The 51,276-nt window shown below is 46.0% G+C and carries 39 protein-coding genes; 15 read left to right on the top strand and 24 right to left on the bottom strand.

The window, feature by feature from the left end; translation table 11 throughout:
• Positions 1–346: 346 nt before the first annotated feature.
• From folE to DW103_RS14900, 14 genes are all read right to left on the bottom strand, one after another.
• Positions 347–943 carry a GTP cyclohydrolase I FolE gene (gene folE, locus DW103_RS14835; protein ID WP_122277519.1) on the bottom strand — a complete coding sequence of 199 codons (597 nt, stop codon included), beginning with the start codon at positions 941–943 and terminating at the stop codon, positions 347–349.
• Between the two features lie 34 nt (positions 944–977).
• Positions 978–1,475 carry an SPOR domain-containing protein gene (locus DW103_RS14840; protein ID WP_122277521.1) on the bottom strand — a complete coding sequence of 166 codons (498 nt, stop codon included), beginning with the start codon at positions 1,473–1,475 and terminating at the stop codon, positions 978–980.
• A gap of 94 nt (positions 1,476–1,569) precedes the next feature.
• The gene (tpiA, locus tag DW103_RS14845) at positions 1,570–2,331 is read right to left on the bottom strand and encodes a triose-phosphate isomerase (RefSeq protein ID WP_122277523.1); all 762 of its coding nucleotides are present in this window, start codon (positions 2,329–2,331) and stop codon (positions 1,570–1,572) included.
• Between the two features lie 33 nt (positions 2,332–2,364).
• Complete coding sequence (locus DW103_RS14850; RefSeq protein ID WP_122277525.1) at positions 2,365–3,639, bottom strand: BT_3928 family protein; 1,275 nt, start codon at positions 3,637–3,639, stop codon at positions 2,365–2,367.
• Entirely contained in the window at positions 3,636–4,178 is a 543-nt protein-coding gene (locus DW103_RS14855) for a DUF1599 domain-containing protein (protein WP_122277527.1), read from the bottom strand. Before DW103_RS14855 ends, DW103_RS14850 begins: the two co-directional genes overlap by 4 nt.
• Before the next feature lie 167 nt (positions 4,179–4,345).
• Positions 4,346–5,572 (bottom strand): peptidoglycan DD-metalloendopeptidase family protein, encoded by a 1,227-nt coding sequence (locus tag DW103_RS14860; RefSeq protein ID WP_122277529.1) that lies wholly within the window; start codon positions 5,570–5,572, stop codon positions 4,346–4,348.
• 213 nt (positions 5,573–5,785) lie between these two features.
• On the bottom strand, positions 5,786–7,882 hold the full coding sequence (gene recG, locus DW103_RS14865) for an ATP-dependent DNA helicase RecG (RefSeq protein ID WP_122277531.1): 2,097 nt from the start codon (positions 7,880–7,882) through the stop codon (positions 5,786–5,788).
• A gap of 233 nt (positions 7,883–8,115) precedes the next feature.
• Positions 8,116–8,811 carry a 2-C-methyl-D-erythritol 4-phosphate cytidylyltransferase gene (locus DW103_RS14870; protein ID WP_122277533.1) on the bottom strand — a complete coding sequence of 232 codons (696 nt, stop codon included), beginning with the start codon at positions 8,809–8,811 and terminating at the stop codon, positions 8,116–8,118.
• Positions 8,811–9,008: an exodeoxyribonuclease VII small subunit gene (gene xseB / locus DW103_RS14875; protein ID WP_122277586.1), complete on the bottom strand. Its 198-nt coding sequence runs from the start codon at positions 9,006–9,008 to the stop codon at positions 8,811–8,813. Before xseB ends, DW103_RS14870 begins: the two co-directional genes overlap by 1 nt.
• A 13-nt stretch (positions 9,009–9,021) precedes the next feature.
• A complete protein-coding gene (gene xseA, locus DW103_RS14880; protein WP_122277535.1) occupies positions 9,022–10,407 on the bottom strand; it encodes an exodeoxyribonuclease VII large subunit in 1,386 nt (461 codons plus the stop codon).
• A complete protein-coding gene (locus DW103_RS14885; protein ID WP_122277588.1) occupies positions 10,388–11,764 on the bottom strand; it encodes a S8 family serine peptidase in 1,377 nt (458 codons plus the stop codon). Before DW103_RS14885 ends, xseA begins: the two co-directional genes overlap by 20 nt.
• 112 nt (positions 11,765–11,876) lie before the next feature.
• Positions 11,877–12,344, bottom strand: coding sequence for an Lrp/AsnC family transcriptional regulator (locus tag DW103_RS14890; protein WP_122277537.1), 468 nt, complete (start codon positions 12,342–12,344; stop codon positions 11,877–11,879).
• A gap of 172 nt (positions 12,345–12,516) precedes the next feature.
• Positions 12,517–13,242: an FKBP-type peptidyl-prolyl cis-trans isomerase gene (locus DW103_RS14895; protein WP_122277539.1), complete on the bottom strand. Its 726-nt coding sequence runs from the start codon at positions 13,240–13,242 to the stop codon at positions 12,517–12,519.
• Positions 13,243–13,256: 14 nt separating this feature from the next.
• Positions 13,257–13,844 (bottom strand): FKBP-type peptidyl-prolyl cis-trans isomerase, encoded by a 588-nt coding sequence (locus tag DW103_RS14900; protein ID WP_122277541.1) that lies wholly within the window; start codon positions 13,842–13,844, stop codon positions 13,257–13,259.
• Between the two features lie 637 nt (positions 13,845–14,481).
• Between DW103_RS14900 and DW103_RS14905 the strand changes: the two genes are divergently transcribed.
• From DW103_RS14905 to DW103_RS14915, 3 genes are all read left to right on the top strand, one after another.
• The gene (locus DW103_RS14905; protein WP_233545708.1) at positions 14,482–16,632 is read left to right on the top strand and encodes a hypothetical protein; all 2,151 of its coding nucleotides are present in this window, start codon (positions 14,482–14,484) and stop codon (positions 16,630–16,632) included.
• A gap of 182 nt (positions 16,633–16,814) precedes the next feature.
• Positions 16,815–17,948, top strand: a complete 1,134-nt coding sequence (locus tag DW103_RS14910; RefSeq protein WP_233545709.1) for a glycoside hydrolase family 76 protein — start codon at positions 16,815–16,817, stop codon at positions 17,946–17,948.
• Between the two features lie 8 nt (positions 17,949–17,956).
• Complete coding sequence (locus DW103_RS14915) at positions 17,957–19,423, top strand: glycoside hydrolase family 125 protein (RefSeq protein WP_122277546.1); 1,467 nt, start codon at positions 17,957–17,959, stop codon at positions 19,421–19,423.
• Between the two features lie 127 nt (positions 19,424–19,550).
• On the opposite strand, the gene DW103_RS18495 is transcribed toward DW103_RS14915, so the two are convergent.
• Complete coding sequence (locus DW103_RS18495) at positions 19,551–19,925, bottom strand: hypothetical protein (RefSeq protein WP_233545706.1); 375 nt, start codon at positions 19,923–19,925, stop codon at positions 19,551–19,553.
• On the opposite strand from DW103_RS18495, the gene DW103_RS14925 reads away from it, so the two are divergent.
• The 3 genes from DW103_RS14925 (at position 19,913) to DW103_RS14935 (ending at position 27,175) form a co-directional block, all read left to right on the top strand.
• Entirely contained in the window at positions 19,913–21,904 is a 1,992-nt protein-coding gene (locus DW103_RS14925; protein ID WP_122277548.1) for a tetratricopeptide repeat protein, read from the top strand. The genes DW103_RS18495 and DW103_RS14925 overlap by 13 nt on opposite strands.
• 144 nt (positions 21,905–22,048) lie before the next feature.
• Positions 22,049–22,621, top strand: coding sequence for a hypothetical protein (locus DW103_RS14930; protein WP_122277550.1), 573 nt, complete (start codon positions 22,049–22,051; stop codon positions 22,619–22,621).
• 87 nt (positions 22,622–22,708) lie between these two features.
• Positions 22,709–27,175, top strand: a complete 4,467-nt coding sequence (locus DW103_RS14935) for a hypothetical protein (protein ID WP_122277552.1) — start codon at positions 22,709–22,711, stop codon at positions 27,173–27,175.
• 8 nt (positions 27,176–27,183) lie between these two features.
• Here DW103_RS14935 and DW103_RS14940 read toward each other — a convergent pair whose 3' ends face one another.
• Positions 27,184–28,029, bottom strand: a complete 846-nt coding sequence (locus DW103_RS14940; protein ID WP_122277554.1) for an AraC family transcriptional regulator — start codon at positions 28,027–28,029, stop codon at positions 27,184–27,186.
• 167 nt (positions 28,030–28,196) lie between these two features.
• Between DW103_RS14940 and DW103_RS14945 the strand changes: the two genes are divergently transcribed.
• From DW103_RS14945 to DW103_RS14970, 6 genes are all read left to right on the top strand, one after another.
• Entirely contained in the window at positions 28,197–29,390 is a 1,194-nt protein-coding gene (locus DW103_RS14945) for a DUF4925 domain-containing protein (RefSeq protein ID WP_158576703.1), read from the top strand.
• Positions 29,391–29,407: 17 nt separating this feature from the next.
• Complete coding sequence (locus DW103_RS14950; RefSeq protein ID WP_122277558.1) at positions 29,408–32,218, top strand: TonB-dependent receptor domain-containing protein; 2,811 nt, start codon at positions 29,408–29,410, stop codon at positions 32,216–32,218.
• Between the two features lie 165 nt (positions 32,219–32,383).
• Positions 32,384–33,076 (top strand): NAD-dependent deacylase, encoded by a 693-nt coding sequence (locus DW103_RS14955; protein WP_122277560.1) that lies wholly within the window; start codon positions 32,384–32,386, stop codon positions 33,074–33,076.
• Between the two features lie 77 nt (positions 33,077–33,153).
• Complete coding sequence (gene nhaC / locus DW103_RS14960) at positions 33,154–34,620, top strand: Na+/H+ antiporter NhaC (protein ID WP_122277562.1); 1,467 nt, start codon at positions 33,154–33,156, stop codon at positions 34,618–34,620.
• Entirely contained in the window at positions 34,589–35,755 is a 1,167-nt protein-coding gene (locus tag DW103_RS14965; protein ID WP_122277564.1) for a dicarboxylate/amino acid:cation symporter, read from the top strand. The genes nhaC and DW103_RS14965 overlap by 32 nt, the downstream gene beginning before the upstream one ends.
• Before the next feature lie 123 nt (positions 35,756–35,878).
• The gene (locus tag DW103_RS14970; protein WP_122277566.1) at positions 35,879–37,054 is read left to right on the top strand and encodes a 6-bladed beta-propeller; all 1,176 of its coding nucleotides are present in this window, start codon (positions 35,879–35,881) and stop codon (positions 37,052–37,054) included.
• Positions 37,055–37,076: 22 nt separating this feature from the next.
• On the opposite strand, the gene DW103_RS14975 is transcribed toward DW103_RS14970, so the two are convergent.
• Genes DW103_RS14975 through DW103_RS14990 form a run of 4 tightly spaced genes read right to left on the bottom strand, consistent with a single transcriptional unit; the run spans position 37,077 to position 43,046 of the window.
• Positions 37,077–37,610, bottom strand: coding sequence for a 3'-5' exonuclease (locus DW103_RS14975; protein ID WP_122277568.1), 534 nt, complete (start codon positions 37,608–37,610; stop codon positions 37,077–37,079).
• A gap of 30 nt (positions 37,611–37,640) precedes the next feature.
• Positions 37,641–39,305, bottom strand: a complete 1,665-nt coding sequence (locus DW103_RS14980) for an arylsulfatase (protein ID WP_122277570.1) — start codon at positions 39,303–39,305, stop codon at positions 37,641–37,643.
• A 36-nt stretch (positions 39,306–39,341) separates the two neighbouring features.
• The gene (locus DW103_RS14985; protein ID WP_122277572.1) at positions 39,342–42,587 is read right to left on the bottom strand and encodes a S41 family peptidase; all 3,246 of its coding nucleotides are present in this window, start codon (positions 42,585–42,587) and stop codon (positions 39,342–39,344) included.
• Positions 42,588–42,635: 48 nt separating this feature from the next.
• Positions 42,636–43,046, bottom strand: coding sequence for a hypothetical protein (locus DW103_RS14990; RefSeq protein ID WP_122277574.1), 411 nt, complete (start codon positions 43,044–43,046; stop codon positions 42,636–42,638).
• Positions 43,047–43,647: 601 nt separating this feature from the next.
• On the opposite strand from DW103_RS14990, the gene DW103_RS14995 reads away from it, so the two are divergent.
• Complete coding sequence (locus tag DW103_RS14995) at positions 43,648–46,935, top strand: S41 family peptidase (RefSeq protein ID WP_122277576.1); 3,288 nt, start codon at positions 43,648–43,650, stop codon at positions 46,933–46,935.
• Between the two features lie 99 nt (positions 46,936–47,034).
• The gene (locus DW103_RS15000) at positions 47,035–49,065 is read left to right on the top strand and encodes an alpha-galactosidase (protein WP_158576704.1); all 2,031 of its coding nucleotides are present in this window, start codon (positions 47,035–47,037) and stop codon (positions 49,063–49,065) included.
• Positions 49,066–49,110: 45 nt separating this feature from the next.
• Here the strand turns inward: DW103_RS15000 and DW103_RS15005 are convergent, their stop codons facing one another.
• From DW103_RS15005 to DW103_RS15020, 4 genes are read right to left on the bottom strand one after another with little or no spacing between them, the layout of a single operon-like run.
• Positions 49,111–49,737 carry a lysine exporter LysO family protein gene (locus DW103_RS15005; RefSeq protein WP_122277578.1) on the bottom strand — a complete coding sequence of 209 codons (627 nt, stop codon included), beginning with the start codon at positions 49,735–49,737 and terminating at the stop codon, positions 49,111–49,113.
• On the bottom strand, positions 49,734–50,012 hold the full coding sequence (locus DW103_RS15010; protein WP_122277580.1) for a LysO family transporter: 279 nt from the start codon (positions 50,010–50,012) through the stop codon (positions 49,734–49,736). Before DW103_RS15010 ends, DW103_RS15005 begins: the two co-directional genes overlap by 4 nt.
• Positions 50,013–50,042: 30 nt before the next feature.
• Complete coding sequence (locus DW103_RS15015) at positions 50,043–50,378, bottom strand: hypothetical protein (RefSeq protein WP_122277582.1); 336 nt, start codon at positions 50,376–50,378, stop codon at positions 50,043–50,045.
• Positions 50,379–50,396: 18 nt separating this feature from the next.
• Complete coding sequence (locus DW103_RS15020; RefSeq protein WP_233545707.1) at positions 50,397–50,693, bottom strand: RNA polymerase subunit sigma-70; 297 nt, start codon at positions 50,691–50,693, stop codon at positions 50,397–50,399.
• A 131-nt stretch (positions 50,694–50,824) separates the two neighbouring features.
• Between DW103_RS15020 and DW103_RS15025 the strand changes: the two genes are divergently transcribed.
• Positions 50,825–51,145, top strand: coding sequence for a YbjQ family protein (locus tag DW103_RS15025; RefSeq protein ID WP_122277584.1), 321 nt, complete (start codon positions 50,825–50,827; stop codon positions 51,143–51,145).
• Positions 51,146–51,276: the final 131 nt, after the last annotated feature.

Below are 51,276 nucleotides of genomic sequence, written 5' to 3' on the forward strand. Positions count from 1 at the left end.
TTTCGTCTTGAAAAACTGTACCCGTCGTTTTGCCAATTATATCCTGCCTTTCCATTAGCCGGTTCCTTACTATCTATTAATCGTCCGCCAGCTGGAGAACGACCGTTCGCCAATTGACGAACGATTGTCCGCTGGTTGGCGAACGTTCGTTCGCTGGATGGCGGACAACTAATAGTATGTATGAAAAACCTTAATAGATAGTAAAGAAAATGCTAATGGAAAGGCTGAAAAAAAGGAGAAGATAAGGAGCGGCAGGAAAAAAGGCGGCAAAAGGAGACAAAAAAAGCCCCGCTGCATAAACCAACGGAGCCATCGCTTAAAAGAATAAGAAGTAAAGTTTCCGGACTTAGAGATTGTGTTTAATCAGATTCATAAACTCCTCGCGCGTCTTGGCTTGCTGGAAGAAGCCGGTGAAATCGGAGGTGGTAGTAAGCGAGTTCTGCTTCTCCACTCCACGCATCTGCATACACATGTGCTGAGCTTCGATAACAACCATAACACCCAGGGGGTCGAGTGTCTGCTGGATACAATCTTTGATTTGCATGGTCAGCCGTTCCTGTATTTGAAGACGGCGGGCAAAAATGTCGACTACGCGTGGGATTTTGCTCAATCCCGTAATATATTTTTTAGGAATATAAGCGACATGGGCCTTTCCGAAGAAGGGCAACATGTGATGTTCGCAAAGGGAAAAGAAGTCGATGTCCTTTACTATTACCATCTGCTTGTAGTCTTCTTCCTTGAACATGGCTCCGCGAAGCACGGCTGCGGGGTCCTCGTTGTATCCTTTCGTCAGGAACTGCATGGCTTTGGCTACTCGTTCGGGAGTTTTCAGCAAACCTTCACGGTCTGCATCTTCACCCAGCAGATTGATGATACTTTTATAATGTCCGGCCAGCTCTTCACGGGCCTGCAAAGTGTTTTCGTTTGCTTCTTCTTTTGTCATAACTGATTTATCGGCGAACGGTTTCCGCCTTTGATTAGTTCAATGGGATATTAACTTCTTCCTTTACGATATACATCTCCTTTTTATAAGCGGGAAATGCCTCCATCAGCAGGCGCTGCAAATGATAAGCCTCTTCATGGGTACGGAAATCGCCTACGTGCAACTTCCAGAAAGGAGCGTTGTAGGTAACATAAGTCGGGACATCCGGGAAAAGCTCTTTGATTTCCTTCTCCTTGCTGAAAGCTTCATCTTTCGATTTACGCTGATTATTTCCCGAAAAAACTTGGGCGCGGAAACCTTCGACCTTCAGGTAAGTCGTGCTATCCGTCTTTTCCACATTCTCACCGGACAAACGTACTCCCACCATGCGCCGTAGTTCGTCGGGCTGATGTACTACGACCGTACCTTTACCGGCTTTGTTTTCCTGCAAGGCATCGAAGATAGTGGCCGGTCCGTCATCCTCTGTCTGGGCGAACAATGAAGATGTGCCAAACAGCAGATAAAAAGAAAGTATACAAGAAATTCGTTTCATATTCGGATATCGTAATTATGGAGACGAGGGGCGCTCGTCTTGTTTATAAACAGAAGGGCGGGCTTGGCCCGCCCCTATCCGTATCGGATATATATTATTTATCGAAAGCTTCGATAATCGGCATGAATTTATCTACTGCCAAAGAGGCGCCACCGATTAGACCACCGTCTACGTTCGGTTTGGAGAACAATTCTTTTGCATTGCTGCCGTTACAGCTACCGCCGTACAGGATTGTGCAGTTGTCGGCTATTTCGTTGCCATATTTAGCAGCCAGAGTAGCACGGATATGAGCATGGATTTCTTCAGCCTGGTCGGAAGTAGCGGTTTTACCCGTTCCGATAGCCCAAACCGGTTCGTAAGCCAATACAAGCTTGGCAAAGTCTTCAGCAGACAAATCGAACAGAGAACCTGCAATCTGAGCGTCTACGACTTCAAAATGTTTGCCGGCTTCTCTTTCAGCCAAAACTTCACCGATACAGAAGATAGGAGTCAGGCCGTTAGCCAGAGCTAACTCAACCTTCGTCTTCAGGATTTCGGGAGTTTCGTGATAGTAAGCACGTCTTTCGGAGTGACCCAGGATAACATATTTAGCACCTGTCGAAGCAACCATGGCAGCAGAAACTTCACCTGTGTAAGCACCCTTTTCCTTATCAGCGCAGTTTTCAGCGGCAACACCAATCTTGTTTGTATCGATGGCAGCGGCAACGCTTGCCAGATGAGTAAACGGAGTGCCGATGATTACATCGCAATTCAGAGTTTTACCTTTCAGAGCTTCGTCCAAACCTTTTGCCAAAGCAAGGCCTTCAGGAAGGGTCGTGTTCATCTTCCAGTTTCCTGCAACAATATTCTTTCTCATGACTTAATTAATTAAATTATATAATACAATAAATTATTTCTTTGTCTTGCGCTTACGACGGAAGCGCAGAAAGTCGTACACCCAAACAAGCAGCAAAGGTACGGTAAAAGTGAATAGGTTGGTTACGAGCCGGGGCGCTTCTTTTGTTTTTGTAACAGTCCCGGTCAGGCAACTGTCCATTACCGCTTTTACGTCTTCTTCGGCAGGGATGTCATTGTAATGCCATTTGCCCAAGATAGTACCGTCTTTCAGTAACATCAGTCCGGGGTTGGAGCGTATCATCGTCTTCAGCAATACTTCGTCCGCCATCCGGAAAGGGTATTCGGCTCCGGTATTGTCACTCCAGGTATCGATAGCCTCCTTCGACGAACCGGTAACACAATAAAAAGGTATCTGATGTTCGAGCGCATAATCGTATACGCCGTTTATTTCATCCATCTGTTCGTCGTCTGCGTCTTCCAGCTTCGGAGCGATAAGCAAAAGGAGCGGCTCGGGATTATTCAGAATCTCATCGGTTACATCTTCGCCTTCGCCATCATAAATATTAAAAGCGGCAACCGGGGGAACATATCCTTGCTTTACCAACTCGGTTTTAGAGTCGACGAAAGTCCATGTACTGTCGTTAGCCGGGTAATCATTAAGACCAAATTCCTTTTTTACGCCGTCCTTCTCATAGATAAACGTATATTTATATTCATCTTCGGGTGCTCCGGCAGGTATCTCCATCAACGAAGGGATATTTGCGCCAATCTTATAAGGACGGAAATCAAGAACCGGCAAGTGATTATAATTATAATAACCAAAGCCTACTCCGAACAAATAAGCATACAAGGCAACAAACCAGTAAACCTTGAAAGTATATCCTTGCAGCAATCGTTGATTATAGATAAAGGCGATGACGGCTGCGGCAGAGAGGATTATATTTTTAAAGAATGTCTCCCAGTTCGAAATGACCAAAGCATCACCGAAGCAACCGCAATCCGAAACCGGGTCAAATAAAGCCAGATAGAGAGTCAAAGGCGTCATAAACGCCATAAACAAGAGTATCAGGAAAGAAACATAACGCCGGTACACACCCAGCAACATGCAAACGCCTAACGCGAACTCGATAGCGGAAAGATTAAAAGATAGTAATACGGAGAAAGGTTGTAGTTTGTCCAATCCGAAAGAGCTCAGGTATTCGCCAATCTTGATTGCAAAGCCCATCGGATCGACAGCCTTTACGAAGCCGGAGAAGATAAATACAACTCCCAGCAACAGACGGCTGCATTCAACCAATATCTTTATTACAGTATCCTTATACTTCATTCGCCATATTCCAGTTTTATCAGTCCGAATAATGCATAATTTATCATATCCATGTAGTTGGCATCCACACCTTCAGACACAAGCGTCTTACCTCCGTGGCTCTCAATCTGCTTGGTACGATAAAGTTTCATCAGGATTAAGTCGGTATAAGAGCTGATACGCATGCTCCGCCATGCCTCATCGTAATCGTGGTTTTTGGCATACATCAGTTCTTTTGTTTCCGTGATATATTGATTGTACAAGGCTAATGCCTCTTCAATCGTCATGTCGGTAGTATCCGAAAAGCCTTTGGCCAGCTGGATAAGTCCAATCACTCCATAATTCACAATGGCAATAAATTCGGGACGTATTCCTTCATTCACCATGCTCACTCCTTTTATTTCAAGGCTGCGGATACGATTGGCTTTAATAAATATCTGGTCGGTCACCGACTCCGGACGCATAATCCGCCAGGAAGGACCGTAATCTTTCAGTTTCTTCTCAAACAACTCCCGGCACAGGGATATTACCTTTTCGAACTGTTCTTTCGTATCAGCCATATATACTTCTTATTTTCACCGATGCAAAGATACGGATAAATCCAAACCTTACCAAAAGAGAACTTACTTTAACAGCAAAGACGAAAGGAGGGGCATCGGTAATAAAGAAAAAAAGCCACCTATCGCATAGGCAGCTTTCATATTGTCGGTTAGTCCTTTTCTTTCTATTAAGAGCAACGAAGTGAACGTCCTAACTTCAGGATTGTATTCGTCGTTATCCCATTCAGTTGGCACAATTTGGAAACGGTTGTTCCGTATTTAGCAGCGATAGCACCCAAGGTATCGCCGGATTTTACACGATGATAAACAGGATTCGCCGAATCTGATGTAGCATTTTCCTGATTTAAAGAAGCAACGGCTGCCGCATCGGCTTCTACCGTAGTTTTCTTCGTCACGACCTTTTGAGTGTCGGATACAGGTTGTTTATCCGAAGCGATGGTTGAACTGCAACGGATAGATTGGCCTATACGTAAAACGGAAGTACCCTTCAAGCCGTTCAAGCGACACAATTCATTGACTGTGGTGCCATACATGCGGGCAATCTTTCCTAATGTCTCCCCTGATTTTACACGATGGTAAACCAATTGATTGGAAGATGAAGTATAAATATTACTACGACGGCCGTTTATTTTTACATTGTGGAATACATAAACATCCTGATGAGGCACGCCATTCTCAAAATCGATAATATCGGCCGGATTAATAGCCTGTCCCAGAAAACGGGTTTCAAAATGAAGGTGCGAACCGGAAGAACGTCCGGTATTTCCACCTAAAGCAATCGGATCACCGGCATGGACAATATCATTCGGATTAACCAATGCCTTCGACAAGTGACCGTAAACCGTTTCCAAACCGTTCGGATGGCGAATAACCAAATAATTACCATATCCGCGACGCTCATAATTCTTTATCCGGACTTTCCCGTCAAAAGCCGCACGAATAGTATCACCCACCAGTACCTTCAAGTCGATGCCTTTATGCATACGGCGGCGGCGGGGACCAAATTTAGAAGTTATTCGAGCTACAGAATCAATCTTAATCGGATAGACAAATGAAGAACAATTGATTGCGCATGAATCAGGAAAGTTCACTTTATTTCCTCCGCGGAAGGGGTCTACAAATTGGTTTTCCCAATTGGAACCATATAGTTCATCGGCAGGAAACATCAAATTTTCCCTTGCAAGTTCAGCCCTTTCATCAATAACGGCAAGTTCTTTAAGAGCTGTCTCTTTCTTGAATCCAACCCGATCTGCCATTAATTCAGAAACACGCTTATCCATCTTCCTAATCTGTATCACCTGCTCCGGCGCTTCTCGGTTTTCCTGCGCATTAACAGTGACAGCCGAAGCCATGATAGTGGTACAACAAATAAATAGTAATGTCCTTATTCTCATTATTTTTATCACTTTCGAACAGTTATAAGGCAATAAACGAAGAAGAGGCCGGGACGACCTCATTCATTGCCATCTCGTCAAAGGTCGTAATTTTGAATAAACTCTCAAAATACAATAAAGAAAAATTTCAGCAATGAAGTTTAAGAAAAACAAAACAACCAAAGGAATTCACTGTTATACAACATATTACACAAAAACATGTTTCACAACATGTTAGCTAATCATCCCCCAATTCACCTTTCTTGCGAAGAGAGTTTTTAGCCTTTCGTTCAATACCCGGTTAGGTTCGGATAACAATTCCGGGTCTTCGTTCAATATATCCTGGGCAATATCGCGGGCATATTGCAGAATTTGTCCGTCGGCGGCCAAGCTCGCAATTTTAAGCTCCACCCCTTCCCCGCTCTGTCTGGTTCCTTCCAAATCACCATGTCCGCGCAAGCGTAAATCGGCTTCGGCTATCTCAAAACCATTATTGCTATTGACCATAATTTCGAGACGTTTACGGGTTTCATTACTCAATTTATAAGAAGAGACAAGGATACAATAAGATTGCTCGGCGCCACGTCCGACGCGGCCCCGAAGCTGATGCAATTGGGAAAGACCGAAACGTTCGGCACTTTCTATCACCATGACGGAGGCATTCGGGACATTCACACCCACTTCTATTACAGTTGTCGCCATTAATATCTGGGCTTCTCCGGAGACAAACTTCTGCATTTCCGCTTCTTTATCAGCAGCTTTCATCTTCCCGTGCACCATGCAGACTTTATATTCGGGGAAAACTTCTTTAAATGTTTCAAAGCCTTCTTCCAAATTCTTATAATCCAGTTTCTCGCTGCCCTCAATCAAAGGATAAACAACATAGACCTGTCGCCCCTGCCGAATCTCTTTATTCAGAAAGTCATAAAGTTGAGCCTTCTTATTATCATAACGGTGAAGTGTCTGTATAGGCTTACGTCCCGGAGGTAATTCATCGATGACAGAAACATCCAAATCGCCATATAGCGTCATGGCCAACGTTCGGGGAATAGGGGTCGCCGTCATCACCAACACATGAGGCACAATTGCATTTTTCATCCAAAGACGCGAACGTTGTTCCACCCCAAAACGATGCTGTTCATCTATAATAGCCAGTCCTAATGACGAAAACACGACCGTTTCCTCAATCAAAGCATGCGTTCCGATGACAAGCTGTATTTCGCCGCTGGCAATTGCCGGTAATATCTTATTCCGTTCTTTCTTCTTAGTCGAACCTGTCAAAAGAGCGACGCGGATATCCATATCTTTCAGGAAGCCCATTACCGTGGCATAATGCTGGTTTGCCAGAATTTCGGTTGGAGCCATCATACAGGCTTGGCAATGATTATCGACAGCCAACAACATGGCCAGCAAAGCGACAAGCGTCTTTCCACTTCCCACATCTCCCTGCAACAAGCGATTCATCTGTCGGCCGCTCCCCATATCCGCTCTTATTTCACGAACCACCCGTTTTTGGGCATTCGTCAGTTCGAACGGCAAATATTCTTTATAGAAAGTATTGAAATACTGCCCCACTGAAGGAAAAACAATCCCTTTCAACTTCAAACGGCGCACACTGGCCATACGAAGTATATGCAACTGGATGAAAAACAGTTCGTCGAACTTCAACCGGAGTTGGGCATTCCTGAGTTTATCGACCGACTCCGGGAAATGGATATTCTTAATCGCTTCCGCCAAGGGCATCATGCGGATACGCTGGAGTATAGCGGGAGGAAGTGTTTCAGGCAAAGCCCAGTTCAGTCCGCTTAAAAGAGTATATTGCAAATTCTGGATAGCACGCGAATTCAGAAAAGATTTCTTCATCTTTTCCGAGGTATTATAAAAAGGAGTCAGTCCGTTCGCTACCTGTTCAGCCTGCTCTACCGGATCCACTTCCGGGTGAGCGATATTGTAAATATGACCGAATTCAGTCGGTTTACCAAATACGATATAATCGACACCCGGCTTAATTTTATCCGTCACATAAGCAATCCCCTTAAACCAAACCAAATCAATCGTACCGGTTCCATCCGTAAACTTGCCGATTAAGCGCCGGGTACGTCCTTCCCCTACCGTATCAAAATAAAGGATTCGTCCTTTCAATTGTATATAAGGCATCTCTCCCGTAACCTCGGCCACTTTATAGAAACGGCTTCTGTCTACATATTTATACGGAAAGTAAAACAATAAATCTTCATAGGAGGAAATACCGGCTTCCTTCTGCAGAATCTCCGCCTTCTTGGGCCCTACGCCCGGCAGATACATGATAGAACGTTTATCGAGGTCGAGCATTACCTTAAGTTATTTCTTTTCAAATACATTTTTTCCGATGATATAGGCATATAAAGCCTATATCTCAAACAGCATTCGATTTAACTCCAATTCCGGACAAAGATAGCCTCTTTTTCCATTGTTCCAAATACCAGCCTCTGTAAGCCTGTATTTTGAACAAAAGGATATTAAACTTCATATTAGCTATATTTTCGTCAAACAACTTTTAATACACAAACGATACGGGAATAGGCTCACTTTGCGAACAACGCTTCTGCCACCCGCAAATCGAAAGGGTTTGTTATCTTTATATTTTCCCGGTTACCGGGAACGGTTGCGACCGGATGTCCGGAAGCTTCTACCACGGAAGCATCATCCGTAAACCGGTCGGCGTAAGGCTGAGCGTATGCTTTTATCAATACGGCATAGTCGAAAACCTGCGGTGTCTGAACTGCCAGATAACGCGCACGGTCCACCGGATGAGAACCTGTCTCATCAACTTCGCGCAAAGAGTCGATTACCGGGACTACAGGGATAGCCGCTCCGGTGCGGTCTGCCTCCGCAAAACAAGCATCTATCACCTCCGGGGCGACAAACGGGCGGACACCGTCGTGGACACCGACCCGTATTTCCTCCGGACATCCGGTTCCCTTTCCTAGCTCCTTCGAAAGCAATTCCAATCCGTTCCGAACCGAATGAAAACGGGTTTCCCCACCATTTGCAATCCAATGCGGCACTTTACAGCCGATTTCTTTGCAAAGCATCTTCCAGTAAGCCTGATGCTCTTCCGGTAAAACAAGAATAAGCCCGGCCGCAGAATCCCAACGATGAAAAGCTTCAAGCGTATGCATCAAAACCGGCTTACCTTCTATCGGGATAAACTGTTTCGGCAAATCCGTCCCCATACGAAGTCCACGGCCGCCGGCCACTATCAAGATATACTTTTTCATTATTCCAGTTCTTCTAACACCTTCTTGACCTCTTCGTCCACTTTATATAATTTCTCTTTACAGAGCTTTATCAAGCGAGTCGCTTCCTTTACTTTCTCAGAAAGAATATCAACATCCAAATCACCGTTCTCAATATCGGCTACAATCTTACGAAGTTTATCGACCGCTTCGTTGTATGTTTCTTTTTTTCCAGCCATAATATGTTGTGTTTTATTGTTCGTTGTTCTCTGAATCATTGATAGACAAATGGGCGGCCACAAGCGTTTTCCTGACAGTCGAAACCACTTCCCCATCGGAAAAACGGGAGATAAGAGTATCTCCTTCCCGGAAATCCGTGGCATGTTTCATTATTTTGCCATCCTTCAAGGTAAGGCTATATCCCCGTTTCAGTACATAATCGGGCGAAGCCATCCGGACAAACTGTTCGGTCAGTTGGATAAAACGACTATATTCCGTTAAACGGGAAAACGTAAGGCTTTTCAGCGAAAGCCGTAAGGTTTCCAGCGAAGAAGCGCGCAGCTTTAAAAGAGAAGATGCCGTAACGGGTAATTGAGCCCCCAGACGCTGCAACTGAGCCCGGCTGCGTTCTATCCGATTGGTAGCAACAGCCGGCAACCGACTGCCCAGTAATTGTAAAAAGTTCTTTTGTTTCAGCAAAATATCAGACGAGAGAAGAGAAACATTTTGTTGCAGTTCATCCAACTCACCGGCAGCCAAATCCATCCGCCCAATCAGGTATTCGGCAACAGCCGTCGGTGTTTTCATCCGGGTATGAGCGACCATATCAAGTATCGTATCGTCGCGTTCGTGCCCGATACCGGTAATGACAGGCAACGGGAACTGGGCGCAATTAGCAGCCAACAAATAGGAATCAAAGCTATTCAGGTCCGAAGTAGCCCCTCCTCCCCGTATAATAACCACCACGTCAAAGCAGTCTATATGCCGATAAATATGGTCCAATGCCGCAATGATGGACTCTTCCGTCCGTTCTCCCTGCATCAGGGCCGGGAAAAGACGGAAGTAAAAAGGATAACCCGCCTTATTATGAGAAAGTTGATTCACAAAGTCCTCATATCCGGCAGCCGTCGGCGAAGTGATAATAGCTATGCGCCTGGGCAATACGGGAAAAGGTAATTCCTTATTCAGGGTAAAAACACCTTCCTCTTTCAACTGGCGGACTATCTCCATCCGCTTCCGCACCATATCTCCCAATGTATAAGCCGGGTCTATATCCAAAACCGTCAAACTATACCCGTAAAGTTCATGAAATTCGACCGCAACCTTCACCAATACTTTCAGCCCCGAAGCAAACAACTGTCCGGTTTCCATCTCGAAATAAGGTTTCAACATACGAAAAGTCTTCGCCCAAATGGAAGCCCTGGCCCGTGCGACCAGCTGCCCGGTAATCGCATTTTTCTCGATAAACTCGAGATAACAATGACCGGAAGAGGCATTTGTACGTACATCACTCATTTCCGCACGCACCCAACAGGTGTCCGGGAATGCGTTATATACAGCTCCTTTCACCCGGTTGTTCAATTCCAACAACGAGAGTTCCTGCCGCTCCTTATTCCGGTTATTTTGTTCGTGAGGCATTTTTGCGTTCCTTTCTATAAGCTTTATAAATATCAGGAATACCGTATCCCAGTTCCCGCTCCGGCTTTTTATACTTACTGGAGAAACGATGCAACAGCACAATCATTTCTTTATTACTCAGCCGGGGAAGCGCTTGCCAGAGGCAAATTCCCATACCGGCCAAGATAGGAGTTGCAAACGAAGTCCCGTTCGCATACCGGATGCTGCCGGAAGGGTCAATCACGCAACAGCCGGAGCCAAGAGCCACCGCATCCGGTTTCACCCGCCCATCGGCAGTAAAACCGACAGAACTGAAATTGCTTCTTTTCTTATCAGCACAGACAGCTCCGACAGTAAATATTCCTTCCGCATCGGAAGGGAAAGTTATTTTCCCCCAATCGCTATTTCCTTCGTTACCGGCACTACAAAAGACCAATATTCCTTTCTCGGCGGCCAAACGGGCGGCACGGCTAATCATCGCAGTCCGTCCGTTCAATTCCGACTGGTCGTACGACAATTCGTCCGCATCATAAGCAAAATATCCTAAAGAAGAAGTGATGACATCTACGCCCACACTGTCTGCATATTCGACTGCCGCCGTCCAATAATCCTCTTCTATCGGGAATTCAGAATCACTATCTTCGCTTTTTATCAACAGATAAGATGCCTCCGGAGCCGTCCCCAACATTATTCCGGGAATGTTGGCGGCCAGGCAGGAAAGTACTTTTGTTCCGTGGTCGTCGCCTACATATACACTACAATCGGGGAAGACAACGTTGTGCGTTCCCAATATTTTCAGCGAATCAAACGCACTGATACGGTCTACGTTTTGGAAACCGGCATCGATAACCGCTACGCGCATTCCTTGACCTCTGAAACCGGCTTCGTGCAATTTAATGCCGTTTAGCATTTCTATCTGCTTTCCTGCATATCCATAAATATCGTCCAATGGTTTGTCCGAAGAGACCAGGCGTTTTTCCGTCTTTGTTCTCTCTTCCGGAAACCTATGCGTTCCTTTCCATATCCATTTAACCGAATCCACAATCGAAAGTTTGCTCAACTTATCGGCTACCGTACTGTCTTTACTTTCCATTACTACGGTGGAAAACCATTTACTTTTCACAAGCGGCTTTGCTCCTGTAGCAGATAACGTATCGATATAAGCCGGGGCAATCGGAAAATCAGTTTCCGTAACAGCAATCCCGTCTTTACCGCGTCGTTCGATGGACTGGCGGGAAAGATAAGCTTCCGGGTATTCAGTACTGCAACCTGTATCACCTTTGTCTTTCAGATAAACACGGAAACAATAGCTTTCTCCGGCCGAAAGCCAGAGAGGAAAAAGAGTCAATAATAAGATTGTTTTTATCAAATTATCCATAATCATACTTCATACATCAAATTCTCTCGGAAAGAAGAATCAAAAACAACACAAAGATATAAAAAAACCCGGCGACTTCTCAGAGGCCGGGCCATTTGTTGACATATTTATTTTACTCTTTAATCTCGCAGATAGGAATTTCCCGTTTCACACTTTGACGCAGCGAAATCAACGTTTCCGTAGCCGTCACTCCCGGTATTTCCTGGATTTTGGTATTCAACAATTCCATCAGATGTTCGTTGTCACGTGCATACAATTTGATGAGCATCGTGTACGGACCTGTTGTGAAATGGCATTCCACCACTTCCGGTATTTTCTCAAACTCCGGCACTACATCCTTATACATAGAGCCACGTTCCAGTTTCACTCCGATATAAGTACAAGTGTTATAGCCTAAAATCTTCGGATTAATATGATAGCCTGACCCAACGATCACATTCATATCAATCATGCGTTGCACCCGTTGATGAATAGCGGCACGAGAAACGCCACACTCTTCGGCTACATCCTTGAAAGGAATCCTGGCATTTTTTGAAATAATGTTCAATATCTGCCGGTCCAGTTTGTCTATCTTTTCCATTTCTAATTGCTTTACTTCCTTTTCTTTTAGATTTAATGTATCAAAAGTATATAATTAATTTCAATCTCATATCATTATGAAAGAAAAAAGTAGAGAATAAATAATAAAAGCGGGCAAAAAATGCTTTTTAGCATATTTTGCCCGCTTAATTTATGTCTAAAAAGACAGTTCGTTACTTTTTAGCCGGTTCGTCTTTTACGATATCAAGTAATTCAAGTTCAAACTTCAAAGTAGTATTCGGTTTGATACCTTGGTAACCACGTTCGCCATAAGCTAAATCGGAAGGAACCCAAACGACATATTTGGAACCCAGCGGCATCAACTGCAGAACTTCCGTCCAACCCGGAATTACCCGGTCAAGTGCGAATTCAGCCGGTTCGCCGCGTTCTACAGAACTGTCGAATACGGTTCCGTCCAGCAAAGTTCCGGTATAATGAACTTTCACTTTATCTCCTACTACAGGTTTTGCTCCTGCTCCTTCTTTTTCAACTTTATATTGCAAACCGCTTTCGGTTGTGAATACACCGTCTTTTGTCTTGTTTTCAGCCAGGAATTTTTCACCTTCTTCTTTTGATTTCTTTGCTTCTTTAGCTGATGCTTCTACAAAATAAGTCTGAAGATAAGCCTGAGCAGCCTGCGGAGTCATTTTCATCGCAGCCGAATCACCTTTGATAGCCTGAACGAAGCCGGCAATCAAGTCGTCGACATTTGCAGGATCACCCGGCAAAGTTTTCAAATTTTCTTTATAACCGGCACCCGTACTGATACCGATAGCATAGCTCGCGCTATCTGCAGCGGTTTTTAATGATGCACTTTTGGAAGAACCAGAAGAACATGAAGTAATCCCCACGCTCATAGCTACAATCGCTGTAGCAACTAATACACTAATCTTTTTCATTTTTCTCTATTATGTTATTTCACTATATCCAATAATTCGACATCGAAAACCAAAGCACTGTTCGGTTCGATAGCTTCACCTGCACCATGCTCTCCATAAGCCAGGTTGGAAGGAATAAAAAGTCTCCATTTCGAGCCTACTTCCATCATCTGCAAAGCTTCCACCCATCCGGGGATTACTTGCGACACACCGAATACGGCCGGTTCGCCCCGCTGCACAGAGCTATCGAATACGGTCCCGTTAATCAATGTTCCGTGATAATGACATTTCACCTTGTCGGAAGCAACCGGTTTTGCCCCTGTTCCCTTTTGCAATACCTGATATTGCAGACCACTGGGTAATGTTACGACACCGGCTTTGCCTTTATTAATGTTCAGGAATTCTTCTCCGGCCTTTTTGTTCAACTCCAGTCTTTTCTTCTGAAGATCCGTGAAATAGTCGTTGATAACCTGCTTTGCTTCGTCATAACTGATTTCCGGCTTAGCTTCCTGAAGCACGTCTTTCAAACCTTTTACAAAATCCTCTATCTGAAGATTGTCTATGCCCGAGTTCTGGAAATTATTCCCGATACTTAAGCCTAGTGCATAACTTACTTTATCCATTCTTTATTTTTTCAACTAATTGTGCGCTACAAAAGTAATGCTTTTAACCAACAAAACGTCAATCAGCTACATTTTTTTATTACAGATGTGTCAGAATATGAAAATAACCTACATCTTTTGAATGTAAAAACAGGAGTGGAGGAACAATTGTTCAGCCACAGCGTCAAAGAATCGAATTACACACATTACCGCCCCCGGAGACATGTTCCTTCCAAGGTCTTCATAAAAGAAACACAGACCATTAGAAAAGAAAAAGGGCCCTTTCTTCGCAATATTTCATCCCTATGTTTCTACATTTTCTTCCCGAGCTATTTATTGGCTGATAATTATCGGCCAGTTGGCTGACGGTTATCGACCAGCTGGCCGACGGTCATCAGCCAATTGGCCGACAATTATCAACATAAGAATAGCTCCCATATTATTTTAGTTTTCCTCGTATGCTTTTTCTATTTCGGGCAGGCGAAAAAACAACCCTCTTCCCGTGCTATTTTTAAGGATACATTTTGTACTTTAGCATCCTGAAGATGTTCCTTGTTATCTTTTAAATGAAAAATATAGTATGAAAACAAATCTAAAAGCATTGGTCAGCGGATGTATTGTTTTTTCTTCATTAACAACCTCCTGCCAACCAGTAAAAATGGCAAACGATACCAATCAGCCCGAAAGAAGGGAAAAAACAGCCTTTCAGACCGGACAGCCCTGGAAACCGGTTACCGATGTGCGGGCGGATGTCGCCATCGTTTATGGAGTAGGTGGAAACCCTTCGGAAAAACGTTCCGGGCTGACTTTCGAACAACGTGTACAAAGTTGGCGGGACAGAGGGTATATCACGCACTTCATGACCGGTATCGCGTGGGGAGAATATAAAGATTATTTCACCGGCGAATGGGATGGCAAATGGCATCTGGACGAAGGGCAGGTGACGCAAAAGGGAGATACAATCTGGCACGGCCGGATGGTTCCTTATATCGTTCCTTCCATGAATTTCATCAAATATATGCAGGAAAGACATATCAAGCGCGTGATCGATGCCGGCATCGATGCAATCTACCTGGAGGAACCTGAATTCTGGGCACGCGGAGGTTATAGCGAGGCGTTCAAACGGGAATGGAAAGAATATTACGGTTTCGACTGGCGTCCACAGCATGAAACAGCCGAAAATACCTATCTGGCGAATAAGCTGAAATATCACCTATACTACCGGGCACTGAACGAATGTTTCACCTACGCGAAAGAATACGGGAAAAGCAAAGGAATGGATGTTCGTTGCTACGTACCGACTCACTCGCTGGTGAATTATTCACAATGGCAAATTGTAAGTCCGGAAGCAAGCCTCGCCTCTCTTCCCTGCGTAGACGGGTACATTGCCCAAGTCTGGACCGGGACTTCCCGTGAACCGAACTATTTCAACGGAGTGGCGAAAGAGCGTGTATTCGAAACCGCCTTTCTGGAATACGGATGTATGGAATCTATGACAGCCCCCACAGGCCGCAAAGTATTCTTCCTGACCGACCCGATTGAAGACTGGCCACGCGACTGGGCGGACTATAAAAAGAACTATCAGGCTACTTTCACGGCAAAGTTGCTTTATCCGAACAATAACAACTACGAAGTAATGCCATGGCCGGACCGTATCTACGAAGGCCTGTACCGCACCAGTGCAAACAGCGAAGAGAAGGCTCATATCCCGCGTTTCTATTCCACGCAGATGCAGGTCATGATTAACTCGCTGAACAATATGCCGCTGTCCGGCAACAAAGTGTCCGGTTCCTCCGGTATCAGCGTCCTGATGGCAAACTCGCTTATGTTCCAGCGTGCCCCGCAACCGATAGCCGGATACGACGACCCGCAATTATCCAATTTCTACGGGCAGGCATTGCCTTTCCTGAAACGAGGAGTTCCCGTACATCTGTTACATCTGGAAAATGTAGCATATCCGGAAACGTGGAAAAACACGAAAGTCCTCTTGATGACTTATTCCAATATGAAACCTTTGGATAAAGAGGTACACAAACACATTGCCGAATGGGTAAACAACGGCGGCGTATTGGTCTACAGCACGCGCGACACAGACCCTTTCCAATCCGTACAGGAATGGTGGAATCAAGGTGAAGAAAAGTTCAAGACACCATCAGAGCACCTGTTCCGGTTGATGGGCATCGATAAAGACGCCAAGGAAGGCGAATATACGTACGGCAAAGGGACCATCTATGTTATCCGTCAAGACCCGAAAGAGTTTGTCCTGAAAGAGAACGCGGATACAGATTACGTCGCAACCGTAAAACGCCTCTATGAAGAGAAAGCCAACGCCGGTACGCTCCAATTCAAAAACAATTTCTATCTGGAAAGAGGCTTTTATGACTTGGCGGCAGTATTGGATGAGGGCGTAATCAGCAATGAGGCTTATACAATCAAAGGCAAGCTGATTGATTTGTTCGACCCTGAACTCCCTGTATTAAACGAAAAAGTAGTCAATCCCGGCGAACAAGCTTTCCTGATAGACATCAACCGCGTGGAAAACCGGAATCAACCGCAGGTATTATGCGGAGCAGCCCGCGTATATGACGAAAAAGCGACCCGGAATACTTATTCGTTTGTAGCAAAAAGTCCGCTCAACACGACAAACGTAATGCGCGTATTGTTGCCTGCCGCCCCCAAAGAGGTGGTAATAGCCGATGCAAACGGGCAAAAGATTGCCGGTGGCAGCCAATGGGACAAAGCAAGCAAGACGTGCCTGTTAACCTTCGAGAATAATCCCGAAGGTATCCATGTTTCATTCAACTGGTAAGCGGCTCACTTTGATATTGAAAGCCAGATATTCCGGGGCCGGGCATTATCGAATAAATCAGCCCCGGAATATCTAAATAAAATATTATCTTTGCCGCAGTTTTTAATCTTTAGACTAACGAATTATAATCCATGAAACTTAAAAATTTATCTATTTTACTCTGTAGTTGTCTACTCGGCAGCATGTCGTGCAACCAGCCGGCAGTACAGGAAGCAAACCATGATGTCGCCATAGCCGACTCCATGCTCAACAACATCCTGACAAAATACAACGTCGAAAAATACGGCTTATTGCAGGAGACTTACCCCGTAAATCCCCACAACCAGGTAACCTATCTGGCAGAAGGTGCGGAACAGAAACGCGAACAGGAAGTATCTTTCCTCTGGCCATATTCCGGCATGTTGTCCGGAGGGATTGCCCTTTACAAGACAACCGGTGATGCCCGGTATCTGAAAGTGCTGGAAGAACGTATCCTTCCGGGGCTGGAACTATATTGGGATAACATGCGCGAACCGTTCTGCTACCAGAGTTATCCGATGTTCAACGGCGAAAGCGACCGCTTCTACGACGACAACGACTGGCTCGCAATCGACTTCTGCGACTTGTACGGCCTGACTCAAGACAAAAAATATCTGGAGAAAGCGGAAGCCCTCTACAAATACATCTTCAGCGGATGGGACGATGTGCTGGGTGGCGGTATCTACTGGTGCGAACAAAAAAAGACTTCTAAAAACACCTGTTCCAACGCGCCGGCAGCCGTGCTTTGCATGAAACTCTATAATCTCACGAAGAATCCGGATTATCTGGCGCAAGCAAAGAAAACATACGACTGGACCAAACAGAATCTCCGCGACCCCGAAGATTGTGTCTACTGGGATAACGTCCGCCTGAACGGTAGTGTAGACAAGGCCAAATATACGTACAACAGCGGTCAGATGATACAAGCCGGCGTACTTCTCTATCAGGAGTCCGGCGACGAAGCTTACCTGAAAGACGCACAGGAAACAGCCCAGGGAGCTTACCAACGTTTCACGGAAATGCGTGATGTAGACGGCAAAGAGACTCGTTTCTATACCGCCAGCCCCTGGTTCAATGTCATCCTGCTACGTGGTCTGACGGCTCTCTATGAAATCGACAAAAACCCTGAATACATCCGGACAATGGCAGAGAACGCCCGTTACGCATGGAATCATACCCGCGACGAAAACGGTTTCCTCGACAACGACTGGACCGGCATCAAGACGAAAAAGCATAAATGGCTCCTCGACAATGCCTGTATGATTGAATTATTCTGCGAAATCAGTAACATTAAATAAACAACAACATGACTACACGAAGAAACTTTCTGAAAACAGGCGGTCTGTCACTGGCCGGTCTGATGGTTGGCCAAAAGTCGTTCGCCCATCTGGTAAACGAAGCCGAAAACGGAACTGCCGGCGTAGCCGCTTCCATGCAATATGTCTGCAAACGTCCTCCATTGGCAAAACGCCAATTTACCTCCGACGCCGTAGAAAAAGCTATCGCTACGACAAAGGCAAAACTGAAAGACCCGAAACTGGCCTGGATGTTCGAAAACTGTTTCCCGAATACGCTGGACACCACTTGCGAACACAAAATGAAAAACGGCAAGCCCGACACATTCGTCTTGACCGGCGACATCCCTGCCATGTGGCTGCGTGACTCGTCCGCACAGGTATTCCCGCATATCCAGTTTGCGAACGACGACCCGAAAGTGAAGACAATGCTGGCCGGCGTTATCAACCGCCAGACTTGGTGTATCAACATCGACCCGTATGCAAACGGTTTCAACGAAGGCCCGACCGGTAGCGACTGGGAAAGCGACAATACCGACATGAAGCCGGAACTGCACGAGCGCAAATGGGAAATCGACTCTCTTTGCTACCCCATCCGCTTGGCTTACCATTTCTGGAAAAAGACAGGCGACACCACTCCTTTCGATGCCGAATGGGACAAAGCTATGAAAGCCGTTTACCGTACTTTCATCGAACAGCAACGCAAAGACGACCTCGGCCCGTACAAGTTTACCCGCAAAACCGACCGTCAGGGCGACACCCTGCTTAACTTCGGTTACGGCAGCCCGGTAAAGCCGGTCGGACTAATCGTCTCCTCTTTCCGTCCGTCGGACGACGCTACCCTGTTCGGCTTCCTGATTCCATCGAACCTGTTTGCCGTAACATCTCTGCGTCAATTAGCCGAAATGATGCGCGAAATCAAGCACGACAACGACTTTGCCCGTCAGTGCGACTCCCTCGCTGATGAAGTACAAGCCGCCATCGAAAAATACGGTATCATCGAACATCCTGAATTCGGTAAAGTATATGCATTCGAAGTAGACGGTTACCACAACCATGTCTTCATGGACGACGCAAATGTTCCGAGCCTGCTGGCACTGCCTTACCTGGGCTGTGTCGAAATCAACGACCCGGTCTACCAGAATACCCGCCGTCTGGTCCTGAGCGATGCGAACCCTTATTTCTTCAAAGGAAAAGACGGCGAAGGCATCGGCGGTCCGCATATCGGTTTCGGCTTTATCTGGCCGATGTCCATCATCATGCGTTGCAATACGACAAACGACAACGAAGAAATCCGCAAATGCGTCAAGATGCTTCGCGATACGGATGCCGACACCGGCTTCATGCACGAAGCCTTCCAGGTAGACGACTCGAAGAACTTCACCCGTCCCTGGTTCGCATGGGTGAACACGCTTTTCGGCGAAATGATTTACCGGTTGGTGAATGAAGGGAAAACGAATATTTTAAATAATCTTTAAATTACTTTTCTCTTGACAGAAAAGTAATCAAAAGGTCAAGGCCGCACCTGGCGAGCTACTTCGTTCCCTTCGTTCGCTGTAGCAGATGAACTCGCTTCGCTCAAACAACATCTGCTCCGGACGCTCACTACGGTCTCTGCGCTTCACGCTCACCAGTTGAGGCCGGAGACAGGAAGCGGAGCTTCCTTTTGGAATGGCTGATACCGCCTGTTATATAGGTGTCGGCATCAGCCATTCTAAGAGAAAGCTCCGCTTTCTTATGGACGGCCTCTGCGGGTAGGCGTGAAGCGAAGGTAAAAGACGAAGCGGAAAGAGCAGCGGCTGTTTGAGCGAAGCGAGTTCCGCTGGTCGAGCGTAGTCTTTTGCCGGAGTAGCCTAGCCGCTGAAGCCTTGACCTTTTGGTTACTTTTCTGTCAAGAGAAAAGTAACAGATTACTATTGAAAACCAACCAGAATTACATACTTTTGCAAGTATATAATTCAATACCCATGAAGACTTCATTCATTCTCCTGTTCATATCCCTCATCTGCGCTTTCCCTGTTCGAAGCGAACAAGCGGCAACACCCGCTCCATGCGAGGATTTCGACAAACAAAGCAAAGCCCTTTTCGCCCAAGCGCAAGAAGCGCAACAGAAGAACAACTATCCGGAAGCCATCGCCCAATACGAGAAACTGATTGCACTCACCCCGCCCGAAGGATGCGAACAAGCCTCCGTCACATTAGCCGACGGACTGCTGCAACTCATGTATTGTTACATCTTCGACAATCGCAGGGAAGACGGAGCAGGCTATTTCACCCGTCTCCACGAAGAGAACCGATTCTGGATTGTCCGCCATTCTCCCCGCGACATCGAGATATGCCTCGCCTATTCCCTCTACGAAGCTGCCCGCCCGGACAAAGCCGTCGCCATCATCGACAGCACGCTGGCACGGCCCAACAACGGAAGGAGCGACGACCAGCTTTACGCCGACTACGCCATCTCGTCTGTTATCTACAACCAGGTCGGACAAATCGGCAAAGCCATCGACTGCAACACGAAAAGCTTAGCCATCCTCCGCAAGATGGAGAACAACCCCAACATCGTATTCGTCCTCGGCAACCTCATCTGGCAATACCAGCAGATAGGTGAATTTGAGAAAAGCCTTGCTGCCTACGACGAACTGCTCCGTACCGAAGTCATCAAAAACATCCCCTACGGGCTTTGTACCGCCGAAATCAACATCGTCGAGCTATACAACGCCTGGGGACTGGAAGACGAGGTGGAAACCCACCTCTCCCTCGCCCTCGATGCCGCCCGCCAAAGCGGAGTGCCCGAAGCCAGTCTCCGCTGCTTCACCCGCACCGCCTGCCACGCCCTACAACAAGGCGACACCCTGCACGTCCCTGCCCTACTCGACAGCATCGCCGCCTATCTCCCGGAGAAGGAGCAGAGCAACTATTACCGGCAACTTTACGACAACTTCCGCAACATCTATCACTTGCAGACAAGCCGGCAGGACACGCAGTCCCTCGCCGCCGACGCCCGTAGACAACTCGGACAACTGCAAGCTGCCGTGCCCGACCACCTCAACACCCTGGCTCTCCGCCTCCTCGGTGACGCCCTGGCAGGCAGAGGCGAAACCGCCCTGGCCATCGAAGCCTATCGCGCCTGTTGCGACTATGTCGAAAAAAACAAGCTGCTGAACGAACAGCGTCACATATACTTCGGCCTCGCCCGGCTCTATACCCGGACAAACCGTTATGCCGATGCAACCACCTATTTCGAACGCGCCGAAGAAGCCAACCGCCTGTTCACCCTGCAACGCAACGCCGCCCTCATCTCGCAGTTCCGCGTCAAATATGAAACACGTGAAAAAGAACAAGCCAACCAGCTCCTCCGCTCCGAAGTACAGCTCAAACAGCGCACGCTCGAATTCTATACCGTCTTCGGCATCGCCCTCATCCTCCTCGGCGGTATCTTCGCCCTCTGGATTGTAATGCGCCACCGTGCCCTGAAGATGCAGCACGAAGCGGACAACAAGCAGCATGAACTCGACCTCATTCGCCAGCAGGAAGCCCAACTGATAATCGAAGAAAAAGAGCACCAGCTCCGCCTAATGCTGAACGAACGGCAGGAATTGAACCGCAAAAATGAGGAACTGCGTGACAAACTCGAACACAGTGACGCCCAAAGTTGTTTGCAAGAGGTCATCAACAGCCTCTCACCTCGCTTGCTGACGCTCGAAGAGGAACAGAATTTCCGTCATCAGTTCGGTATCATCCATCCCCAATTCCTCTCCCGCCTGCGCGATATATGTCCGACCATCACCCGTTCCGAAGAATTGTTGGCGATGTTGATACGGCTAAAGCTAAACACCGAAGAAATCGCTTTCGCGCTGGGTAATAATCGTCCCAGCGTACACTCTTCACGCTCCCGTTTACGCAAAAAAATGGAGATAGATAAAGGCATTTCTCTCGAAGAATACTTCCGAAATCTCTGAATCCCTTGAAAGAAAAGGCGCCGAACAGCCGACACAATTCATTTATAACCAATCCCTTAATCATTTGTACAGACTTTTGTACAGAAAACTATCAATAGGGAAACCTTTCATTATCCTTTGCCTTTCCATAGTTTCGTCACTGAAATGAAAAAGATAAAAGGCACACGGAAAATAGTCATGTTGATATTGTTGTTGGGATGGACGATAATCGTTGCCGTCCTCTATTTCGTTAATCGCATACTGGACGGTGCAATCGTACCCCCTCGATTATTCCTTCCGATAGGCGGCATCATCCTGTTGCTCGCCAGTTACCTAATCGTAAGCATTATGCAATACAACCGGAATATCCGCTCTTCCCACGAGCGAATTCATCGTATAGAACGCGAGATTATGGATACACTGGAACAAATCCGGCAGCATGAGGCAAACCGTACCCAAGCCTCCCAACCCGTGGCCGGCACACCGAAAAGTTACCGTCGGGAGCTTGAGACGAAATCGCCCAAGTTCATCGAAAAACTCCGGGAAGCAGTGCCCGGCCTCACCGAAGGCGAGGAAAACCTCTGTGTCCTCATCAAGCTCAACCTGAAAAACAAAGAAATAGTACACACACTCGATATCGACAGTAATACCATCTACACCTTCCGTTCGCGTCTCAAACGCAAGCTTCCGCTCGGCGAAAACGACACGATGGACGAATGGATACGGAAACTGGAGTGAGAAAGCATCGCGAAGCCCGAAATCGGGACTATACAAAAGAGATAGAGATATAATTTCACAAGTATAAACATCTTAAATCCAATTATCATGGGATTAGCAAAACAAATCGGAGGAATGAATAAATCATTATTCCATACAATTAAAAGCCGGGCGGCGTTTGTTAAGCACGCCGCCCGGCTTTACAGCATCATGCTGTATGCCCTGTCGATATTGCCGTTCGCGGCTATGGCTGCAAGCCAGGACACAGACCCGCCGTCTATACCAGCCAGTTTAGACATCAGCAACATCACCGCGGCAACCACCGTGACCTACACCGCCGACGGGAAATGGACCTATCAGATTGGCTCCGGCCAAGCCGTCCAATTCAACGGAACGCTGACCGGAACAAATGCCAACGGTTTCACCATCACGCTCCAAAACAAAAAAAGCGATACTGATACAGGCAACGAAAGCAATTACCCGACCCTCACTTTGGACGGGGTAAACTATACCGTTCCGGGCTGCGTAATCACAACACCTTTGGATAAGACAAATTATCCAATCCGCATCCAAACAACAGCGGCAAGCACGCTTACAAGTAATGGGAAAGGGAGTCTATTTGCATCAACAATAGAGTATGGTTCCGGCACACTGATTTTGGATGGAGGTCAGAATGGCCTGAAGATTGAAAAAACAGGAGAAGGTACCGGGACTTATATGTATGGTATAGACCTATCCGGTTCATCGACTTACCCTGTTTACACAACTCTCCAAGGGAAAATAGAGATAACAGCGCATCTTAGCAGGGAACATAAGACGACTTGTGGTCCCATAAATATATCATCCGCCACCCTGTCCTGTGCCGAAGGAGCTGATATCAAATGCTCCGCACCGGGCGCAATTTCCCAATATGGTACTGTCGCCTCCCCTTTCCTTGAATGGGTATTCCTGTTCACTCCCGAAAAGGGGAAAACGGTGGAAGTGAGAGAATACAATGAGCAGACGCAAACATACGCTACTCCGGCTGTCAAAACCTTTACGGCCGACGGCTTGTCGAAAGCTTTTTCCTTCAATGCGGAAAGCGGTAAAAAATATACGCTTTGGATGGATGGCAAACAAAGAACCGGAAACGGTAAGGATTATAAGGATTACACGGAATTCCAAGCGCCATTCACAAAGCAAGGTTCTTCTGAGCCAGTGTACAATCTTGCATCCTTCAAGATTTATTATGCCGACTGGACCGAATATGCGTCGACAGCCTCCGTCGGTGAAGGGGAATCTAATAATGTTTCAGTCTCCGGCACCACCTATACTATCAGTTCATCCGCAGGTCTTGCCTGGCTCGCATGGGTAACGAACAACGGAAAAACCAGAACAAATGACGAAGACGGCAAGTACTTCCCCGAAAAAGCCGGCTTCAAAGACTGTACGATAAAACTGAAGAAAGATATTTCCATGGATGATCCAGCTTTTTACTCAAACAGTCCTTTCAATGACAGTTGGATACCGATAGGGGTTTATCCCAAAGACTTCAGTGATGTATCTAATAAGACATTCAAAGGTACATTCAGAGGTACATTCGATGGATGCGGACATAATATTTCCGGCTTATACATCAATGGCAACGATGATGTTATAGCAATTAATAACTATACAAGTGGCGTAGGCCTTTTTGGAGTGATAGAGAGCGCAACGATACAAAACTTGGGGGTAATAATAGATGAGCGGGGAATAAGTTATTCCCCTACATCCGCGAATTTGATGTCCAGCGGTCTCGGCGGTATTGCAGGAATGCTTACAGGTCAGCCTGGCATTATATCCAATTGCTTCGTAACTGGCGAAACAAGCAATAGTAAGATTAAAGGAAGTAATAACTGTTACATACGTACGGGAGGAGTTGCCGGTTACTTAGCCAATTCAAACAATCAAACTCCAGATCTAACCATCCGGAACTGCTATTCCACGGTCGATGTCGAACTTTCATATAATGATTCCGGAGATGGCGATGCAGGCGGTATAGCCGGTTATCTCCAAAAAAGCCAAATATTGAATTGTTTCGCAACAGGCTCCGTAAAAATAGAAAACAGCGGAAGCGGCAAAAGTAATTATGTAGCCGGAATCGGGAACAAATCCAACGATAACTCAATTATATCAAACTGCCTGGCACTGAACAAAGGACTGACGGCTCCAAGTCGTGACGAAATCTATTTACGTCGTATTTCAGCCAATACACCGACTGGCAGCAATTATGCCGGTACGCGCATCCAACTGTCTCCCAATATACAGATAGAAGGAACTCCCACCAATCAAGACGGAGCCAATGTCTATCTGGAAACCTACCGCGATACATTAGAAACAGCTTGGACCGGGAACGATAATAACTGGAAATTCGACGACACCAACCTGCCCCAACTGAAACAGACAGACGGCAGCGAGTGGCAGTCTACTCAGCCTTCATTAGCGGCAAGCGATTATTTAGAGTATGCTCACCAATCTTTAGTTCTCACACAAGACAAAAATGACGACATCACCCTGAACTACAAGGAAGGGCAGTGGACGTATAAGATAGGGGAAAGTGGAAACGAGACCATTTTCAACGGTATTGTCACAAGCGATGAGAGTAAAAACAATTTTACCCATTCCCTGCTCGTATCCTCCATAGATAAAGGCACCCCTACATTAATCCTGCAAGACGTCAAGTTGGCACCCACCACAGGCTCCGCCCTGACCATCAATGAAGGATGCCAAATGATTATCAAAGCAAAAGGCAACCAGTCTCTAACAAGCACGGATGCCTCCACCTTCGTCAACAAGGGGACGCTGACACTGAAAGGTGAATCGGATTGGCTGATACAATGTTCCGCTACCGAAAGCACTCCCTCCACAGGGATATATGCCCTCGACAACAGCGGGACGCTGACGGTAGATGACAATCCGGAAACTACCAACATCGCCCTTTCCTCCGCCGGAGAAGTTATCCATAACAACGAGCCCGCCACACTGGAAAACGCATGGATGGAATGGCGTTTCGCAGAAGATTATCCTCAGGAGAGCGATTACTTCTTAATAACCGGTACAGACAAGGAGTCTTCGGCAAAACAGCGGCCAGAGGGAGAGAATTTTGCCTGCCTTGTCATTCCCGGTAATACGTATAATTATTGGAAATCAAATGAAGATAGTGAGCCGCTTGCCGCCCTGCAAGGGAAAGAGGAAGGTGGGAACTTCGTCCTCGACTTCCAGGCTCCGGCTGAAAATGGTGTTTCCGTCTTTACCAAAGTACAAGAAGCCAGTGCCGTCACCCTGGAGCAACCGGAAAGCGGCGGCCAGCTACTTGTCTTCTGTGGCGACTCCGCTGTAAAAAACAATGACGTATTCCCCATCGGCGCCACGTTGGTCCTGAAAAACAACGCCATCCCCGGCTACAAACTGAAAGCTTATACGGCAACAATAAACAAAGCCCAAGTTCCCAGTTCACCCGGTAACATCGACATCAACGATGGCAAACTGATCGTCCCGAAGGGTGCCTTCACTATCACAGCCTCTTTCGAAGCCGATGGCAGCGTTACCCCTGCCGACACGACAGCCACCGTACCTGTCAAAGACATCAGCGACCTGCCCGAAACGCCGGTAGACAAGCCTACCGTAGTAGGTGGCAGTTTGACGGACTCGGAAAATAATGCCGCTTTTAAACTAATCACCGGCGACCTCCCCGAAGAACGGGAAAAGGATATTCAGGCAACCATCGATACCCTGCCGTCTACCGGTGGCAAGGAAATCATCTATGCCGAAATCGCATTGGTGAAGGTCACGTATGATGCCGATGGCGCAGTCGCCTCCATGAAACCGGTCCAGCCGGGAGAAAGCTGCACCGTTATCTACCCCTATCCGAAGAAAGCGGACAAGAACAAGCCTTTCGTCATCGTCCACCTGAAGTCGGACGGCACAACCACTGTCTACACGGAGGATGCTGCCGATGAAACGAGCAAACTGAAAAAGACAAGCCGCGGCCTCGAATTCGAGGTAAAGAACTTCAGTCCCTTCGGTATCCTGTACACGAAGAAGTCGACACCTCCGCCTCCTCCACCACCCTCGTACTATTACGTCACGCTCCCAGCCGTAGAAGGTGTCACTACCGACCCGGCCGCCGGCGAATACCGGATATTGGAATACAGGAGTTACGAATTTACCCTGACAGTAGAAGAAGGATACCGGGAACGCTCCGTTCCTGTTGTCACCACCAGCCGCGGAGAGACACTCGAACCACGTATATCGGATGGAGTGTACGTGATTACCGATATAGACGATGACATCACCGTCAGTATCACCGGTATCCTGCCTGACGAAGACCCGTCGGTGGACAATGCCCAAATCACATCCGGCACAAAAGTATGGACGCAAGGCTCCACCCTCTGCATCTATACCGATACACCGGCGCGCATCGACATCTACACCCTTGCGGGAAGCCTGAAGCAGAGGCTCGACATTCCCGCCGGAGAGACGAAGCGGACACTTGCTCCGGGCTTGTACCTGCTCACCCTGAAAGGGAAAACATACAAGATAATGATTAGGGAATAAACTTCGGATTAACTGTTCCGGTACTCCTGCGGAGTCATCCCTACATGTTGCCGGAAATACTTATTGAAGAAGGAAAGATTGTTAAAGCTCAGCGAATAGGCGATTTGTTTCACAGACATATCCGTCGACTTCAGCTGAGCTTTTGCATCCATAATAATGACGTTGGTGATAATGCTCATCGGAGTCACCCCTGTTACCTTTTTAATGGTCGCGCAAAGATGAGGTAAGGTGATACCCAGCTTTTTCGCATAGAAAGAGACAGAATGCTCTTTCACATAATGCTCCATGATGGACTGCACGAACTCTTTGTAAATCTCGTTCTCCCGGCTCATGTTCAACTGTCTCCACTGAGTGAAATTCTTATATAGCTCGGAGGTGCTTTGCAAAAACAGGTTCAGGACGGAACGGGTAATATCTATGTTGCTACTCGTATTGGGCAACGCATAAGCCTTTAACAACAGACGGAAAGCATCTTCGTAAACGGAAACGACATCCTCCGGCAACGGGACAACCGGGTTCTCCACCAATATCGGCAGGAAGTCCATTGCCGACTTGATATAATTAACACTCTCCATGAACCCGGAAGAAAAGCCGGCAAAATAAAGCTGAATCTCTCCTACGACCTCATGTATCTGAAGAAAACTACTGGGAGGAAGGGCGACAAAACTGTTCGGTCCTATATCGTATTCCGACAAATTAATCGTGGCACGGATGTGTCCTTTCATACAAAGCACGAATATACCGGCTTTGATTTTACCGGGAAAGCGTCCGTACGAATTCAGCAAGTCGCTGGTAATATTATCGCCTACAATGAAGTTGACAGGAAGGTCCAGTTTGGGTATTTCTTCTTTCATCTTTTTCTCTTCATATTAATTATTGCTCACCAAAAATACAAAAAATCGGGTTGATAACAGCAATCTTATTAAGAATAGAACATTTAATCCCAAATATAGAGATTGTTTTAATCCTATATCTCCCCGACCTTTGTACCGGATAAAAAATGAATAAACCGAAGGAAGATATGATACGAAACTTACTACTTCATTTACTAATCATCGCAGGATTTTCCCTTTTATTGACAGCCTGTGATAACGATGACAAAGACGGGAACTTACCTACAAGTTATTCCAATAAACTGAGCGCACCGGACGGAGGCAACCTGACGCTGACCTACAGCTCGCGTGTCCTGATTGGCAAGGATGTTTATTTCAAGAAGAAAGATTCCCAACATGCGGACATGACCCTGTTCGGTATCCTCCCCGGAGAGCCGAAAACGACAATCGAGAATATGGCTATCCAGCCCGGGAACAACAGTTATACCTTCACCGGCAACGCGACCGGAACGAATGGCACGACTTTCCGCTACGAGGGAAGTGTCGGAAACGGCAAAATGACGTTGAACCTGACGGACGTCGCAATTCCGTCCTCTTCGCTGACCGCACAGGAGAAATGGTACATTGTCCACAGTGCACCGGGTAAGAGTCCCGTATATAACGGCGTGGGAGGTCCGGGCGGCAGCACAAGTTCACTGATTGGAATGCTTTATTCGCTTGTACTTAATAATATGTTGGGAAATGCTATCAGCTCCGTACTCGACGAAGTGTCGTTCAAGGCTGACGGAAACATCACGGCCGCTTACGCTCCGCTGCCCGACGGCGTTACGATTGGCAGCCTGATTGTCGGAAACGGAGTTACCGGACGCCCGGCAAGCGACTGGCAACAATCGCCGCTCAATTTGGCATTCTATTATGTCAAGAATAACACCGACCTGTATGTGGTTCCCAATATCGACATGATTATCTACCAAGTACAGCTCAATAAAAGCACGAAAGCCGGAGAAGGAGAAGGCGGTCTGGCTACGGCTATCACTCAACTGTACGAACGGCTGAACAACTGGAGCACCAAAGGTCTCAAACTGGCTATCCGCCCGGCTGAGACAAGCAATGCCGACCTCCTTCTGGTATTGGAAAAAGAGGAGATTGAAGATCTCTTCCTGTTGCTGGATATCGCAAAGGCCATTATCCCGGCCGAAACACTTAACCAACCGGTATCAGAAGCTTTATCAGGAATCATCCCTCCCGAATATGCGCCTCTCCTCGACTTGTTCTTGAATGGTAAAACATTAGGTGAGACACTCGACCTACTGCATAAAGAGCTGAATACGATGCCTATCGAAATCGGACTCTATCTGAGTAAAAAACAAACATACAACTAACTTAATCAATCATCCCGATGAAGAAATTATATACGATAACAATTCTACTTCTCTTCCTATCTGTTTCCGCGTTCGGACAAACCTTGAAAGGGCATATCTATGATGCCGAAACCAGCGAGCCGCTGATAGGTGTGAATGTCACCTATAACCTGCATGGGACCCAAGGGGTAGTATCCGATGAAGACGGCGCTTATTCCATCGAACTGCCGGAAGGGGGTGTCGACCTTGTTTTCAGTTATATCGGCTACGAAGATGTACAACTGCCGGTAGTCATCGGAAAGCGGCAAGTTCAAACGAAAGATATCTACATGAAAGTCGGAACGAACCTGCTGGAAGACATTGTAGTCAGTGCCGGACGTTTCGAACAAAAACTGAGCGATATCACCGTCTCCATGGACTTACTGAAGACGGCCGATATTTCCAAACAAGCACCAACCGACCTGAGTGCCAGCCTGAAAACACTTCCGGGTGTGGATGTCAACGACACACAACCTTCCATCCGTGGCGGTGCAGGTTGGGCATACGGAGTCGGTGCGCGTAGCCAGATATTGGTAGACGGTATGTCTATCCTGACTCCGGGTTCCGGAGAAATCAATTGGAATATCATTCCGATGGAGAATGTGGCACAGGTCGAAATCATCAAAGGTGCCTCTTCCGTACTGTACGGCTCGTCGGCACTGAACGGTGTCATCAATGTGCGTACTGCCCGGCCGGGATTAACCCCGATTACACATATCGGTGCATATGTCGGTATCTATGGCGACCCGTCTAACGAGAATTACCGTTGGAGTGATAAAACATTCTGGAAAGATGGCAAATATCCTGTAGAACCGATTTTGCGGAACAGCCTCCTGACAGGCGTACGCAATCCGGTTTATGAAGGCCTCGACTTTTCACACTCCCGTCGTATCGGGAACTTTGACGTGACAGGCGGCATGAACCTTTTCACCGATGAAGGATACCGCCAACAGAGTTTCAATAAACGTTTCCGCATGGGAGGTAACCTGACTTACCACCAGCCGGATATGGGAGAAAAGATAATGAACTACGGTTTCAATGCGAACTTCCTGTCCGACAAGTATGGTGATTTCTTCCTCTGGCGCTCGCCTCAGCAGGCTTACAGCCCTTCTCCTTTCGCTAATATGGGACGGGAAGAGAATGCGTTCTATATCGACCCATTCTTCAATTATGTCAATCCGGAGAAACAGATTTCTCACAAAGTCAAAGGACGTTTCTACTATCGGGGAGACAATATCTTCAGACCCAGCCAGGAGACTTCCATCACTGATATCATGGGAAATATGGGAACAGACTTGAATGCAATCCAGAATATAGTCAATGGTGACTTGAGTTTGCTTTATCCGATTATTCAGCCGGCTCTACAAGGTGACCTGAACGGAGCAATCGACGGGGTATACGGAGCTTTGGGACAAATCTTCCCCAACGCTACGACTGCCGATTATTGCGACCTGATAGCGTATGCCATGAATCACGGATTGCCTAGCGGTACTTCCGACCTCATACCTTGGCTGTCGGGGGTCATTAATCCGGAGCAGTTGGAAAAGCAGAACAACGGGGTAGACAATAACTTCACCTATTACGTAGATTATCAGTACAACAAACGTTGGGATAGCGGTGCACAAATAACGACCGGTGGAACGCTCGAACATATCCGTAACGACTCGCGGACAACCGGCATTCACAAAAGTGACAACGTAGCCGCCTTCTTCCAATACGACCAGCGCTTCTTCGACCGGTTGAACGTTTCGGCCGGTGTTCGTGCCGAATATTATCGGGTTGATGATTTCTACAGAGAGTCAGACACAAAGGTATTCGGAACAAAGATACCGGTACGCCCTGTTTTCCGTGCCGGGCTGAATTACCAGCTGGCTCAGTACAGTTTTCTGCGTGCCAGCTTCGGACAAGGTTACCGTAATCCGTCCATCACCGAAAAGTATGCCCGCAAGGACATCGGTGGCGTAGGGGTTTATCCGAACAGCGATGTCCAGGCCGAAAAAGGATATAACGCAGAACTGGGTATCAAACAAGGATATAAGATAGGAAATTTGATGGGCTTTATTGACCTGGCAGGTTTCTATACACAATACACGAACATGGTGGAATTCCAGTTCGGCCTTTTCAATAACACGACTTACAAACTTATCAACAGCATCCCGGATGCTATCGATATGTTTACATCAGGTGGCGGCCTGGGTATCGGAGCACAGTTCCACAATGTATCCAAAGCCCGTATCTACGGGGCGGAAATTTCCACGAATGGTACATACGAGTTCAACAAGAATGCCCGTTTACTCTATAATCTCGGATATGTGTACATCGAACCGGAAGACGCGGATTACAAGGAACGGAATGAAATGGAGGAAGCTTATACAGACCCGTTGCAGATGAAAGAAAAATCGAATAACTCCAAATATCTGAAATACCGCCAGAAACATACAGTTAAAGGAACGTTGGATTTCCAATGGAAACGTATCAACTTGGGAGTGAACGCAGCTTGGAAAAGCCGGACGCTGGCTGTGGATTATCTGATGGTGGATGAACGGGAGAAACCTTTCGGTCAGAAGGAAATCATGGACCATGTACGCGATCTTCTGTTCGGCAATATCGGGGGCGAAACTCTTGGTTCCTACTGGGAACAGACAAACAAATCTTACTTCACTATGGACCTCCGAGCCGGTGTGAAAGTAACAAAAGAAGTACAGTTCCAGTTCCTTATCAATAACCTGTTGAACAAAGAATACAGTACTCGTCCGATGGCGGTAGCGGCTCCTCGCACGTTCGTGATGAGATTGGGAATTGATTTCTAAAGGAAGGGAAGGAAAAGCCTATAGTCTTTCCCGAAAAACTCTATAGGCTTTTCCCGAAAAAACGTAAGTCTTTTTAAGACAAAGCTACCAAAGGAAAGTTAGTTTGACCGGATTGGATAGACAACTACTTTTTTCCCTACATTTGTAGGAAAAAAGGAATTCCTTATGAAAAAGAAACTAGTTATACTGACCGGAGCCGGGATGAGTGCCGAAAGTGGCATTTCAACCTTTCGCGACTCCGACGGCCTGTGGGAAAAATACCGGGTGGAAGAGGTGGCTACACCCGAAGGATTCGCAGCCAACCCTGAATTGGTGCTCAACTTCTATAACCAACGCCGCCGTGAACTGCTTGCCACAAAACCGAATGCCGGACATACCGGATTGGCTGAACTGGAAAAGGAATTCGATGTCCGCATCATTACCCAAAATATCGACAACCTGCACGAGCAGGCCGGAAGCAGCCATGTTATACATCTGCACGGCGAACTGATGAAGGCCTGTTCCGTTCGCGATTTGCATACGACTTACGCTCTTTCGCCCGACTCGCCGGATATCCACATCGGCGACACAGACCCGCATGGCGTACAACTCCGCCCCTTCATCGTCTGGTTCGGCGAGGCGGTTCCCATGATTGAACCAGCCATCCGGGAAGTAGAAGATTGCGATATTTTTGTCGTCATCGGAACATCTCTTAACGTTTATCCGGCAGCCGGACTTCTCAACTATGTCCGTCGAGGCCAGCCTATCTACCTGATTGATCCGAAAGAGGTGAAAGCATATCGCAATGATATTCATTTCATCCGGAAAGGGGCATCGGAAGGTGTAAAAGAGCTAACAAAAATATTAACAGACTCTTAAAATCACTACGTGCATAGAAAGGCATAACTGTTTTTTCGTTAAGTTTGCATCCAGAAAAAAGACAAGCATATACAATAATGGACAATAGCCCGACGAAGATTCCTTCGCCTTTACTTTCCTTGGTACCCATACTCGTATTGGTATCCCTTTTGTTTGTTACCATCCGCACTTTCGGTAGCGATGCCTTGAGCGGAGGAAGCCAAATCGTATTGCTTACCGCCACGGCAGTCTGCTGCCTGATAGCAATAGGATACTGCAAAATCCGTTGGAAAACAATCGAGCTGGCGATGATAAACAATATCACCGGTGTAGCGACGGCTCTGATTATCCTGCTGATAATCGGTGCGCTGTCCGGCAGTTGGATGATTAGCGGGGTAGTCCCTACCCTGATTTATTACGGTATGCAGATTATTCATCCGAGTTTCTTCCTGACCTCAACCTGCATTATCTGCGCCATCGTTTCCGTTATGACGGGGAGTTCATGGACAACCATTGCCACAATCGGTATCGCTTTGTTGGGTATCGGGAAAGCACAGGGATTTGATGAAGGATGGATTGCCGGAGCTATCATTTCAGGAGCTTATTTCGGAGATAAGATTTCGCCGCTTTCAGATACGACTATCCTGGCTTCTTCGGTAACGGATACACCGCTTTTCAAACATATCCGGTATATGATGATTACGACTGTTCCCTCCCTAATCATCACATTGATTATTTTTACGGTTGCCGGTTTTTCACACGAGGCAACGGCAACCGACCAGATAGCGCAATACTCTGCTGCTTTAAAAGAGACGTTCAATATTTCATTTTGGTTGTTGATTGTTCCGGTGGTCACAGGTATCATGATTGCCAAACGTGTCCCTTCCATCGTCACTTTATTTCTTTCGGCTGCGTTGGCGGGCCTGTTCGCGCTTATCTTCCAGCCTCATTTATTGCAGGAAATATCAGGTTTGCAAATACAGGACATACAAGCTAATTTCAAGGGATTGTTGATGACATTTTACGGAAGCACCGGTATCCAGACAGGGAATCCGGAGCTGAACGACTTGGTTGCGACACGGGGAATGGCAGGCATGATGAATACAATCTGGTTAATTCTTTGTGCCATGTGTTTCGGCGGTGCAATGGCTGCCAGCGGAATGTTGGGAAGCATCACCTCCGTATTCCTGCGTTTTATGAAACGGACAGTCGGCTTGGTCGCCTCAACGGTAGCATCGGGATTATTCCTCAATATTTGTACGGCAGACCAGTATATTTCTATTATCCTGACCGGAAATATGTTTAAAGATATTTATGAGAAGAAAGGGTATGACAGTTGTCTACTGAGCCGGACAACAGAAGATTCCGTAACAGTTACGTCCGTGTTGATACCTTGGAATACCTGCGGTATGACACAAGCTACTATTCTGGGAGTTGCCACTCTGACCTATCTTCCCTATTGCTTTTTTAATCTAATCAGCCCGTTGATGAGTATTACGGTTGCCGCCCTCGGGTTTAAAATAAAACGAATACATGAAAAAGCTCAAAGTATCGCTACTGGCTAAAGTAGTCATTGCCATTGCATCTGGTGTATTGTTCGGACAGTTCCTGCCTGACGGGATTGCCCGCATTTTCGTCACGTTCAATTCATTGTTCGGGAATTTCCTTTCGTTCTCCATCCCGCTGATTATCCTGGGGCTTGTGACTCCTGCTATCGGCGAACTGGGGAAAGGGGCCGGCAGATTACTTGCGATAACGGCACTGATAGCGTACGGTTCGACTATTTTTTCCGGCTTTTTCACCTATTTCAGCAGTTCGGCAATCTTCCCGCATATCCTGCCTGTCAATACGGAACTGACTGCAATGGAGAATCCTGAGAACTTTATGCTGCAACCCTACTTTACCGTCGGCATGCCTCCGTTGACGGAAGTGATGACGGCACTGTTGCTTTCGTTTACCATCGGCTTGGGGCTTTCCTATACAAAGGGGACGGCGCTACGTGATGTTTTCACAGACTTTAAACAGGTCATTATATTGCTGATTGAAGCGGTTATTATTCCGTTATTACCAATACACATTTTCGGTATCTTTCTGAATATGACGGTCAGCGGACAAGTGATGAGTGTCATTACCATGTTCCTGAAGGTTATTATTGTGATATTCGTCCTGCATGTGCTCTTGCTGCTCATTCAGTTCATAATAGCCGGAAGCGTCAGTGGAAAAAATCCCCTGCGATTATTGAAAAACATGTTACCGGCTTATGCTACGGCATTGGGCACACAATCATCCGCCGCTACTATTCCGGTGACGTTGGCGCAGGCTATCAAAAACGGGGTCAGAGAAAACATTGCCATCTTTGTTGTGCCCCTTTGCGCCACCATTCATTTAGCCGGTAGCACCATGAAGATTACGGCTTGCGCCATGGCTATCATGTATATGTCGGGCGAACCGGTCACTTTTACGGCATTGGCAGGTTTCATCCTGATGCTGGGAATAACAATGGTTGCAGCTCCCGGTGTACCGGGCGGCGCAATCATGGCTGCTTTGGGATTACTACAAAGCATGTTGGGTTTCAATGAAACCCTGCAAGCCCTGATGATTGCCCTTTATATTGCAATGGATAGTTTCGGGACCGCTTGTAATGTAACGGGCGACGGAGCAATTGCAATTGTGGTCGATAAGATAGCCGGGAAAGATTGAAAGAGAAACGAAGTTTTACGTTTTACGCTTTGTTAACACAATTCGACTAGGGATAGGCTTCAAAATAGTGTTAGCCTTTATAGAAAGACATACTAAATTTCCAAGAGGATAAACACAATCAAGATGAAAAAACATTTCAAAATTATTCTTCTATTAATCATTCTATGTGTCTGCACGGATATAAAGACATTGACAGGACAAGGGATTATCAATATCGAAGTAGGAGAAAACATTAAAGAAGTAAATCTATCCGATATTATCGAATCTATAGAAATAATACCTTTAGAAACCTCCGATGAAGTTCTTTTGGGGGAGATATACGCGCTAAGCTATGATGAGGAAAAGTATTTTGTTCAGAATGCAAACAATCTACTAATTTATGTTTTTGACAAAAAGGGTAAATTTGAACGTCAATTAACCAGAAAAGGGAATGGACCCGGAGAGATACAATTCCCGGAATCCTATACTTTAGATAAAATAAACAAAGAAGTTTGGCTTTCCAACAACAACACCTTTTTAAGATACGATTATCAAGGTACTTATCTGGGGAAAAGAGACTATAGCCTAGCCTTTAAGAGCTTCTGCATAGACAAAAACAAAAACATTTATTTCTATACGGGGAAAAATGACAATCATCATATCCAAGACGGATTTCTGACAGGAGATTTAACCTTGCTAACTCCGGATAACAAGAAAAGGACTTGGTTTAAATCCAAGCTTGTAGGGTATTATAAAACAGGAGAAAGCATTCGTTCTTATCCTTCCTCCCATCCTTTCAGTATACAAAAAGATAATAGCATTACCTTTAGCTACACATTCAATGATACGATTTACTCGATAAAGGACAATTCCCTTATAGAACCCAAATATTGTATTCATCTGGGAGAAAAGAAAATATCTTCAAATGCCTTAAACGATATGCCGGGAAAAGATTTGAAAGCATATTTTCAGGAAAATACAAACACAAAATGGAACATCAACAATGTCTTTGAAAACCAGCAATATTTATACTTTACCTATTTAAAAGGATTTAAATCAAGCTATGTTGTTCTCTATAATAAAGAAACAAAGGAAATATCCAATATGAGTTTAAAGGATGATCTTCTGGGAAGCGAATGGTTAGCAATAGCTGATTGCACCGCATCTTCATTCATTGGATACATACCTGCTTATCAAATAAAGATAAATGAGAAAATATTATCTTTCATCAGCCAAGAACAATTAGCCCAGTTAAAAGAATCTACAGCAGATGATAATCCTATACTTTTTAAACTGACATTCAAGAAACGCATTCAGTAAATAGAAGCCCGGCTTTCTAATTCTATGCACCCAGTAAATCGTCCAATCTCTCCACCCCCTTCTCGCGCATCATTGTGACAGCGACATGGGCACAGGCATAGGCATCTGCCATCGCGTGATGATGGTGTATAAGATCGTATCCGCAATAGGCTGCTACCGTTTGCAACTGGTGGTTAGGCAGAAACGGGTACAAATGTTTTGCGAGACGAAAGGTACAATGAAACCGGTATTTCGGATAAGCCAAATCATATAGAAGATGTGCAGCTTTGAGGCAACCTTCGTCAAACGGGCTATTGTGGGCGACTAACGGCAAATCCTCCAGTTTTCCGGCAATACCGGCCCATACTTCTTCAAAATCAGGAGCATTGTCTGTATCCACTACCGTCAAACCATGAACGGCCGTTGTCCACCGTGTATAATAGTTTGGAAAAGGACGGATAAGGCTATAAATTGAGTCTATAATCTTCTCGTTCTCCACAATTGCAATTCCCACACTGCATATACTGCTGCGCTTGCCGTTGGCTGTTTCAAAATCTATTGCTGCAAATCTCTCCATTTAAATTAATACGTCTAAGATTCCTATTTCTTACGGACGAGGCTCTACCATATAATCATTCTCCCAATTCTCATAGCGGGCTACCATTTCTTTTACCTTTTCAGGATATTTCCCTGCCAAATCATGCATTTCGCTACGGTCATTATTCAAATCATACAGTTCCCAAGTCTTTTTATTGTTAGGCCATACAATTTTCCATCCCGAAGCATCGATTAAAGCCTTTTCATTGAAATGCTCGAAACACAATTCACGATGCCCTTCGCGTACACCGGTCTTGAATATCGGAAGCAGGCTCTTTCCGGCCAACGGAAGGATTTTATTGCCCTTATACTCTTCCGGATATTGAGCTCCCGATATATCCAGACAAGTTGCCATAATATCGATTACATGTCCCATTTGCGTATTAATAGAGCCTTTCGGTTCCTTAATACCTTTCGGCCAATAAGCTATCATCGGAGTACAAATACCACCTTCATACGATTTAGCTTTCCAGAAACGGAACGGTGTATTCGCAGCATTCGCCCAGCGGGCGCCGACAGAAGCATAAGTCGTTTCCGGACCGGGCATCACCTCTTTCTTACGCGGATAGACAATCTTTTCCCCTTTACGGGTCTCTGCCGGACGGTCATTCTCGCCTTCCGAATAGTTTTGGCAATCTTCGTTGCTACAACCATTGTCGGACATGAATATAATCAGGGTATTATCCAACTGGCCACTCTCTTCAAGTGCCTTTATCACCCGCCCTATTTCCTGATCCATACGATCCACCATAGCGGCATGAACAGCCATTGCACGGGCATCCCATTCTTTATCGGGATTCTCTTCCCAAGTATCGGAGAACTGGCGTGGCGAAAGGAAATCGTCGGCATCACCGAAAAGCTTCATCTTCTTCATGCGTTCATAACGGGCTTCACGGATAGCTTGCCAACCACATTTGTAGGTATCTTCGTACTTCTTGATATCTTCCGGCAGGGCATGCAACGGCCAATGCGGACAGTGAAAAGCCAGATACATAAAGAAAGGATTATCCGAATCGGCATATTTGTTTACATAAGCGACAGCTGTGTCCGCCAATACAATCGTACTGTAATAATCGTCGGGAACGGTATCCACCGGTTTATCGCCACTGACCAAGCTGAAAGGGTCGAAGTAATCGACTACGCCATAGATAGTTCCGTAACAATCCTGAAACCCACGGTTTACCGGATAATTATCTTTCGGAGCAAACTCATCGTGATGCACCTGATGGGCCAACCATTGCCGCTGGTCCGGACGAAGAGGCGTTTCGGCCACATGCCATTTGCCCACCCAAGCTGTATTATAACCGGCACTACCGAGTGCTTCGGCAATGGTCACACCATTGTGTGTCATTGTCCCCCGGTAACCGGGTTTATGGTCATCGAACGTCATACGTCCTATACCCGCCTGATGCTGATACAAACCTGTCAGCAACGAGGCACGTGTCGGACAACTGCGACTGGTATTATAAAAATGAGTAAAACGTAATCCGTTTTCGGCCAACTTATTCAAATTAGGAGTCTGGATTTCACCGCCATAACAACCGATGTCGGAATATCCCAAGTCATCCGCCAAAATCACAAGAATATTGGGACGGCTATCCTTTTGCGCCTGCAAAGAAGGAGCCAAAGAAGCCAAAAGGCCCAAAGATGTTAACCTTAAAACGTTTTTATCCATATTTATCTTTTTATAAAGTTCAGCATCAGTTCCGTCTTATTTACTGAAATTACGCGGAGCCGGAACCTTAGGTAAAGGTTTGCGGTTCTGAAGTTCTTTCATGACCTCTTCGACAGCACGGTCCAACTGCTGATCTTCGCCATTCCATTCTTTAATCGGGTCGTTATCTATCAGAATATCCGGGTCTACGCCATGATTTTCGATAATCCACTGTCCGGTCTTCGGATCATAGCTGGTAAAGAAAGGAACACGGATATCCGTACCATCCATATAAGGCAGCGAACCGCTAATACCGACAATACCACCCCATGTACGGGTTCCAATCAGTTTTCCCAGTCCGAGCGCACGGAATCCCCAAGGGAACAAATCACCGTCGGATGCCGAGTACTTATTAATCAAACAAACCTTCGGTCCCACCTGGACTGCATCCGGAACAGTACCGATACGCGCTGTCCCACGTCCCATCGTCAAGCGATACGGTTCGCGCGAAAGACGTTCGAGAATCATCGGAGAAACATTACCGCCTCCATTGGCACGGTCGTCGATAATCAACCCTTCCTTATCCAGTTGCGGATAAAAATAACGGGCAAATTCGTTCAATCCTTCCGGTCCCATATCCGGGATATAGATATATCCGATACGGCCGTTCGAAGCTTTATCCACCTTCTTTATATTTTCCTGTACCCAATTATAATGATAAAGCGGATACTCGTTTTCGAGCGGACTAACCACAATCTTACGTGCACCATCCAATGCAGGTTTACTGTTCAGGGATAATTCCGTCGGAACATTCGCTTTACCAACCAGCAAGGAATACATGTCTTTTACACTGTTTGTCGGTATGCCGTCGATAGCCACAATATATTCGCCGGCTTTGGCTTCAATCCCCGGTTCGGTAAGCGGAGAGCGTAACTGCTTGCTCCAGGATGCACCCGGTATAATCTTTTCCAGACGGAAGAAACCACTCTTATCGCGTGAAATCTCAGCCCCCAGCAAACCTGTTTTCACACGGTCGGGACGTTCGGTTTCACCCGGATTAACATAAGCATGGCCACTGCAAAGTTCGCCTATCATCTCCCCGATTACATAATTCAAATCCAAGCGGGTCTTTACAAACGGAAGTAAAACGGCATATTTCTTTTTAATGGCTTTCCAGTCCATACCATGCATATTCGATACATAAAAACCGTCGCGGTAAGCACGCCAGGCTTCATCAAATATCTGTGCCCATTCCTGCGGATAATCCACCGTAATCTTCATATTCGAAAGATTCACCGGGTCGCTCAAATCCACCCTACCGGAAGGAATATCCGTCACATACAAGCGATTACCTTTATAGAACAAGGCTTTCTTGCTGCCCGGAGCTACTTCCATAGAAGCACCTTCGGCTACAATATCTTCTTTCTGTTTATTCAGGTCGAATACTTTCGTACTGCCATAGTTTCTGTAATACACCTTCTTTCCATCCGAATAGAAACTACCATAGTAAGAAGCATTCAGCGGCAACCGGATAATACGGTCCGTTATGCCTTCGACATCAATTTTCACAGTCGAAGCATCATCTTTCTTCACATCCTTTTGGGCATCATCCTTTTTCTTTGCCTCTTCTTTGGGGGCTTCTTCCTTCTTCACGGCTACTTTCGCGTCCTTTTCGAGGAAAGGGGAAGGCGTTTCTTTATCCAGCAAAGCCAGATAAACGCCATACATATTATTATATACATGGTTCCATTCCAACGAGCCATAAGTAGGATTGAAATCACGGGCAGAAGCAAAAATCAGGTATTTACCGTCCGTACTGAATGCCGGAGAAGAGGCTTCATACCATTTATCGGTAATGGCATATTCTTTCTTATCGGCCAAGTTGAATACATAAACGATACTGAATTTGTTATCTGCCGTACGCGTATAAGTCAGCCAGTTATTATCCGGAGAAAATGTCACGCCACGCGGTACGCCCATCGGGTCCTGCAATAAAGTAGTTACCTGTTTTTTCACAACATCCAACAAGTTCAGGCGATTCATGCGGTCCGTATAAACTATCTTTTTAGCGTCCGGACTCCATTTGAAGTCATAGATATACGTGTCGTTGTTTTTAGTCAGCTGTATCGGTTCACCGCCTGCGGCATCCTGCATATACAGTTCCGTTTCGCCACTCTCATCGGAGATATAAGCAATGTAATTACCGTCCGGCGACCACTGGGCCTCACGGTCATGCGCCCCCGGAGAACGGGTAATATTCTTCGTCACCCCTTTATCCACAGGGATATTAAACACTTCACCGCGAGCCGAAACAGTTATCCGTTCACCGTCGGGTGAAAGACTGGCTTCGGTTATATAATAGGCTCCGTCCTTGATTTCGCTACGAGCATAGATATTATCCGAAGAAAGGGTAATGTTTACTTTCTCAGGTTTCTTCGCCGTCGCATCCATTTTATAGAGATAACCGCCGTTTTCGAACACGATTGTATGACCGTTCGCACTGGGGAATTTCACATCATATTCGGTAAAGTTCGTCACCTTGGCGGTTTGTTTCGTCTTCGTGTTATAAACAAAGATGTTCATGGTCCGGTCCCTGTCGGACAGGTAGAATATCTCGTCTCCAATCCACATCGGGATAATATCCTGGGCCGGGTTATCGGTAATATTCTCTACGGTTTTCTTTTCCGGGTCATAAATCCATACATCGTCGGCCATTCCCCCTTTATAATATTTCCAGGTACGGAATTCACGCATGACACGGTTGTAGGCCAATCGTTTGCCATCCGGCGAATAACTACAAAATCCCCCTTCGGGAAGTGGTATCACATCGGACAGGCCACCTTCCTTATCGACAGTATATAATTTACCGCTGAAGCCATCACCGATACGGTTCCGGTACACAATCCGGTTGCCATCAGGCGTCCAGTTCATTACTATATTGTTCGGTCCCATGCGGTCTCCCAAATCATCACGCGCGTTTGTTGCCGTATAGGTCACGCGTAACGGTTCGCCTCCATCGGACGGGATTGTATAAACTTCCGTATTACCGTCATATTGTCCGGTAAAGGCAATCGTCTTGCCATCCGGTGAAAAACGGGGAAACATTTCATATCCTACATGTGAAGTCAAGCGTTTTGCTTCACCTCCCGTAGCCGGAACCTTATAGAGGTCGCCCGCATACGAAAAGACAATCTCATTGCCATTCGTTGCCGGAAAGCGCAACAAACGCACGTCATCCGCCGCCGACAACAGCAAAGGAAGGCCCGCTAATGCCAACAAAGAAAAGAATATTTTCTTCTTCATACAGTTCATTTGTTTAGTATCGAAGGCAAAGGTAGTAAAATGTACTTATCAAAGTAACTTTTTGCTCATAGATTCCTTTATGTACCACCAAGATAAACGGATACTCCCTTTGAGATTATCCTTGGCCGACTGCATTTTACCGGATTCCTTATACAATTCCGGAGAGCAAATTTGTACACCGATATGCTTGGAGCAACTACCGGAAAGAAGATACAGGCAGCCGTTCCCGCATAGTATCTTCAAGGTTCCCTGTTTTACGGCAAAGGCTATCACGTCAGAGTAATCAATCGAAAGCCCTGAGGAAAACTGAAAAGCCGAATCTGTCAGCCTAACCTGATGCAATACTATGTAAGGGCGCATTTGCCAACATAACTCGGTAATACTGGCAGACTCAAGTTTTTTCAAGAAATGCAGAACAAACAAGCTCTGCAGCGCTGTTATAGATAAAGGTAATTCCATATCTCATATTTATGGCAAATGTATAATCTGCCTTCCAACAATTCCCCGGTTGGATAAGTTATTAAAGAAGCGTGGGAACTATCGATATACTTTTGATCGAGGTACCTCGAAAAACCTGCAACTGACAGCATATCAAAATAGCCCTCCCACGCTCTTTTTATCCTGAATACACTCATAAACAATTTTGTGCATGACAAGAAAAAGAACATGAACGCCTTTTGTTGCTATTATTCACCAGTTGCTTGAAAGTTTCGAGGTTTCAATCAAAGAATAATATATCCAAACGCTTATGTTTACCAAAAGTTTCGTACAAACGATAACTCCTTATCTGACAATTGTACCCCACAAAGATAAAAAGATTAATTCATATAAAACATATTTTTTATACGATAGCTGTTCCATATCGACAGCAGGGGATGATTTATTCATTCGGAAGAAATTGCAGTGCCACAGGCATGGCATTGTTGTGCCACCGTATTGGCACTGGAGTGCCATGCCTATGGCACTGGTACTTCGTCGCAAGGAAATAAAATAGGGTTCCCCAGTTTGTTTCGAATACCACTTCTTTTATTTATCTTTACACCCTGAACAAATGTAAAGCATGAAATCACTATTTATTTTAACGTCAGCACTGTTATTCGCAACAAACGTGCTTGCCGAGGACAACCCTCTTTGGATGCGTTACCCGGCAATATCTCCGGACGGCTCGGCCATTGCCTTTACTTACAAAGGCGACATCTATACCGTCCCGGCAAACGGTGGCAAAGCTACCCAGTTGACAACTCATCCCGCCCATGACACACAGCCGGTCTGGTCGCCCGACGGAACAAAGATTGCGTTTGCTTCCAACCGTAACGGGAACTTCGACGTATTCGTCATGGATAAAGACGGCGGCACGCCCAAGCAGCTCACCACCCATTCGGCCAATGAATATCCGCAGACTTTCAGCGACGCGACTCATATTCTTTATTTGGCTTCTATCCAGCAGGATGCAAAAGACAGCCAGTTCCCTTCCGGTATCTTTACGCAGATTTATCAAGTAAGCACGGAGGGAGGACGCCCGGAACTTTATTCGTCGCTGGCCATGCAGAGCCTGGCATTGAACAAACAGGGCGACAAATTGCTCTACCAGGATGTAAAAGGGTACGAAGACCCGTGGCGCAAGCATCACCAATCGTCCATTACGCGCGACATCTGGTTGTGTTCGCTCGGCAAAGACCGTACTTATAAGAAAATAACAAGTTTCCGGGGTGAAGACCGTAACCCGGTATGGGCTTCCGATGGTAATTCGTTCTATTACCTGAGCGAAGAAAAGGGAAGTTTCAATATCTTCAAAAACGATTTGACAGGAAAGAACAGCCGGCAGATTACCACGCATACGACTCATCCGGTACGCTTCCTGACTTCCGACAATAATGGAAACCTATGTTACGGATACGACGGGGAAATCTATACGGTAAAAGAAGGGGGACAGCCTCAAAAGATTAATATCCGGATTGTTTCCGATAAGTTGGAAAACGACTTGATTCATCAACTCAAAGCGAGCGGAGCTACCGATATTGCCATTTCTTCCAATGGCAAAGAGGTGGCATTCATCGTTCGTGGGGATGTGTACGTAACTTCCACGGAATATGAAACGACCAAACAAATCACCAATACGCCGGAACAGGAACGCGACCTGGACTTCAGCCCGGACGGTCGCTCGCTCGTTTATTCGGCAGAGAGAAATGGTATCTGGGGTGTCTACCAGAGCAGCTTGGTCAGGAAAGACGACAAATACTTCACCTACGCACAAGAACTGAAAGAAGAACCGCTGGTTGTAACCGATAAAACATCTTTCCAACCGATGTATTCTCCTGATGGTAAAGAGGTGGCTTTCCTGGAAGACCGGACTACATTACGTGTCATCAACCTGAAAAGCAAACAGGTTCGGACCGTGTTGGACGGCAAATACAACTATTCCTATGCCGATGGTGACCAACATTATCAATGGTCGCCGGATAGCAAATGGTTCCTCGCCAAATACATTGACATAGGTGGCTGGAACAATACAGATGTCGCCTTGGTGAAAGCCGACGGCAGTGGCGAAATCACCAACCTGACGGAAAGCGGTTATTCCGATAGCAATGCCAAATGGGTATTGGATGGGAAAGCCATGATTTGGTCGTCCGACCGTGCCGGCTATCGCAGCCACGGCAGCTGGGGAGCGGAAGAAGATGTCTACATCATGTTTTTCGACGGTGAGGCCTACGATAAATTCCGCCTCTCCAAAGAGGAAGAAGCTTTGATGAACGAAGAAAAGGAAAACAAAGACAAGGATAAGGACAACAAGGACAAAGACAAGAAAGAGAAAGACAAAAAAGATAAAAAAGAGAAGAGCAAGGACGAAGACAAAAAGAAGGACGAAAAAGACGACAAGGATGATAAAGCTGTCGAACCGCTTAAATTCGACCTTGCCAACCGGAAAGATCGCGTGATGCGCCTGACGGTAAACTCCTCTTTCCTGGGTGACGCCGTCCTGACTCCGAAAGGGGATAAACTGTATTATTGCGCGGCTTTCGAAAGTGGTTATGATTTGTGGGAACACAACTTCAAGGAAAATACGACCAAACTGCTGATGAAAGGTGTCGGAGGCGGTAGCATGTTCATCGACAAGAAGGGTGAAAACATTTACCTGATATCCGGAGGACAACTGAAGAAAATCGAAATAAGCGGCAGCAAGGAAAAGTCGATTGGCTTCCGGGCCGAGTTCGCTTACCGCCCGGCTAAAGAGCGGGAATATATCTTCCATCATACTTGGCGCCAGGTATTGGACAAATTCTACGACCCGACTATCCACGGTATCGACTGGAAAGGATACGAACAAGCTTATGCCCGCTTCCTTCCTCATATCAACAATAACTTCGACTTCCAGGAGATGCTTTCCGAAATGCTGGGTGAACTGAACGGTTCGCATACGGGAGCACGCTACTATTCCTCTTCTTCCAGTCCGGCTACGGCTTGTCTGGGAGCCTTCTACGACAAGACATATACGGGCGACGGACTGAAAATAGAAGAAATCATTGCCAAAGGTCCGCTTACGAAAGCCGACACTAAAATAAAGCCGGGCTGCATCATCGAGAAGATTGAGGGAGCGACAATCAAAAGCGGGGAGGATTATTATCCGCTTCTGAATGGTAAAGCGGGTAAAAAGGTTTGGTTGTCCGTCTACGACCCTGCTACTAAAGAACGCTTTGAAGAGCAAGTGAAACCGATAACTTACGGTGCTCAATCCGACTTGCTTTACAAACGTTGGGTAGAACAGAAACGGCAACTGGTGGACAAATTGTCGAATGGAAAAGTAGGTTATATACATATAAAGGGCATGAATAGCGAAAGCTTCCGTGAGACTTATTCCGAATTATTAGGCCGTTGCCGCAATAAAGAAGCGGTGATTGTGGATACTCGCCACAATGGAGGAGGCTGGTTGCATGACGACTTGGCTACATTGTTGAGTGGAAAGAATTATGCGAAGTTCATGCCGCGCGGACAATTCATCGGGAACGACCCGTTTAATAAATGGCTCAAACCGTCGTGCGTGCTGGTTTGTGAAGACAACTATTCGAATGCACACGGTTTCCCGTGGGTGTACAAAACATTGGGAATCGGTAAACTCATCGGAGCACCTGTGCCCGGCACTATGACTGCCGTTTGGTGGGAATCGCAGATTGACCCGTCCATTATATTCGGTATTCCGCAGGTCGGTGTACAGGATATGCAAGGCAATTACCTGGAGAACCATGAACTGGAACCGGATGTGGAAATCTACAACACACCGGAATCTCAATTGAAAGGTGAAGACCAACAATTGGAAAAGGCGGTACAGGTGATGCTGGAAACAGTCAAATAAGAGAAAGGAAGAAGAGGGTGCACTTCACAGTTTAGCACCCTCTTTTTTTTACATTTCCCGGAAGGATATACTATCTTTGCACAGCAAAAACAAAATATCATGAATACAGAACGATTTACGCTTAATTCTTTGTTTATCTATACCGTAGCAATCCTCTTTTTCTGTAGCCTGTCCACAGGATGTTCTCTTAAAGAGAAGGACTTACAGGCCGGTGCCTGGTCTCTTTCGTATAATGCGGAAACAAATGGCATCGACATTAAGAAAGGAGAAAAACTGATTTATGAAAATCTGTATGCTTCCTACAAATTGTCGGACCAAACAATCTCTAACCGGGATTATTCCAAACGGGCAATTACAACGAAGGCGATAAACAACAAGTTCGGCGAAGGCTTTCTCTACCAAATTACTTATACGGACAAGAAACTTCCTTCCCTGGTGCAATCGTTCTATGTATATCCCGGTAAAGATTACGTGTTGACCGAATTTGTATTGAATGATAAGGCTGGCGTATCCTCCAATTATATGGCGCCTGTCTGTACAGACAAACTCCCGGAAGTAACAGGTGAGAAGAAAGAGAACAGGCTTCTTTTCATTCCTTTCGACAACGATAAATGGATACGATACCAATCACATCCGCTGGATACGGATAGCCTGACCAGTTATGAAGTGACCGCAATATTCAACAATAACAGCCGCAACGGATATATAATCGGTTCCGTTGAACATGATAATTGGAAATCCGCCGTCACAATCAATCATAAAGGAAGCGCAGGCAAAGAAGGCTCATTGACTTGCTACGGCGGTATTGCCAACGAAACGACACGCGATGCCAAACCGCACGGAGCCTTAAAGGGACAGGAAATTAAATCTCCTTTGATACTGATTGGTTATTTTGACGATTGGCGCAATGGAATGGAGGAATATGCTAACGCCAATGCCACAATAGCACCTCCCAAAGAATGGAAGAAGGCAGTGCCTTTCGGATGGAATAGCTGGGGCGTTTTGCAATTCAACCTGACTTATCCGAAAGCGTTGGAAGTATCGGATTATTTCAAGAACAACTTACAAAACAATCATTTCGTCAATCCGGACAACACGTTATATATCGGTCTGGACTCCGGATGGAATAGTTTCACGGAAGAAGAACTGAAGGCTTTTGCTGATAAATGTAAGGCCAACGGACAAATTCCGGGTGTTTATTGGACTCCTTTCACAGACTGGGGACGTAATCCCGAACGCGAAGTACCGGATGCTCCCGGATATTTCTATAAAGATGTTTATCTATATGTCAACGGACAACCGCAGGACTTGGATGGAGCATATGCTGTAGACCCGACTCATCCGGCTATCGAAACGATGATGAAAAAGATGTCCGAACTGTTTCACCGCATTGGTTTCGAATACGTCAAGATGGACTTTATGACGCACGGCGCTATGGAAGCCGACCGGTGGTACAATCCTGAAATAACAACGGGTATACAGGGGTATAATTATGGGATGCAGCTCTTGAATAAGTATTTTGGGGATATGTACATCAATTTGTCTATCTCTCCCATTTTCCCGGCTCACTATGCACAGTCCAGACGAATAGCTTGCGATGCCTGGAATAAAATGAAAGACACGGAATATACGCTGAATGCGCTATCGTACGGCTGGTGGCAGGATGGCGTATATCAATTTAATGATGCCGACCATATTGTCCTGCGTGACGCTACCGACGGAGAAAACAGAGCGCGTATCACATCAGGGGTAATTACCGGTATCTATATCACCGGTGATGATTTCAGTGCCGGAGGCGGAAAAGACGGAAAAGAAAAAGCAGCACGATATCTGACAAATGCTGAAGTAAATGCGGTAGCTACCGGCGTTGCATTTCGTCCGGTGGAAGGGAACGGAGAGCAATCGGAAAACCAATTTATCCGAATGGAAAAAGATGGAAGTTGTTACTATGCTTTCTTCAACTATCAGGATAAGGAGCAGAAAATATCTATTCCTTTGGAACGACTGGGATTGGATTCCACGAAGGAATATCAGGTGAAAGAGTTATGGAGAGGTACGGAAACGGTAACTGAAGGAAAACTGGAGGTAGTTGTTCCGGCTTTGGATGTCTTGCTTTTTCACTTGAAATAATCAGAAGTCTTTCACAAAGATTTTAGGAATTTATCTCCTTCTTTTCTATAAGGAACAAAAGAAGGAGACGAAAAACGGGACTGTAAAGTCAACTATAATCCCATGAAAGATAGAGACAAAAACCAAATCTTTTCCCGAATACCGGGTAATAATCGGTAAGGTTGTATCCATCGTTGTCGCTCCTCCGGCACAGATAGGAGCAAGACGTCCGAAATATTTCGCAAATAACGGAGCACCTAATAAGGCTAATATTTCCCGGATAATATTAGCAATCAGGGCTATCGTTCCTAACTCTGTTGCCATCTGCATGCCGAGTGATGCCTCTTTCAACTGAGTTATCAAAATGGACGACAGGGAATAGTAAGCAAAACCGCTCCCTACTGCCAGGCAATCGAATACACTCCACTTACTGATAAATAGCCCGACAAATGCCGAGGCTGTCAATGTTCCGATAATCGTAGCCAACGGAACAAGCAGTAACTTCGGACGGATACTGCCCAGAATATCTTTCAGCTTCTTATCGCTCCCAATGCTGAGTCCAACCTGAAACATCAGCAAATAAAGCACATACATGGTTATATCATTTTCCAGAATAAAAGCCGGCAAACTGCCACTCCATCCCAATAAACACCCTAAAACAAAAAAACCGACTACAACCAGACTTCCTTTCATCGACGGCTCCTTTCCTTAAAAAACAGCGTGTAGACACCCCAAGCAGCCAAAACACTTCCGGCTGTCCCGGCAACGGCTATCAAAAGGGCTTGCCCGCCCAATGTAGCCAGATTATCCATTATAGCTTCATTGGCTCCTACCGATATACCCAGCAAAAAGAGAAGAAGTAAAATTGTATATGAAATAGTTTTTCCCATCTTCTGCAAAAGTGCAAACTTACGCAAAAGGTATCCCACAGCAATTCCACCAAACATAATTCCTATGACTGTAAACATAAAAGGAAACGATTATTTTAACTTTATGCATCAAAGATACATATTCTCCGACAGAAAAGATGCCGTAAGGAAAAGAATAAACAGAACAAGGATAGAAATAAGAAGACCCATGAATAACCTAAATAACCAACGCCGGCGTTTCGCCCGGTGCTCCAAGGCAATACGTTCCATAATCTTTTGGTCGAATTCATGGCTGAGAGGAAGAAGCTCTTCGGCTTCGGAAGTTTGAAACCAGGTCTGATAAGGACGAAATTCAGGCGGAATAAGCTGAGTGGAGAAAAAACACCGTAATTCCCGTTCCTCTTCCACGGTAGTGATACATCTCCAGTACTTATCGAGTAAAATATGTATCCTGCTATTATCCATCTTTCCTTTTCTATATTGTTACCTGACGGGGAAATACTCCTTTCCCTTGGAAGAATAGTTCTCATTACCGGAATAATATTTCTTGTCTTCGGAACAAGAAGAAACAGATTGCAACGCCATATTGCGTGTCATCATCAGGCAATAAGATGGAATATCTTCGATGACCATCCAAGTTGCCTGTTGGTCCCAAACCTTCAACATTGCGTTCTGCACAATCTGTTCCGACAAAGTCTTATCACCTGTTATCCGAAAAGCGACCCGGTTCAGATTATCCTTCAAAGGCAGTATCCGTTTTATAAATTCGTCTGTTCTCATCTCTTTTATATAGACGAATCAGGGAAGAGGAAAGTTGCAATTTTTCTGCATTTTTTTTGATGATAAGTAAAAATAGCATATATATTACTCTTTTTCATTATATTTGCTCCAAACTGAAATAAAGATAGAACATGTTATTAACAACAACTAACAACATCGAAGGGAAAGAAATCTCCCAGTATTTTGGGATTGTTTCCGGTGAAACTATCATTGGAGCTAACGTCATCAAAGATTTCTTTGCAGGCATACGCGATATAGTAGGCGGACGTGCCAGTTCATATGAAAGCGTCCTCCGCGAAGCCAAAGAAGCTGCTTTGCGGGAAATGAGCCAACAAGCAGCTCAATTAGGAGCTAATGCCGTCATAGCAGTAGACTTGGATTACGAAACTGTGGGAGGTAGCGGAAGCATGTTGATGGTCACAGCGGCAGGGACTGCAGTACGATACCAATAAAAGAGTATTTAAAAATTCCATAGCGGATTACTGAGAAACAGTGGTTCACCTTGGAACCATCCTCTCTTAACCTATCCCCATTAAAATCAGCCCCTTAGAATCAGAAAAGGAGTCAGCCCTTCGACCAACTC

The organism is Parabacteroides sp. AM08-6, from assembly GCF_003473295.1.
Lineage (GTDB): Bacteria > Bacteroidota > Bacteroidia > Bacteroidales > Tannerellaceae > Parabacteroides.

What these genes read in the sequence shown, in the direction of transcription:
- folE (WP_122277519.1), bottom strand. Translation starts at nt 943, where the DNA reads ATGACAAAAGAAGAAGCAAACGAAAACACTTTGCAGGCCCGTGAAGAG.
- DW103_RS14840 (WP_122277521.1), bottom strand. Translation starts at nt 1,475, where the DNA reads ATGAAACGAATTTCTTGTATACTTTCTTTTTATCTGCTGTTTGGCACA.
- tpiA (WP_122277523.1), bottom strand. Translation starts at nt 2,331, where the DNA reads ATGAGAAAGAATATTGTTGCAGGAAACTGGAAGATGAACACGACCCTT.
- DW103_RS14850 (WP_122277525.1), bottom strand. Translation starts at nt 3,639, where the DNA reads ATGAAGTATAAGGATACTGTAATAAAGATATTGGTTGAATGCAGCCGT.
- DW103_RS14855 (WP_122277527.1), bottom strand. Translation starts at nt 4,178, where the DNA reads ATGGCTGATACGAAAGAACAGTTCGAAAAGGTAATATCCCTGTGCCGG.
- DW103_RS14860 (WP_122277529.1), bottom strand. Translation starts at nt 5,572, where the DNA reads ATGAGAATAAGGACATTACTATTTATTTGTTGTACCACTATCATGGCT.
- recG (WP_122277531.1), bottom strand. Translation starts at nt 7,882, where the DNA reads ATGCTCGACCTCGATAAACGTTCTATCATGTATCTGCCGGGCGTAGGG.
- DW103_RS14870 (WP_122277533.1), bottom strand. Translation starts at nt 8,811, where the DNA reads ATGAAAAAGTATATCTTGATAGTGGCCGGCGGCCGTGGACTTCGTATG.
- xseB (WP_122277586.1), bottom strand. Translation starts at nt 9,008, where the DNA reads ATGGCTGGAAAAAAAGAAACATACAACGAAGCGGTCGATAAACTTCGT.
- xseA (WP_122277535.1), bottom strand. Translation starts at nt 10,407, where the DNA reads ATGCCTCACGAACAAAATAACCGGAATAAGGAGCGGCAGGAACTCTCG.
- DW103_RS14885 (WP_122277588.1), bottom strand. Translation starts at nt 11,764, where the DNA reads ATGGATAATTTGATAAAAACAATCTTATTATTGACTCTTTTTCCTCTC.
- DW103_RS14890 (WP_122277537.1), bottom strand. Translation starts at nt 12,344, where the DNA reads ATGGAAAAGATAGACAAACTGGACCGGCAGATATTGAACATTATTTCA.
- DW103_RS14895 (WP_122277539.1), bottom strand. Translation starts at nt 13,242, where the DNA reads ATGAAAAAGATTAGTGTATTAGTTGCTACAGCGATTGTAGCTATGAGC.
- DW103_RS14900 (WP_122277541.1), bottom strand. Translation starts at nt 13,844, where the DNA reads ATGGATAAAGTAAGTTATGCACTAGGCTTAAGTATCGGGAATAATTTC.
- DW103_RS14905 (WP_233545708.1), top strand. Translation starts at nt 14,482, where the DNA reads ATGGCAAACGATACCAATCAGCCCGAAAGAAGGGAAAAAACAGCCTTT.
- DW103_RS14910 (WP_233545709.1), top strand. Translation starts at nt 16,815, where the DNA reads ATGTCGTGCAACCAGCCGGCAGTACAGGAAGCAAACCATGATGTCGCC.
- DW103_RS14915 (WP_122277546.1), top strand. Translation starts at nt 17,957, where the DNA reads ATGACTACACGAAGAAACTTTCTGAAAACAGGCGGTCTGTCACTGGCC.
- DW103_RS14925 (WP_122277548.1), top strand. Translation starts at nt 19,913, where the DNA reads ATGAAGACTTCATTCATTCTCCTGTTCATATCCCTCATCTGCGCTTTC.
- DW103_RS18495 (WP_233545706.1), bottom strand. Translation starts at nt 19,925, where the DNA reads ATGAAGTCTTCATGGGTATTGAATTATATACTTGCAAAAGTATGTAAT.
- DW103_RS14930 (WP_122277550.1), top strand. Translation starts at nt 22,049, where the DNA reads ATGAAAAAGATAAAAGGCACACGGAAAATAGTCATGTTGATATTGTTG.
- DW103_RS14935 (WP_122277552.1), top strand. Translation starts at nt 22,709, where the DNA reads ATGGGATTAGCAAAACAAATCGGAGGAATGAATAAATCATTATTCCAT.
- DW103_RS14940 (WP_122277554.1), bottom strand. Translation starts at nt 28,029, where the DNA reads ATGAAAGAAGAAATACCCAAACTGGACCTTCCTGTCAACTTCATTGTA.
- DW103_RS14945 (WP_158576703.1), top strand. Translation starts at nt 28,197, where the DNA reads ATGATACGAAACTTACTACTTCATTTACTAATCATCGCAGGATTTTCC.
- DW103_RS14950 (WP_122277558.1), top strand. Translation starts at nt 29,408, where the DNA reads ATGAAGAAATTATATACGATAACAATTCTACTTCTCTTCCTATCTGTT.
- DW103_RS14955 (WP_122277560.1), top strand. Translation starts at nt 32,384, where the DNA reads ATGAAAAAGAAACTAGTTATACTGACCGGAGCCGGGATGAGTGCCGAA.
- nhaC (WP_122277562.1), top strand. Translation starts at nt 33,154, where the DNA reads ATGGACAATAGCCCGACGAAGATTCCTTCGCCTTTACTTTCCTTGGTA.
- DW103_RS14965 (WP_122277564.1), top strand. Translation starts at nt 34,589, where the DNA reads ATGAAAAAGCTCAAAGTATCGCTACTGGCTAAAGTAGTCATTGCCATT.
- DW103_RS14970 (WP_122277566.1), top strand. Translation starts at nt 35,879, where the DNA reads ATGAAAAAACATTTCAAAATTATTCTTCTATTAATCATTCTATGTGTC.
- DW103_RS14975 (WP_122277568.1), bottom strand. Translation starts at nt 37,610, where the DNA reads ATGGAGAGATTTGCAGCAATAGATTTTGAAACAGCCAACGGCAAGCGC.
- DW103_RS14980 (WP_122277570.1), bottom strand. Translation starts at nt 39,305, where the DNA reads ATGGATAAAAACGTTTTAAGGTTAACATCTTTGGGCCTTTTGGCTTCT.
- DW103_RS14985 (WP_122277572.1), bottom strand. Translation starts at nt 42,587, where the DNA reads ATGAAGAAGAAAATATTCTTTTCTTTGTTGGCATTAGCGGGCCTTCCT.
- DW103_RS14990 (WP_122277574.1), bottom strand. Translation starts at nt 43,046, where the DNA reads ATGGAATTACCTTTATCTATAACAGCGCTGCAGAGCTTGTTTGTTCTG.
- DW103_RS14995 (WP_122277576.1), top strand. Translation starts at nt 43,648, where the DNA reads ATGAAATCACTATTTATTTTAACGTCAGCACTGTTATTCGCAACAAAC.
- DW103_RS15000 (WP_158576704.1), top strand. Translation starts at nt 47,035, where the DNA reads ATGAATACAGAACGATTTACGCTTAATTCTTTGTTTATCTATACCGTA.
- DW103_RS15005 (WP_122277578.1), bottom strand. Translation starts at nt 49,737, where the DNA reads ATGAAAGGAAGTCTGGTTGTAGTCGGTTTTTTTGTTTTAGGGTGTTTA.
- DW103_RS15010 (WP_122277580.1), bottom strand. Translation starts at nt 50,012, where the DNA reads ATGTTTACAGTCATAGGAATTATGTTTGGTGGAATTGCTGTGGGATAC.
- DW103_RS15015 (WP_122277582.1), bottom strand. Translation starts at nt 50,378, where the DNA reads ATGGATAATAGCAGGATACATATTTTACTCGATAAGTACTGGAGATGT.
- DW103_RS15020 (WP_233545707.1), bottom strand. Translation starts at nt 50,693, where the DNA reads ATGAGAACAGACGAATTTATAAAACGGATACTGCCTTTGAAGGATAAT.
- DW103_RS15025 (WP_122277584.1), top strand. Translation starts at nt 50,825, where the DNA reads ATGTTATTAACAACAACTAACAACATCGAAGGGAAAGAAATCTCCCAG.